30 protein-coding genes (1 of these 30 only partly in view) are annotated in these 57,671 nt (G+C 67.9%); 12 read left to right on the forward strand and 18 right to left on the reverse strand.

Annotated elements, in window-relative coordinates; genetic code table 11:
• Window positions 1-9 precede the first annotated feature (9 nt).
• The 3 genes from ACE37B_RS07300 to ACE37B_RS07310 all read right to left on the reverse strand — a co-directional run bounded on the left by ACE37B_RS07300 (window position 10) and on the right by ACE37B_RS07310 (window position 1,765).
• Window positions 10-357: a hypothetical protein gene (locus tag ACE37B_RS07300; protein ID WP_409922614.1), complete on the reverse strand. Its 348-nt coding sequence runs from the start codon at window positions 355-357 to the stop codon at window positions 10-12.
• 97 nt (window positions 358-454) lie between these two features.
• Window positions 455-1,111, reverse strand: a complete 657-nt coding sequence (locus ACE37B_RS07305; protein WP_409922615.1) for a hypothetical protein — start codon at window positions 1,109-1,111, stop codon at window positions 455-457.
• Window positions 1,112-1,123: 12 nt separating this feature from the next.
• Window positions 1,124-1,765: a LytR C-terminal domain-containing protein gene (locus ACE37B_RS07310; protein WP_409922616.1), complete on the reverse strand. Its 642-nt coding sequence runs from the start codon at window positions 1,763-1,765 to the stop codon at window positions 1,124-1,126.
• Between the two features lie 73 nt (window positions 1,766-1,838).
• Between ACE37B_RS07310 and ACE37B_RS07315 the strand changes: the two genes are divergently transcribed.
• Together ACE37B_RS07315 and ACE37B_RS07320 are read left to right on the forward strand one after the other, a co-directional pair.
• Window positions 1,839-2,858 carry a PD-(D/E)XK nuclease family protein gene (locus ACE37B_RS07315; RefSeq protein WP_409922617.1) on the forward strand — a complete coding sequence of 340 codons (1,020 nt, stop codon included), beginning with the start codon at window positions 1,839-1,841 and terminating at the stop codon, window positions 2,856-2,858.
• 160 nt (window positions 2,859-3,018) lie between these two features.
• On the forward strand, window positions 3,019-3,990 hold the full coding sequence (locus ACE37B_RS07320) for a GDP-L-fucose synthase family protein (protein WP_409922618.1): 972 nt from the start codon (window positions 3,019-3,021) through the stop codon (window positions 3,988-3,990).
• A 66-nt stretch (window positions 3,991-4,056) separates the two neighbouring features.
• On the opposite strand, the gene ACE37B_RS07325 is transcribed toward ACE37B_RS07320, so the two are convergent.
• The 13 genes from ACE37B_RS07325 to ACE37B_RS07385 form a co-directional block, all read right to left on the reverse strand.
• Entirely contained in the window at window positions 4,057-5,826 is a 1,770-nt protein-coding gene (locus ACE37B_RS07325; protein WP_409922619.1) for an SLC13 family permease, read from the reverse strand.
• Between the two features lie 36 nt (window positions 5,827-5,862).
• Window positions 5,863-7,797 carry a sulfate adenylyltransferase subunit CysN gene (cysN, locus tag ACE37B_RS07330; RefSeq protein WP_409922620.1) on the reverse strand — a complete coding sequence of 645 codons (1,935 nt, stop codon included), beginning with the start codon at window positions 7,795-7,797 and terminating at the stop codon, window positions 5,863-5,865.
• A complete protein-coding gene (gene cysD, locus ACE37B_RS07335) occupies window positions 7,797-8,729 on the reverse strand; it encodes a sulfate adenylyltransferase subunit CysD (RefSeq protein WP_409922621.1) in 933 nt (310 codons plus the stop codon). The genes cysN and cysD overlap by 1 nt, the downstream gene beginning before the upstream one ends.
• 239 nt (window positions 8,730-8,968) lie before the next feature.
• The gene (locus ACE37B_RS07340; protein ID WP_409922622.1) at window positions 8,969-9,433 is read right to left on the reverse strand and encodes an RrF2 family transcriptional regulator; all 465 of its coding nucleotides are present in this window, start codon (window positions 9,431-9,433) and stop codon (window positions 8,969-8,971) included.
• A gap of 88 nt (window positions 9,434-9,521) precedes the next feature.
• The gene (locus ACE37B_RS07345; RefSeq protein WP_409922623.1) at window positions 9,522-10,490 is read right to left on the reverse strand and encodes a tyrosine-protein kinase family protein; all 969 of its coding nucleotides are present in this window, start codon (window positions 10,488-10,490) and stop codon (window positions 9,522-9,524) included.
• A gap of 82 nt (window positions 10,491-10,572) precedes the next feature.
• Window positions 10,573-25,932, reverse strand: coding sequence for a LamG-like jellyroll fold domain-containing protein (locus ACE37B_RS07350; protein WP_409922624.1), 15,360 nt, complete (start codon window positions 25,930-25,932; stop codon window positions 10,573-10,575).
• A 45-nt stretch (window positions 25,933-25,977) separates the two neighbouring features.
• Window positions 25,978-26,637, reverse strand: a complete 660-nt coding sequence (locus ACE37B_RS07355; protein ID WP_409922625.1) for a TasA family protein — start codon at window positions 26,635-26,637, stop codon at window positions 25,978-25,980.
• Window positions 26,638-26,712: 75 nt separating this feature from the next.
• Entirely contained in the window at window positions 26,713-30,249 is a 3,537-nt protein-coding gene (locus ACE37B_RS07360; RefSeq protein ID WP_409922626.1) for a signal peptidase I, read from the reverse strand.
• A complete protein-coding gene (locus ACE37B_RS07365; RefSeq protein WP_409922627.1) occupies window positions 30,246-30,896 on the reverse strand; it encodes a hypothetical protein in 651 nt (216 codons plus the stop codon). Before ACE37B_RS07365 ends, ACE37B_RS07360 begins: the two co-directional genes overlap by 4 nt.
• Window positions 30,893-31,504, reverse strand: coding sequence for a hypothetical protein (locus ACE37B_RS07370; protein ID WP_409922628.1), 612 nt, complete (start codon window positions 31,502-31,504; stop codon window positions 30,893-30,895). The genes ACE37B_RS07365 and ACE37B_RS07370 overlap by 4 nt, the downstream gene beginning before the upstream one ends.
• Before the next feature lies 1 nt (window position 31,505).
• Window positions 31,506-34,514 (reverse strand): signal peptidase I, encoded by a 3,009-nt coding sequence (locus tag ACE37B_RS07375; protein ID WP_409922629.1) that lies wholly within the window; start codon window positions 34,512-34,514, stop codon window positions 31,506-31,508.
• 23 nt (window positions 34,515-34,537) lie between these two features.
• Window positions 34,538-35,209 (reverse strand): hypothetical protein, encoded by a 672-nt coding sequence (locus ACE37B_RS07380; RefSeq protein ID WP_409922630.1) that lies wholly within the window; start codon window positions 35,207-35,209, stop codon window positions 34,538-34,540.
• A 354-nt stretch (window positions 35,210-35,563) separates the two neighbouring features.
• Window positions 35,564-36,199 (reverse strand): VOC family protein, encoded by a 636-nt coding sequence (locus ACE37B_RS07385; protein ID WP_409922631.1) that lies wholly within the window; start codon window positions 36,197-36,199, stop codon window positions 35,564-35,566.
• A 329-nt stretch (window positions 36,200-36,528) separates the two neighbouring features.
• Here ACE37B_RS07385 and ACE37B_RS07390 point away from each other — a divergent pair, with 329 nt between their 5' ends.
• Complete coding sequence (locus ACE37B_RS07390) at window positions 36,529-37,680, forward strand: serine hydrolase domain-containing protein (protein ID WP_409922632.1); 1,152 nt, start codon at window positions 36,529-36,531, stop codon at window positions 37,678-37,680.
• A gap of 9 nt (window positions 37,681-37,689) precedes the next feature.
• Here the strand turns inward: ACE37B_RS07390 and ACE37B_RS07395 are convergent, their stop codons facing one another.
• Window positions 37,690-38,709: a PHP domain-containing protein gene (locus ACE37B_RS07395; RefSeq protein WP_409922905.1), complete on the reverse strand. Its 1,020-nt coding sequence runs from the start codon at window positions 38,707-38,709 to the stop codon at window positions 37,690-37,692.
• 239 nt (window positions 38,710-38,948) lie between these two features.
• On the opposite strand from ACE37B_RS07395, the gene ACE37B_RS07400 reads away from it, so the two are divergent.
• From ACE37B_RS07400 to ACE37B_RS07420, 5 genes are all read left to right on the forward strand, one after another.
• A complete protein-coding gene (locus ACE37B_RS07400) occupies window positions 38,949-39,950 on the forward strand; it encodes a DUF559 domain-containing protein (protein ID WP_409922633.1) in 1,002 nt (333 codons plus the stop codon).
• A gap of 152 nt (window positions 39,951-40,102) precedes the next feature.
• Window positions 40,103-41,206: a redox-regulated ATPase YchF gene (gene ychF / locus ACE37B_RS07405; RefSeq protein ID WP_409922634.1), complete on the forward strand. Its 1,104-nt coding sequence runs from the start codon at window positions 40,103-40,105 to the stop codon at window positions 41,204-41,206.
• Between the two features lie 122 nt (window positions 41,207-41,328).
• Window positions 41,329-41,676 carry a DUF192 domain-containing protein gene (locus tag ACE37B_RS07410; RefSeq protein WP_409922635.1) on the forward strand — a complete coding sequence of 116 codons (348 nt, stop codon included), beginning with the start codon at window positions 41,329-41,331 and terminating at the stop codon, window positions 41,674-41,676.
• Window positions 41,673-42,557, forward strand: coding sequence for a 16S rRNA (cytidine(1402)-2'-O)-methyltransferase (gene rsmI, locus ACE37B_RS07415; protein WP_409922636.1), 885 nt, complete (start codon window positions 41,673-41,675; stop codon window positions 42,555-42,557). Before ACE37B_RS07410 ends, rsmI begins: the two co-directional genes overlap by 4 nt.
• Entirely contained in the window at window positions 42,554-43,366 is an 813-nt protein-coding gene (locus tag ACE37B_RS07420) for an HAD family hydrolase (RefSeq protein ID WP_409922637.1), read from the forward strand. The genes rsmI and ACE37B_RS07420 overlap by 4 nt, the downstream gene beginning before the upstream one ends.
• Before the next feature lie 99 nt (window positions 43,367-43,465).
• Here the strand turns inward: ACE37B_RS07420 and ACE37B_RS07425 are convergent, their stop codons facing one another.
• Window positions 43,466-44,281 carry a thioesterase family protein gene (locus ACE37B_RS07425; RefSeq protein WP_409922638.1) on the reverse strand — a complete coding sequence of 272 codons (816 nt, stop codon included), beginning with the start codon at window positions 44,279-44,281 and terminating at the stop codon, window positions 43,466-43,468.
• Between the two features lie 179 nt (window positions 44,282-44,460).
• On the opposite strand from ACE37B_RS07425, the gene metG reads away from it, so the two are divergent.
• The 4 genes from metG to ACE37B_RS07445 form a co-directional block, all read left to right on the forward strand.
• Complete coding sequence (gene metG / locus ACE37B_RS07430) at window positions 44,461-45,978, forward strand: methionine--tRNA ligase (protein ID WP_409922639.1); 1,518 nt, start codon at window positions 44,461-44,463, stop codon at window positions 45,976-45,978.
• Window positions 45,979-45,996: 18 nt separating this feature from the next.
• Complete coding sequence (locus tag ACE37B_RS07435; RefSeq protein ID WP_409922640.1) at window positions 45,997-46,248, forward strand: hypothetical protein; 252 nt, start codon at window positions 45,997-45,999, stop codon at window positions 46,246-46,248.
• Window positions 46,235-47,005, forward strand: a complete 771-nt coding sequence (locus ACE37B_RS07440) for a TatD family hydrolase (protein WP_409922641.1) — start codon at window positions 46,235-46,237, stop codon at window positions 47,003-47,005. The genes ACE37B_RS07435 and ACE37B_RS07440 overlap by 14 nt, the downstream gene beginning before the upstream one ends.
• Before the next feature lie 105 nt (window positions 47,006-47,110).
• Window positions 47,111-57,671, forward strand: the 5' portion of a protein-coding gene (locus ACE37B_RS07445) for an SdrD B-like domain-containing protein (RefSeq protein ID WP_409922642.1). It continues 4,742 nt past the right edge of the window; the window shows 10,561 of its 15,303 coding nt (coding positions 1-10,561); it begins with the start codon at window positions 47,111-47,113; its stop codon lies beyond the right edge, outside the window.

The raw sequence follows: 57,671 nt of genomic DNA on the forward strand, positions 1-57,671 counted from the left end.
GGGAATGAATCAGGCAGCCCCGCGGACCGAGATCTCCGAGCCGCGCTCCGTCGACGCCGAGGCAACGACTGTCCAGAGTTCGGTTCGGACTCGGTCGGCGTCGGGCGAGGCCAGCTCATTGACCACCACCACCCCTTCGATCATGTCGGCGAGCACAGCCTCTCTGGGGCGGCCCTTCACACGGACCGACACCACCGCTCCCCCGCCGTCGACGGCGTCCCGGCGCCGGATCGTACGGTCGACACCGACGAGCCGCGGTGGGCAGCGATAGCTCGGCCCGACGAGGCCCCGCCGCACCGCGGCTCGCGTCAGACGACGGGCAGCGTTGGCGAAATCGACGGTCGAGGCGAACTCCATGTCGACATCATGCGCGCGCCCCTGTCACAGAGTTGATCGGGGTGGGCCGGTGTCAGCGCTCGGACGCCGCCCCGCCCGGCGTCGTCAGCCGACGACATCATCCGTCAGAGGCGTCGGTCTCCACGTCGGCATCTCCAGCCGGCTCGGGGGGCTCGGGCAATGGACTGCCGCCCAGGTACACGATCACCTTGGCATCCAGCACGCCCGACACCGGCGGCGCATCATCGAACAGCTGGATCTCGACGTCGCCGGGAGCGAACCCCAGGTCTGCGGCAACGACCTCGGCCTCGCCGATGAAGCTCTCGTCGAGTGCATACAGCACCGTGTCCTGCACGAGCACCGCTCCACCCAGGCCCCGCACGAACCCGTAGCCACGGTCACGCAACGACTGCACCACCGGATCGAGCCGCTCCCCGGCGGTCGATCCGTTGACGACGACGACCGCGACGAAGAAGCGCTCGATCGGTACCTCCGTCGACGCTGGCACGGTCGACGCTGGCACGGTCGACGCTGGCACGGACGTCGTGCTGGTCGTCGCCAGCAGCGTGGTGGTCGTCGACGTCGTGGTGGTGGTGGTGGTCGTCGTCGACGTCGTCGCCGGCACGGTCGCAGTCGTGGTCGTCGTCGTGCTGGTCGGTGTCGTGCTGGTCGACGTCGACGCGGCGTCGTCGGACGTCTCCAGGATCACGAGCGTGGCGACCAGACCGAGGGCGATGATCCCGAGGATCAGGTTGAGCACCGTGGTGCGACTCATGACGGCGACTGCTCAGAGTTCCGGGAGCGGAGCGAGGAGGAGATCGACCACGTCTCGACCCAGATACACGACGAGTAGTTCGTCGTTCACGCTACCGACGTCAGGCATCTCGTCGAGAGGCAACACTTGCGTCAGTCCGATTCCCATGTCGCCCGCGAGCCGTTCACCGAACGGCACCAATTCCGCTGCGACGTAGACCGCCGAGAGGTCGACGAACTCCGACGCATCACCCCGGCGGATCTGGTCGTACCCGAGTTCGGAGAGCCGGTCGCCAGTCACTCCGGCAACGCCGGCGATGTTCGCCCCGTTCGCGACGAAGATCGGGAACACCGAGCGATCGGCCAACGGCACCGTCGTGGTCGGGGTGGGGTTCGTGGTCGTGGGGTTCGTGGTCGTGGGGTTCGTGACCGGTTCGGTCGGGGTGCTCGTCGTCGCTGCCTCGTCTGCGGGTTCCGGCTCAGCGACGGGCTCCGTGTCAGGCACGTCCGTTGCGGGCGCGGAGCCGTCGTTCTCGAGATCATCGTTCCCGGTGTCGACGGTCGCCGACTCGATGACCGGCTGTGCCGACGACGGCTCGGAGCCACTGGCAATGGCCACACCCGCGCCGACGCTCGCCGCAGCGAGGACCAGATACACGACCAAGGGCGACTGCATGACGCCGCGAGGTTACCGAGTCGGCACACGCCTTCGGATGACCCCGAGAGGTGATCTCGCTACAGTCGTCGCCATGGCCGACCGACCAGCAGGCCCACCCGGTCGCGGGTCATTCCTCAGCGCCGACGACCGCGCGATCGACGCCGACCGAGACCCCACGCCGACAGGCTTCGACGCGCTCAATCCCGTACAGCGGCGCACGCTCGACGTCCTGCGCCGCACGGGCGAGCCGATGGTGTTCGACGCCGATCTGATCGCAACGTTGCGCAGCGAGATGCACGAGGCCGTCGACCAATTGGCCTCGCGCCTCGACGACCGCACCGCACGCGACGGGTTGTGGATCAGCAAGCACAAGATCGCGTCTGCGCTCGACTGCGAAGCCCACCATCTCGTCCCCGACGACTTCGCGTGGACCCCGGCGAACGCGAAGGGCACCATCGCCCACCGAGCGATCCAGCTGATGCTGACCTGGCGCGGCGATCCGACGCCCACCGACCTCGTCGACGAAGCAATGGCCCGGCTCGCACACGAGGAACGCGGCATCGGGCAATGGATCGACTCGCTGTCTCCAGGCGACGACGCCGACGTCCGCGGTCAGACGATCGAGCGGGTGACGCAGTTCGCGGAAGGATTCCCGCCGCTGTCGAAGAAGTGGCATCCGATGACCGAATCCCCGGTCCGTTGGCCCAACAGCGGACCGATCGTCTTGTCGGGCAAGGTCGACCTCGTGTTCGGACGTCCGGTGGGCAGCGAGAGCCGCAAGGTCATCATCGACCTCAAGACCGGTCGCCAGCGGGCGCAACACCGCCAAGACCTCGGGTTCTATGCGCTCCTCGAGACGCTCGCTCGAGAAGTCCCGCCGCGCAAGGTGGCGACCTTCTACCTCGACTCCAGCGAAGCCCACGCGGAGGACGTCAGCGAGCGCTTGCTGCGTTCGGCCGTCCGACGCACGCTCGACGGCATCAACGCGATCATCGAACTCGAAACCGAAGGCCGTCCGCCGGTCAAGCGACCGGGATCCAGCTGCCGATGGTGCCCCCTCGCTCCCACCTGCGACGAAGGCCAAGCCTTCCTGCACGCGGGCGACGGCTGACGATACGCCCCCCAACGCCCGCCGACCAACGCCTGGGGTCAGACCCCAGGTGTTGACCGGCAGGTGTTCAACGCCTGGGGTCTGACCCCAGGTGTTGGTCGGGGTTGGGCGTGGGGGGGGTTGGGCGAGGGTGTCGGGCGGGCGAGATAGCGTGATCGTCATGTCGTCGAGCACACCGATTCCCCGCGAGGCGCGAGTGTTCGTGGCGGGCCATCGCGGGCTCGTCGGCTCGGCGATCATGCGCCGATTGGCGGCCGACGGGTTCGCCAACGTCCTCACGGCGACGCGCGACGAACTCGACCTGCGGAACCAGTTGGAGGTCTCGCACTGGTTCGAGGCAAATCGTCCCGACTACGTGTTCCTCGTCGCCGGCACCGTCGGCGGGATCATGGCCAACAGCACCCGGCCAGCGGAGTTCATCTACGACAACATGATGATCCACGGCACCGTCGTGCACGCCGCCCACGAAACCGACGTGACGAAGCTGCTCTACCTCGGCTCGTCGTGCATCTACCCCCGCCACGCCCGCCAGCCGATCACCGAAGAACAGCTCCTCGACGGGCCGCTCGAGCCGACCAACGAGGCGTACGCCATCGCGAAGATCGCCGGCATCAAGGTGTGCCAGGCATACCGGCGCCAGTACGGCCGCGACTTCATCTCGGCGATGCCGACCAACCTGTACGGCCCCAACGACAACTTCGACCTCACCTCGAGCCACGTCCTCCCGGCACTGATGCGCAAGTTTCACGACGCAAAGGTCGAGGGCCGCGCCGAGGTGACCGTGTGGGGAACCGGATCACCGATGCGCGAGTTCCTCCACGTCGACGATCTCGCCGACGCCTGCCTCTACCTGATGGATCACTACAGCGACGACACGCACATCAACGTCGGCACCGGTATCGACCTGCCGATTCGTGATCTCGCCGAGAAGATCCGCGACGTCGTCCATCCGGAAGCCGAGCTCGTCTTCGACGCGACCAAGCCCGACGGGATGCCACGCAAGGTGCTCGACGTGTCGAAGCTGCGCAACCTCGGTTGGAGCCCGTCGATCGAACTCGACGCAGGGATCAAAGCGACCTACGACTGGTTCCTCGAACAGCACGATTCCGCCGACGGCCTCCGCGGCGTCTGAACTTCGTCGCACAGCGATCGAACGATCCGCGCAGCCGACACGATCCGCACGAACGGAGCGATCCGCTCAGCCGAAGGCGGACGGGATGATCAGCGCGGCGGTCACCAGCGTCGACACGGTGAGCGGCGCACCGACTCGAGCGAAGTCGCCGAATCGATAGCCGCCGAGGCCGAACACCATCAGGTTCGTCTGATAGCCGACGGGCGACAGGAACGAACACGACGCCCCGATCAACACAGCGACCGCCAACATCTGCGGCGGCGCACCCACGTCGACCCCCACCGACAACGCAACCGGCATCATCAACGCGGCCGCCGCGGTGTTGGTCAGCAGTTCGGTGAGCACGAGCGTCGCGAGCATCACCGCCACCACGATGCCGACGTCACCGAGGCCGAGCGACGAGACCCGTTCGACCACCGATGCAATATCGGCCGCCAAGCCACTCGCCGCGATCGCGCCGCCGAGGCTGATCGCCACCGCCATGGTCAGCACGACGTCGAGGTTGATCGCTCGCCACGCCTCGCGCATCGTGAGCGCGCCGCCCGCCACGACCACGACCGCCGCCGCCGCCGCCGCTTCGAACAAGGGCACGAGACCGGTCGCGGCAGCGAGCACGAGGCCGACGAACGCAGCCACGACAAGCCAGGATCGTTGCCGACGCGGGAGCGAGGGACCATCGTGCGCGGCGACGAGCGAGAAGTCGGCGTCGCTACGCCACTGCTGGCCGAACCGTTCGTCACCGAGCACGAGTAACACGTCGCCGCCGCGCAACGCAATCCGACCCAACTGACCACCGAGGGGGGCGTCAGAGCGATGGATGGCGATCACCGCGCCCCCGTATCGACTCCGGAAATCAGCCGACCGCAACGACGCGCCGACCAACCGCGAGCCCGGCGCGACCACCGCCTCGTACACGAGCGTGCCGGGGCCTTCCGCGTCGAGGAGGTGCTTGCGCTCGACGCTGACGAGGCCGTCGACGTCGTGCAGATCGATCACGTCGCCCGCGTCGCCGACGAAGCAGCAGACGTCACCCGCTTCGAGCATCGTGTCGGGCGACGCCGGGAGTGAGATCACCCGGCCGCTGGCGGTCGAGCGCTCGATCATCGCCAGGAAGACCCCGTCGAGTGATCGAAGGCCCGACTCGGCGATGCTCGAACCAGCAAGCGGCCCATCTGGATCGACCCGAGCCGCCATCTGAAATTCGCGCGCCCGGCGCGTCAGATCACGCGAGCCCGTCGAACGCTCCGGCAGCAGTCGAGCCCCGAGCGTCGACAAGACCAAGACGCCGATGACCGCGACGGGGAGGCCGACGACGGTGATCTCCAACACCTCGAGCGGTTCGGCTCCCGACTGCTCGAGCAGGTCGGACACGACCAGGTTCGTCGAGGTACCGATCAGCGTCACGACGCCACCGAGAATGCTGGCAAACGACAGCGGCAACAGATAGCGCGACGCACTGGCGCCATTGCGCTGCGACCACCGGACCACACGCGGCGCAAACATCGCGACGAGCGGCGTGTTCGGCACCACCGACGACAGCCCAGCCGTCGTCGCCGTGAGCGCGAACAACGACCCTCCTCGGTCGAGCAGCCGATCGACGATCGACGCGAACGTCCCCGTCGCGGTCGCCGCCCCGGCGATCACGTACAGCGCGGCGATGGTCGCGGGGGCCGGACTCGACAGCCCGCTCAATGCCGTGTCGGACTCGATCACGCCCCCGAAGAGCAGCGCCCCGACCGCACCGGCGAGCACGAGCACCGGCTGGAAGCGGTCGAGCACGAGCACGACCGCGGCGACAGCGAGGACCGCCAGCGCAACGATCGAATCCGTCGTCATCTCATCGCTACGTGTCTCGTGTCGGGAGCGTCCGACTCAGTTGATGAGCCCTCGCTCGCGAAGCGCTGCGACGATGAGATCGGCGGCGTCTTCGGCCGACACGGCCTGGGTGTCGATGTACACCTCGGGCGTAGACGGCGGTTCGTACGGCGAGTCGATCCCGGTGAAGTTGACGAGCTGACCCGAGCGAGCTTTCGCATACAACCCCTTCGGGTCGCGCGCTTCGGCGACTTCGACCGATGCGTCGACGTGCACCTCCACGAACTCGTCGTCGGCGACGCGTTCGCGCGCCAACTGGCGTTCAGCCCGGAACGGCGAGATGAACGAGGCGAGCACGACGAGTCCAGCATCGACCATCAGCGCGCTGACCTCGGCGATCCGTCGAATGTTCTCGACGCGATCGACGTCGGTGAAGCCGAGATCGCGGTTGAGTCCGTGACGAACGTTGTCGCCGTCCAGGAGATACGTGCGCACACCGAGCGTGTGCAGCTTCGACTCCACGATGTTGGCGATCGTCGATTTCCCCGAGCCCGACAGACCGGTCAACCACACGACGCCGGGACGGTGACTGTTCATCTCGGCCCGAGCCGCCTTGTCGACCTTGACGTCTTGCCAGTGGATGTTCTGCGACCGGCGGAGCGCGAAGTGCAACAGGCCCGCGCCGACGGTGTTCTGGGTCAGCTTGTCGATGATGATGAACCCACCGGTGTCACGGTTGCGCGAGTACGCATCGAAGGGCACGGGGCGGTCGAGGCTGATGTTGCAGACCCCGATCTCGTTGAGTTCGAGCGTCGACGCCGCCAGATGATCGAGCGTGTTCACGTCCACCCGATACTTCGGGTTGCCGACCGTGACACCGACGGTTCGGGCGCCGATCTTCATGAGGTACGGACGTCCGGGAAGCATCGCGTCCTCGTGCATCCAGACGATGTGCGCTTCGAACTGGTCGGCGACTTCGGTCGGGTCGTCGGCGGCGCAGATGACGTCGCCGCGCGACGCGTCGATCTCGTCGGTGAGCGTCAACGTGATCGACTGCCCGGCGATCGCTTCGTCGAGGTCGCCGTCCATCGTCACGATGCGATCGACGGTCGACGTCGTCCCCGACGGCAGCACGCGGACCCGATCACCGGGACGGACCGTGCCGCCGACGATCTGGCCGGAGAACCCGCGGAAGTCGAGGTTCGGGCGATTCACCCACTGCACCGGCAGCCGGAACGGTTGCTCGGCGCGCTCGTCGTCGACGCGCACCGTTTCGAGGTATCCCATCAGCGTGGGGCCGTGATACCAGTGCGTGTTCGGGCTGGGCTCGGTGATGTTGTCGCCCTTGAGCGCAGACAGCGGGATGAACGTGACCGCTCCCCCGTCGATGTCGAGACCGATCCGCTCGGCGAACTCGAGGTACTCCTCGCGGATCGAGTCGTAGACGTCCTCGGCGTAGTCGACCAGATCCATCTTGTTGATCGCGATGACCACCCGCTTCAGGCCGAGCAGCGAGACCAGGAAGCTGTGCCGTCGCGTCTGGGTCAACACGCCCTTGCGCGCGTCGACGAGGATGATCGCCGCGTCGGCGGTGGATGCGCCGGTGACCATGTTGCGCGTGTACTGCTCGTGGCCGGGGGTGTCCGCGACGATGAACTTGCGCTTGTCGGTGGTGAAGAAACGGTAGGCGACGTCGATCGTGATGCCCTGTTCGCGCTCGGCCGACAGACCGTCGAGCAGCAGCGCGAAGTCGAGGTCACCGCCCTGCGTGCCGACCTTGGCCGAGTCCACTTCGAGCGCGGCGAGGTGATCTTCGAACACGAGATGCGACTCGTAGAGCAGCCGCCCGATGAGCGTCGACTTGCCGTCGTCGACCGAGCCGCAGGTGATGAATCGCAGCAGCGACTTGTTCTGGTTTGCGTCGAGGTACGCCTGGACGTCCTCGGGCACCGCAGTGGTGCTCGCCGTACTGGTTCCGGTGGGCGCAGTCATCAGAAATGGCCTTCCTGCTTCTTCTTCTCCAAGGACGAGACGCCGTCGTGATCAGCGACTCGGTTCTGACGTTCGGACGTGGTCGCGAGGAACAGTTCGCGGATGATCTCGGGCAGCGAGGCGGCACTCGACTCGATCGCGCCAGTGATCGGATAGCAACCGAGGGTGCGGAACCGCACGAGGCGCATCTCGGGCTCCTCGTTCGGTTCGAACCGGAACCGGTCGTCGTCGATCACGATCAGCGAGCCGTCGCGTTCGACGACCGGACGCTCCTTCGCGAAGTACAGCGACACCAGCGGGATGTTCTCCAGGTGGATGTACTGCCACAGATCGAGTTCGGTCCAGTTCGACAGTGGGAACACGCGGATGCTCTCGCCCGGGCTGCGGCGGCCGTTGTAGAGGTTCCACAGCTCCGGGCGCTGGCGCTTCGGATCCCACTGATGCTGCGGCGAGCGGATCGAGAAGACTCGCTCTTTCGCGCGCGACTTCTCCTCGTCGCGGCGCGCGCCACCGAAGCAGAGGTCGTATTTCTTCTCGTCGAGCAGTTGCTTGAGGCCTTCGGTTTTCCAGAGGTCGGTGTGCAGCGCCGAGCCGTGGTCGAACGGGTTGATGTCACGCTCGATGCAGTCGGGATTGTGGTGCACGACGAGGTCCATGCCGAGCTGCTCGGCGGTGGCGTCACGGAACGTGTACATCTCCTGGAACTTCCACATCGTGTCGACGTGGACCAGCGGAAACGGCGGCGTCGACGGGTAGAAGGCCTTGACGGCCAGGTGCAACATGACCGAGCTGTCCTTGCCGACCGAGTACAGCATCGCCGGGTTGCTCGCCTCGGCGACCGCCTCGCGCATGATCTGGATCGCCTCGGCCTCGAGCCGCTGCAGGTGCGTGAGGCGACCGGCGCTCGGCGCTGCCGCGCTCTCCGACGGCATCACGGCTGCCCTACTCGTCGTATTCTCTACCATAGCGGTGGAGAATACGCACATTCCGACGAGATCGCAACACGACGCCCCGCCTCGACACGTGGGGTCAGACCCCAGCCGTTCAACACGTGGGGTCAGACCCCAGCCGTTCAACACGTGGGGTCAGACCCCAGCCGTTCAACACGTGGGGTCAGACCCCAGCCGTTCAACACGTGGGGTCTGACCCCAGGTGTTGGTCGGGGTGTTGGTCAGCCGTGGCGGGATCGGGTGTCACGTTCGTATTCGGCAGCGAGCTCGACCACATACGACGGCAGTTCACCCGACACCAGGTCGGCGACGCTCACCGTTTCGAGCACCCGGCGCAAGCTCCCGCGGATCGCCATCCAGACCTGCGGTAGCGCCTCGGCAGGTGCCGCGTACGACAGGTCGCGCAAACTCTTGTCGTGCACATCGGCCAACGGTCCGTCGATGGCTCGGAACACGTCGGCCAGCGTGATGTCGCTCGCCGGCCGCGACAGCGTGAACCCGCCATCGGGCCCACGCTTCGAGCGGATCAGTTCGGCCCGCTTCAAGTCGCGCAAGATGTCGAGCAGGTACTTGAGCGAGATGTCGTGCGTCGTGGCGATCACCTCCGCCTTCACCGACGAACCATCACTGGAAGCCAACGACGCCATCGCCCGCACCGCGTTGTCGACTCGCTCCGAGATCCGCATCAGCGACCCCCGACCGTGTCGATTCGCCTCGTGTCGATTCGCCTCGTGTCGATTCGGCTCGTGTCGATCCGCGTGACGGCGGGCGCTGTCACATCGTCACCAGGATCGATCCGAACACGTCGACGCCGGCGTCGTCGAGCGTCTGGAAACACCGCTCGACGGCGTCGGCCCGCGACTCGCTCGTCACCACCGTGAGCGTGCGGGTGGCCTGGGCTGCCAGGTCGAGCGACACTCGGTCGAGCCCGACCGGTGGCGCTGCGATCAGGACGTACTGGTAGTGCTCGGCCATCTGGACCAGCAGCCTTGTCATCAGCCGGCTGCGCCGGGGATCCTCTGGGACTTCGCCCGACAGATCGGATGGATCAGCCGCCGGCTCCCCCACGCCCGCCGAGTAGATCGCGAGCCGGTGCGTTGCGCCGAGCTCGACGAGGCGTACCACGTCTTTGGGTTGTGCCCCGCCGAGGATGTCGCACAACCCGGGAGCGACCCGCTGCTCGAAGTACCGGTGCAGCGTCGGCTCGGCGAGGTCGACGTCGAGCAGTGCGACACGGTGTCCGGCGAGTGTCAACCCAATGCCGACGTGCGCGACCGCGGCCGCACTCGCAGGTCCGCGTTCGATGGCGGCGACGTGGATCAGGCCCGGCTCGATGTCGCGGTCGATGATCTGTGCGACCTGTCGGAACGCTTGCACCGAGCGAGACGAGCGGCTGGTGTGGGCGGCGCCGGTTCCGGGCAGGTCGACATCACCCGAGCGGGTGACGGCGAGCACGCGGCGTGCCGACACGACGTCGAGCACCGCAGCGGTCGATCGAGACCCCGACGAATCCGATGCCCCCTCGACGTCGTTGGCGAGATCGAGTGCCAGCACGCCGAGCAGACCGATCGTGCCGCCGAGCACCAGCACGAGCAGCATCGACCACGCGCTCAGCGAGACATCACGGGCACCGGCGACCACGGAGGTGGTCGCCGCCACCACCACGACCGCCAGCGCGATCGGCGACCAGCGGGGAAGCGACCGCAGCAGATCCGTTGCCGGGGACGGGTCGATGATCGCCATGACAGGCGTGAGCGTACTTCGACGCCACCGAGCCCGACCAGCACCGCGTCCGACCGAGAGGCTGACGCGACGGGGTCGATCGCTACGAACGCAGGATCGGACCGAGTGTCGTGACGGGCTCGTCGCTCACGTAGCGACGGGCTCGCACATCGTCGACGACGACCTCGCCGCTCGACAACGCGCCGACTCGGACACCGAACGAGCCGCGATCCGCCGGCGCGCTGTGCGCGGTCGGGGCGAGCGCTTCGACTCCGTCGACGACGACCCGACTCCGACCCAGTTCGTCGGTGAGGATCTCCACCCTCGTCCACACACCGGGCGCGATCGAGGTGCCGGTCGTCGCATCGACCGTGCGATCGCCGCCGCGATTCGTCGCGAGGTCGACGTCGCCGACCGTGATCCCCGCCTCGTACTGATCGGTCGGCGCGGTGCCGGTGATCGTTCCCGACGCTGCCTCGGTGGTGGCCGGGTCGCTCACGAACCACCACGCCTCGAACGCGATGCCGGGTTCGTCGACGCCCCGCGCGGTCGCCCACGCATCGGCCCCGGCGACCGTCGCTGGGGCCGCCAGCGCGTGCGAACCCGATCGGACGGTTCCGGTCGTGGTGGTCCACGAACCCGGCACCGACGTCTGCGGCGCGCCGAGCGTCACGAACCGGTCGGCTTCGGTCACGTTGGCGAACTCGGTCAGGATCCATTCGGGTGATCGCGCGACGCGGGAGATGCGCACGTTGTCGATGCGTCCGTCGAGCCCGTTGGCCGCCGACTCGGTGTTGCCGACCACCAAGCTCGCCGATACGTCGGTCGCCAGTGGGCCGACGGCCGGGGTGTTGTCCACCGGGGCACCGTCGACGTACAGCGTCACCACGCTGCCGTCCCAACTCGCAGCGACCTGGTGCCAGGCACCGAGGCCGACGGTTCCGCCCGTCACCTCGACCTGCGTGCCGCCGACGTGGAGGCGAGCGGTCGGCGTCGTCCCGGACACGAACACGTCGAGGATCGCGGTGCCACCGGCCTGTCGAGACACGAGCCGTGGCGTGCCCGCTGACGTGTCCAGCCGGATCCAACCCGACACGCTCAACTCACCGCTGGTGACGTCGAACGTCGGCGCGGTGAGCCGCTCGGTGGAGCCGTCCAGTTCGACGGCGTTCGCCGTGATGCCCGCGGCGGGCACCGCTGCGTCGGCGCCGCCGAGCGCGTCGAGCGTGCCGAGTCGTCCGCTGTGTTCGGTGAACGCGGCGCCTGCGGGCAGGGCGGCGACGGCCAAGGAGAACTCCGACGTCGCGCCATACAGACCTGCGCCGAGCGATTGGGTCGTCGTGGCGGTGATGACGTTGCCCGCGCCAGCCGGGAACGACGCGACGAAGGAGCGGTCCCCGCCACCCGGATGGCTGACCATCGCGGCGTGGACGAACACCTCGCCCGCGCCGTAGCCGGATGGTCCGGACGCGTCGTTCGCGAAGAACTCGATCCGGTAGTCGCCCGGCGGCACGTCGAGGTCGTAGCCGACGGTGACGACGCCATCGACCTCGTCGACCGTGCGGAGGACGGGGAAGTTGAGCAGATCGTTCGGTCCGCTGTCGACGTCGCCGGGGTCGTTGGCGGTCACTCCGTCGTTGAGCAAGTCGATGCCCCAGCCGAACGAGTTGTCGATGTGGTTGCCGAGCAGCGTCGCGGACGAGTCGTTGGCATTCGCATCGACCAAGACCGATTTCCAGGCTCTGGCGATGCGGTTCCCCTCGCCGACACCGGTGCCGCCGACGAGCGTTGCGTTGGCACCGTCGTAGCTGACGACGCCGAATCCGACCAACGCCGGGCTGGGCGCGCCGCCCGTGAGGTAGCCCATCTCGTTGCCCTGCACGATCGTTCCGCTCACGTCCACGCCAGCGATCGAGAGGTGCGAGTAGGTCTGGTCCACGAACAGGTTTCGATCGGCAGCCGACGGGCCACCGATGCGGGTGTCGGCGCTCACCCCGAACACGGCGATGCCCACGTTGTTCGGCACCGTCACCAGACCTTCGGTGTCGCTGCCGAAATGGTTGCCGACGATGACGCTGTTCGACGATGACGAGACCAAGATGGACTCGGCGCCATCGCCGACGAATCCGTTGATCGCGAGGCCACGGATCTCCGAGCCGGACGAACCCGCGGTGAGCCAGATGCCGTCACTGCCGGTGAGCAGCGAGGCGCCGGACAGCTGGACCGCGAGCCGTGAGTTCATCGGATCCGGGAAGGTCGCCGTGTTGACGACGGTGCCAGGCTGCGTCGTCGCGTCGATGGTCACCCGTGCCGTCACCGGCGGCAGCGGGACCGCGGGAGCGATCGTCCACACGCCGCCCGCATGACCGGCGTCGGAGGTCGGGATGTCGAAGTGGATGGTCGCCCGACCGATGGCGTTGGCCTCCTCGATCGCTGCTCGCAAGGTGCACTCCGGATCGCCACCGACGAGCGGTCCACCGGTGTCGCACACGCCATCTCCGGGATTCGCGTCGCCCGTGTCACCGGTCGAGTTGACCGTGATCGCGTCGAACGTCACCCAGTGCGCCGGTTCGCGCGTGATCAACCACGGATTGAGGAGACCGTCGGCGTTCGAGGCGAAGGTCTCCAGTGGCGTCCCGTCGAACGCGTAGCGGCTGATCGTCTCGTCGAACTCGCTGCCGACCAGGAACGTGCCATCCGGTTCGACGGCGAGACCGAACGCCGTCGAGGGGGTCGCCACCGTCTCGATGAACGCGCCGGTGGCGCCGTCGTAGCGGTCGAGACGGCCTGTGTTGCGGCCGATGAGGTAGAGGTCTCCATCCGGGGCGAACCCTGCGGCGGTCGGCTGCGCGGCGACCCCCGTGGCGAACGCGCCGAGCGGCGTGCCATCGACCGGATCGAAGCGAACGACCGAGGTGCCGACCCAGTTGACGACGTACAGGTTGCCATCGGGTCCATAGGTCATCCCGATCGGGCCGTCGAGGCCGCCGGTTCCCGCAGGAGCGAACGAACCGAGATGCGCGCCGCTGACACCGTCGTACCGTTCGATGGAGTCGCTGAAGTAGCTCGCGACCAGAAGCGAGCCGTCGGGGGCGATCACCATGTCCGCCGCACCTTCGAGACCGCCTGACCCCGATGCCACGAACGTGTCGACGTGCGCACCGCTCGACGGGTCGAACCGAACGACCGAGTCCGACACGAAGTCCGACACGTAGAGCAGGCCGTCCGGCGCCACCAACACCCCAGCGACTTGGTCGAGCGGTGGGGTCATGGGGAACGTGAAGACGTTGTTCCCGGTGATGCCGTCGAGCTGGATGGCCTGACCGAGTGCGAAGTCAGCGACGAACACGTCACCCGCCCGCCAGATGCCGTCCTCGTCGGTCACCGCCACGCGGATCGGCATCGGCTGGAAGCTCGCGTACGTGTGGCTGGCCGTCGACGGGTTGCCGGCGATCGTGTCGAACGTGCCATCGCCCCAGCTGATGTGCCACGCCGTGACGGTGTCGTCGCCGGGGTCGCTCACCGAGAGGTCGAGCGTGAACGTCGCGCCGGGCGAGATGGTCGAGGGGCCGGTGGCCGCGATGGTGGGGGGCGTGTCGGCAACGGTCACGGTCGTCGCCGCGATATCGGACGCGCCGTTGCCGTCATCGACGCTCACAGCGATCGGGTACACACCGTCGTCGTCGACGCCGTACGACGCGAGCGCCGACCACGGCACTGCGGGAGACGCACCGAACACGTCGTCGAACAGCCCGTCGTTGTCCAGATCCCACCCGTACGTGAGCGTGTCGAGGTCGGCGTCGGTCGAGCCACTCGCGTCGATCGGCAGAGCGTCGCCCTCCGCGATCGCATACGGACCGCCGGTGTCGGCGACCGGCGCAACGTTCGGGCCTGCGAGATCGATCACGAACACCGCGCCTCGATTCTCGGCGCCGACGACGATGCCGATGGTGCCGTCGCCGTCGAGATCGCCGACGGACGACACGCTACGCCCGAAACTGTCCCCGCCGAGGAGCGGACCGGTGAATCCGCCGCTCGTCGACGAGATCTTGCTGTTCGCGACGACCGTCCCATCGGTGTCGAGCGACAAGATGTGCACGGCGCCGCGTCCCGAGCCACCGTCGCCGTCTCCGGGCGCACCGACGAGGAGTTCCTTGGTGCCGTCGCCGTCGAGGTCCCCGACGCTGGCGATCCCGCTGCCGAACTGGTCGGCGTCATCGAGTGTGGCCGAGAATCCACCGGTGAGATCGGCGATCTTGTGGCTCGCTCGCACGGTGCCGTCCGCGTTGAGGAACAGCACGTACACCGCACCGCGGTTCGACCCGCCCGTGTCGTCGCCGTTCGCTCCGACGGCGAGATCGACCACGCCGTCGTTGTCGAGGTCACCGGCCGCGCCGACGGCCGATCCGAACGAATCGAAGTCGGCCAGCAACGCACCGAGACCGCCCTGTGAACTCGAGATCTTCTGTTCGGCCCGCACGGAGCCGTCCGCGTTGAGGAACAGCACGTAGGCGGCGCCTCGCCCGCTGCCTCCGTCGTCGTCGCCGTAGGCGCCAACCACGAGATCCTCGATGCCGTCACCGTCCACGTCGCCGGGAGCTGCGAGCGCGGCACCGAAGAAGTCCGATGGATCGAGCGTCGCACTCAGGCCACCGGACGTGGCCGAGATCTTCTGTTCGTCGCGCACCGTGCCATCGGCGTTCAGGAACAGCACGTACACCGCACCGGCGTTGAGCGCACCGTCGTCGTCGATGACGGTGCCGACGGCGAGTTCGTTTCGGCCGTCGCCGTCGAGGTCACCGAGTCCGGTGATCGACCACCCGAACACGTCGACATCGTCGAGCGGACCGACCAGTCCCCCCTCCGTGGACGAGATCTTCTGCTCGACCCTGACGGTGCCGTCGGCATTCAGGAACAGGACGTAGATCGCGCCTCGGTCCTGCCCGCCGTCGTCGTCGTAGGGGGCGGTCACTGCGATGTCGACGATCCCGTCTCCGTCCACGTCGCCCACCGAGGTGGCTCCCTTGCCGAACAGGTCGGTGGCCTCGATCGGACCGGTGAACCCGCCGACCAGCGACCCGATCTGTTGTTCGGTGGCGACCCTCACACCGGTCGGCGCTGTGGGCAGATCGAGGTAGTCGGGTTGGCCGTCGTGGTCGCTGTCGAGTGCGTCGCGGGGGTCGCCGTCACCGTTGGGGTCGGCGTTCTCGGCGAGCGTCGCGAACCCGTCGCCGTCGTCGTCGGCGTCGAGGTAGTTCGGGATGCCGTCGCCGTCGGTGTCGCCGTAGGGCACCTCGAACACGTCACACAGTCCGTCGCCGTCGGAGTCGACGCAGCGAGCCTGCGAGAACTCCGACGTCGAGCCGAAGGTTCCGGCGCCGAGGTCCTCGGTCGCCGTGGCGGTCACCATGTCGCCACCCGGCCAGGCGAAGCTCGCCGTCAAACCCGCCGGACCGAACCCGGCGTGACTCACCGTCTCGGCGTGCACGAACTCCTCACCCTCGCCGAACCCGGTCGGGTCGGCACCGGAGGGATTGGCGAAGAACTCGACGCGGTAGTTGCCGGCCGGCACGTCGAGCGTGTACACGACATCCGCCGTGCCCGTCGTGACGGTCACCGACGAGATCTCCGGGAAGTTGAGCAGATCGTTGGCGCCGGTGTCGACGTCACCGGCATCGTTCGGTGTCATGTCCGCATCGCCGAGATCGATGCCGAGACCGCCAGGCTCTCCCTTGCCGTAGATCGAGTTGCCGAGGATGACGTTACCGCTGCCCGCCGAGGTGAACACCCGCACGCCGTCGAACTGCGCGGAGTTGGTGTTGGCCACGACGTTCCCGTCGCCAGGAGTGATGCCGCCGATCAGGTTGTTCGACGCTCCGCCATCGAGGGCGACCGCATGCGACGCGTTCGGCGCCGGACTCGTCCCATCGACGCCGACGCCGATCAGGTTGTTCTGGACGGTCGTGCCACTGGTCGCTCCCACGATCGAGAGGCCGTGCAGGTCGTTGAAGCCGATGACGTTGGCTGCCACCAGCGTGTCGTCCGCGCCACCCAACACGACGATGCCGTTGCCGGTGTTGCCGACGTCGGACGATCCGTCGGCCCCGACACCGAGGTGGTTGCCGACCACCTGCGTGCCGTCGACCGCCTCACCGCTGACATTGATGCCGTTGGCGGTACCGCCGATGACGTTGCGGTCCGCTGGAGTCGGGCCGCCGATGAGGTTGCCGGTGCCGCCGCTGACGTAGATGCCGGCGCCGTTCGGAATCGGGTCGGAGACGTTGCCGGTGGCGTCGGTACCGATCCAGTTGCCGGCGATCGTGTTGCCGCTGGTGGTGATCTGGATGCCGTCACCGCCCGGGTAGCCGCCGATCACGAAGCCCCGGATCTCGGAACCGCCGCTGCCCGCTCCGAGGAAGAATCCGTCGCCACCCGTGACCGCCGACCCGTCGAGGACGACGATCGGGTCGCCAGCCCAGCCGGGTTGTGTCGTCGCGTCGATGGTCACCGGAGCGGAGATGACCGGGGTGCCCGACGCCGTGTCGGGGGCCGCGATCGTCCAGGTGGGGCCGGCACCGGGGATCGCGAAGTGGATCGTGTCGATGGTCGGGTGCGCGTTGGCTTCTGCGATCGCGGCGCGCAGGGTGCACTCGCCCGGCGTCGAGGTCTCGCAGACGCCATCGCCCACCGCCACGTCCCCGGCCGTGCCGGTCGAGTTCACCACGACGATCGGCGACGCGGTCGCGACGACGGTGACGGCCGCAGAGAACTCCGAGGTCGAGCCGAACGCTCCGCCGCCGAACTCCTCGGTGGCGGTCAGGGTGACGCGGTCGCCCCAACCTCCGCCGTAGGTGACGACGAAGCTCTCCGTGCCGCCACCCGTGTGGACGACGGTCGCGGAACCGACGACTACCTCACCCTCGCCGTAGCCCGAGGGGTCGGTGCCCGACGGGTTGGTGAAGGCTTCGATGCGATACGTGCCTGCGGGAACGTCGAGGTCGACGTCGACGGTGACCGTGCCGCCCGATTCGCTCGCCGACGTGATCACGGGGAAGTTGAGCAGGTCGTTGACCCCGCCGTCGACGTCGTTCGCGTCGTTCGGCGTGACCCCGTCGCCGAGGAGGTCGATGCCGAGCGCCGCGTTGCTGTGGATCGAGTTGCCCAAGACCGCGATGTCGTCGGTCAGGCTGTCGAAGATCGAGATGCCCTCGTCGCCGTTGTGGGCGATCGTGTTGCCGTCTCCCACCCCGGTGCCGCCGATGCGGACACCGACGCTGGCCCCGAAGTTGACGGTGATGCCGTCGCCGACGTTGCCGAGCGGTGTCGTGCCGTCGGAGCCCACCCCGATCAGGTTGCCGGTGAAGGTCGAGCCGTCGGAGCCGAGCACCTGCACACCGTCGCCGCTGTTGCCCGAGATGACGTTGTCGATCACGACGGTGTCGACGGCGGTGTTGAGGTCGAGGCCCTCGTCGCCGTTGCCGCGTGCGAGGAGGCCGGTGACGTCGGTGCCGAGCAGGTTGCCCTGCACGACGTTGTCGTCCGACCACAGCAAGATGCCCTCGCTGACGTTGCCGGAGATGACGTTGCCGTCGTTCGGCCCCGGGCCGCCGATGAGGTTCGCGTTCGCACCCTCGTTGGCGACGATGCCGTCGTCGGCGACACCGGCGATCGTCGTACCGTCGGCGGCGAGCCCGATCCAGTTCCCGGCGATCGTGTTGCCGCCGTTGGTCCCGATGTCGATCCCGTCGCCGTTGAACGAGACGATGACGAAGCCTCGGATCTCGGTCGAGCCCGCCGCGATGTTGAACCCGTCGGCGAACGTGGCGGCTGAGCCGTCGATGACGACGACTGGGTCGCCCGACCAACCTGGCTGGGTCGTTGCGTCGACGACGACGGGCGCGGTCACGACTGGGAGCTGGCTGTTCGGCGCAATGGTCCAGATCGGACCGGGGCCGGGAATGTCGAAATGGATCGTGTCGAGCGCAGGGTTGACGTTGGTCTCGGCGATGGCGGCGCGCAGGGTGCACTCGCCCGGCGTCGCGGTTTCACACACACCGTTACCCGGGTTGACGTCCGGAGCGTCACCCGTCGAGTTGACGACGACCGGTGCACGCGAGAGATCGAGGATGTACACCGCACCGCGGTCGGGGCCGCCATCGTCGTCGAGGTCGGCGCCGACGACGATGTCGTTGGTGCCGTCGCCGTCGAGGTCGCCGATACCGGTGACCGAAGCACCGAAGTAGTCGTTGTCGTCGAGGGTGGCGGTGAGGCCGCCTTCGAGGTCGGAGATCTTCTGCTCTGCCTTGACCGTGCCGTCGGGGTTGAGGTGCAAGATGTGGATGGCGCCGCGATTGGTGCCGCCGTCGTCGTCGAAGTGGGCGGCGACGGCGATGTCGTCGGTGCCGTCGCCGTCGAGGTCGCCGACACCGGTGACCGAAGCACCGAAGTAGTCGGAGTCGTCGAGGGTGGCGGTGAGGCCGCCTTCGAGGTCGGAGATCTTCTGCTCTGCCTTGACCGTGCCGTCGGGGTTGAGGTGCAAGATGTGGATGGCGCCGCGATTGGTGCCGCCGTCGTCGTCGAAGTTGGCGCCGACGACGATGTCGTTGGTGCCGTCACCATCGAGGTCGCCGACACCGGTGACCGAAGCACCGAAGTAGTCGTAGTCGTCGAGCGTGGCGGTGAGGCCGCCTTCGAGGTCGGAGATCTTCTGCTCTGCCTTGACCGTGCCGTCGGGGTTGAGGTGCAAGATGTGGATGGCGCCGCGATTGGTGCCGCCGTCGTCGTCGAAGTTGGCGCCGACGACGATGTCGTTGGTGCCGTCACCATCGAGGTCGCCGACACCGGTGACCGAAGCACCGAAGTAGTCGTAGTCGTCGAGCGTGGCGGTGAGGCCGCCCGCGAGGTCGGAGATCTTCTGCTCTGCCTTGACCGTGCCGTCGGGGTTGAGGTGCAAGATGTGGATGGCGCCGCGATTGGTGCCGCCGTCGTCGTCGAAGTTGGCGCCGACGACGATGTCGTCGGTGCCGTCACCATCGAGGTCGCCGACACCGGTGACCGAAGCACCGAAGTAGTCGGAGTCGTCGAGCGTGGCGGCGAGGCCGCCCGCGAGGTCGGAGATCTTCTGCTCTGCCTTGACCGTGCCGTCGGGGTTGAGGTGCAAGATGTGGATGGCGCCGCGATTGGTGCCGCCGTCGTCGTCGAAGTTGGCGCCGACGACGATGTCGTTGGTGCCGTCACCATCGAGGTCGCCGACACCGGTGACCGAAGCACCGAAGAAGTCGGAGTCGTCGAGGGTGGCGGCGAGTCCGCCCGCGAGGTCGCTGATCTTCTGTTCGTCGGCGATGGGTGTCGTACTCGGCCCGGCCTCGACATCGAGCCAATCCGGCTGTCCGTCCCAGTCAGAGTCGAGCGCGTCGCGAGGATCGCCGTCACCGTTGGGGTCGGCGTTCTCCGATGCGGTCGGCGTACCGTCACCATCGTCATCCGCGTCGAGGTAATTGGGGGTGCCGTCACCATCGGTGTCCGGCTCAGGGTTCGTCCCAGGGTCACCATCGGCGTCGGTGTTGGCGTCCTCTTCGCAATTCCACAGGCCGTCGTTGTCGGTGTCGACCTCGCACGGAGAGTCGGCGAGGTTGTTGATGTTGATCGTGACGGTCTCGGTGTAGGAGAGGCCGGTGTTGTCGGTGACGCGGATGGAGATGGTGTGGGCGGTGGCGGATTCGTAGTCGAGGTCGGCGCCGGTCCTGACCCGGAGTGCGGTGCCGATGATCTCGAAGTCGGGGTCGCCGCCGGGGATGTCGTAGGTGAGGATGTCACCGGTGTCGGGATCGGTTCCGGTGATGGTGGCCACGATGGTGCCGGGGGTGGCGTTCTCGTCGACCCGGGGGCCAGACAGCGTGAAGATGCGCTGTTCGAGAACCCCAGCTGAGGTGTTGTTCCAGGATGCAGTGATGGTGCCATCACCGGCGATGTCGAGGGTGGGGTTGGTGCGGTACGTGTTGTTGTTGTTGTGGGATCCCGAATCGAGGCTGATCATGAAGAAGGGGACGGCCCCGCCGGAGACGATTTGGGGGAGGTGCGGGACGAAGGCGCCGTCGGCGTCGTGGTAGAAGCCCACCACGACGCCGCCATGGTTTCCGTTGCCGATGTAGCCATTGGCTCGGACGGCGACGAGGAATCCGCCATTGGGGTGGGCGGCGACAACGGCCTCGGGGGCGGTGCCGAACAGGTCGCCGGAGTCGGCGTAGTCGAGGATGGTGACGGTGTCCACGAGAGTGGTGTCGGCTTCGCGGATCGTGGCGGTGACGACGTTTCCGGCGATGCCGAGGTCGACGGTGCGGCCTCCGGCGAGGGTGACCGAGGTGTCGGTCGAGCCGGTTTGGGCGCCGATCGTGGTGACCGGGTTGTCGTTCACGGTGTGGCTGGACGGGTTCAACGCCAGATCCATCGGCGGACTCTGGTCGAGAGACAGGTCGAGGATGTAGACGGCGCCGCGGGAGTTGCCCCCGTCGTCGTCGTACGCGGCACCGACGACGATGCCGATGGACCCGTCGCCGTCGAGGTCACCGATCCCGGCCACCGAGTACCCGAATCGGTCGCTGTCGTCGAGTGGGGCGGCGAGATCGCCGGTCGTGTCGCTGATCTTCTGTTCGGCACGCACGGTGCCATCGGCGTTCAAGAACAATACGTACACCGCGCCGCGGTCGGTGCCGCCGTCATCATCGACAGAGGCACCGACGACGAGGTCGGGGACACCGTCGCCGTCGACGTCACCGATCCCGGCCACCGACAACCCGAACAGGTCCGAGTTGTCGAGCGTCGCGGCGAGACCACCGACGGTGTCGCTGATCTTCTGCTCGGCACGCACCGTGCCATCGGTGTTCAGGAACAGCGCGTGGACGGCGCCGCGGTCGTTGCCGCCGTCATCGTCGCCGTACGCGCCGGCCACGAGGTCGGACGTGCCGTCGCCGTCAAGGTCACCGACCGTCGCGACGGCCGAGCCGAAGTAGTCGCTGTTGTCGAGCGTCACGGCGAGACCACCGACGGTGTCGCTGATCTTCTGCTCGGCACGCACCGTGCCGTCGGCGTTCATGAACAACACGTACACGGCGCCGCGGTCGGTGCCGCCGTCATCGTCGCCGTACGCGCCGACCGCGAGGTCGGCAATGCCGTCACCGTCGACGTCACCCAGACCGGCGACCGCGAACCCGAACCCGTCGATGTTGTCGAGCGTGGCGGCGAGGCCACCAGCGGTGTCACTGATCTTGCGTTCCGAGCGAACGGTGCCGTTGGGATTCATCAACAGCACGTACACAGCCCCGCGGTCGGTGCCGCCGTCATCGTCGCCGTATGCGCCCACGGCGAGGTCGGGGGTGCCGTCGCCGTCGAGGTCACCGATCCCGGCCAACGAACTCCCGAACAGGTCCCAATTGTCGAGTGTGGCGGCGAGACCTCCGGCGGTGTCGCTGATCTTCTGCTCGGCGCGGACGGTGCCGTCGGCGTTCATGAACAGAATGTGGACTGCACCTCGATTGGCATCCGGAGGGACCCCGCCGTCGTCGTCGCCATAGGCGCCGACGGCAAGATCGACGACGCCGTCGCCGTCGAGGTCACCGACCGACACCGTCGAGTTGCCGAACCAGTCGAGGTTGTCCAGGGTCGCGGTGAGGCCGCCAACCAGGTCGGAGATCTTCTGCTCGTCGGCAACGGTGCCTGCCGTAGACATCGTCGGAGCGTCGAGGTAGTCGGGTTGGCCATCACGATCGACGTCGCGCGCGTCGCGGGGGTCGCCGTCGCCGTTCGGGTCCGGGTTCTCCGACGCCGTCGAGATGCCGTCGCCATCGTCGTCGGCGTCGAGGTAGTTCGGGGTGCCGTCGCCGTCGGTGTCGGGGCCCGGATCGGTGGTCGGGTCAGTGTCTCCGTCGCCGTTCCCGTCCTCCTCGTCATCGCACAGGCCATCGCCGTCGCCGTCACCGTCGCCGCACGCCACCGCGAAGGCGCTCGAGAAGTCCGAGGTGGAGCCGAACTCGCCTGCTCCCTCGTCGATGGTCAGTGTCGACGACACGAACCCGCCCCGGGCACCGACGACCGTCGCCGAATACGAGGCACTTCCTCCGGGGTGCACCACGGTCGCCGATCCCGCGAACCGCTCGCCTTCCCCGAATCCGGTCGGATCCGCCTCGGCATTGGTGAAGAACTCGACCCGGTAGGTGTTCGCCGGCGCCGACAACGCGTAGTCGACGTCGATCGTCGCTCCGTCCGAGGACGCAGCGTCGATGTTGGGAGCGGACAGCGAATCGTTGGCGGAGTTCAGCAGGGCAACACCGCGATAAAAGCTGTCTGCGATCGAGTTGCCGAGGATCGACCAACCCGACACGAGATCGACGATCACACCGTCGAGGTCGGCGTCGCGGATCTCGTTGTGCCGCAGGGTGCCGCCATCGGGATTCTGGTCGCCGTACATCAGCACCGAGTTGCCCAGCACCGAGTTGTCGGAGACGACGATGCCGACATCGCTGGGACTGGTCGCGATTTCGACACCCATGTCGCCGATCGTTCCGACGACGAGGTTGCCGGTGATCGTCACGCCGTCGACCGCCGAGCCGGGCGAGTAGAAGCCCGTCAGTTCGATGCCGCCACCTTCGTCCGTGCCAGCCTGACCGGTGGAGCGGATCTCGTTGCCCGAGATCGTCACGTTGGCGGGGTCGCCGTACACGTTGATCCCACGGTAGTTCTGGAAACCGATGAGGTTGCCGGCGATGGTCGAGTTCGACCCACCGGCGACGACGACACCGCCGGCACCGAAGCTGCGGTCGACGGCGCCGGGGTCCGTGAACGACGATGCTCGGGTCCCGATCACGTTGTCGGTCACGACCGTGTCTGCGCCCGACTGGATCCACACGTCGGAGTTGCCACCGAACATCGCCAAGCCGCTGATCACGACTCCGTCACTCTCGACCCGCAAGCCCTGTGCATCGAAGTCGAGTTCCACTTCCGGTGCCGGCACGCCGTCGATGGTCGGTTCGTCACCGGTGCCGGTGATGCCGTCCGGGCCGGTGCCGACCGATCGCGTGGCCCCGAGGACACCGGGGTTCGTGTCACCTCGGTTGACGGTCTGTGTGGCGCCGACGATCTCCACGGGCGAGGTGATCGCCAACACACTCGACGGCATGGCGATCGTCCACACGCCGGTCGCACCGTCGAAGCCGGCTTCGGTCAGCGGGATGTCGAACTCGATGCGATCCGCGTTGGTGTCGGCGTTCGCCTCGGTCAGCGCCGCGCGAAGCGTGCAGGCCGGCAACAACTCCGAGTTCAGCGTCCCGGTGTCACAGATCCCGTCGCCGGGCGCGACGTCGTCGAGATCGAGGGTGGAGTTCACCAACATCGGCAATGCCGGATCGAGCCCGGCGGCCCAGATGCTCGAACGCTCCAGCAACGCCAACCCGTCCGTGTTGAGCGTCGAGAACGTGACGCTCTGGAACGGGAGGAACACGCGGCGATTGGTCGCGGTGTTTCCCGAGGCGAGCTCGGAGCCGGTCTCGAACACGATGGGCGCCACCTGCGTCGGGGTGCCGGTTCGCTCACCGAGGACCTGCGCGCCCGCGGGAAGCGGAACGCTCCCGGCGTTCCAGAACGTCAACGACTGAGAGCTCGACAACACGGTGAGCGGTCCGGGCGCAAACGGATCGGTGACGTACTGCGTTGTGTCGACGACATCCAACTCGGACGCGAACACGCTGCCCGTCGAACTCGATCCTTCGTACATCAACGCGTTCCAGTGGCTACTGCTCGCAGCGACGATGCCGATGTCGAGTGTCCGCGCCTTCGTCGCGGTGCCCGGCACGGCGGTGTGACTGAGGTACATCAACGTGTTCGCCGCCGCTGCATCGTCGAACACGGCCTGAGCGGCATCGTCGTCGATCGCGCTCACCACATACCCGAGTTGTTCGTAGAAGGCTTTGTAGGCGGCGTCCTGTCCCAGGCCGAACCCGCCGTCGCCGGTCACCATCACCAGGTTGCCGACGTGCGCGGTCAAGTCGAGGACGTAGACCGCACCGTGGTCGTTGCCGACGGCGCCGTCGTCGTCGCGGAAGACACCGACGGCGAGGTCGACGGTGCCGTCACCGTCGAGGTCACCCAGGCCGGCGACACCGTGACCGAAGTTGTCGAAGTCGTCGAGCGGGCCGGTGAAGCCGCCCTGGGTGGACGAGATCGTATTTTCGGCGCGAACCGTTCCGTCGGCGTTCAGATAGAGCACGTAGACCCGTCCACGGTCGGAGCCGCCGTCGTCGGTGAGCCACGCACCCACTGCGATGTCGACGATTCCGTCGCCGTCGACGTCGCCGAGACCTGCGACCTCGATGCCGAACTGATCCGAGTCCTGGAGCGGACCGACGAACCCTCCCTCGAGCGTGGAGATCTTCTGTTCGGCCCTCACGGTCCCGTCCGTGTTGAGGAACAGGATGTAGACCGCGCCACGGTCGAGGCCGCCATCGTCGTCGCGAGGTACACCCACTGCGAGGTCGACGATGCCGTCGCCGTCGACGTCGCCGATGCCGGCCAGGCCGTTGCCGAAGGTGTCGGAGGCATCCAGTGGGCCCGTGAGACCTCCCGCCACCGCCGAGATCTTCTGTTCGGCTCTCACCGTGCCGTCGGTGTTGAGAAACAGAATGTACGCAGCGCCGCGATCGACACCGCCGCCGTCGTTGTCCGCCCACGCTCCGACGGCCAGGTCGACGACGCTGTCGCCATCGAGGTCACCGAGCTGGCTCACCGAGCTACCGAAGTTGTCGAAGTCGAGCAGGGTCGCCGCGAAACCGCCCGAGGTGTCGCTGATCTTCTGTTCTGCGCGCACGGTGCCGTTGGCGTTCAAGAACAGCACGTACACCGCGCCACGATCGGTGCCGCCGTCGTCGTCGCCCCAGGCCGAGACCGCCATGTCGACGAGGCCGTCGCCGTCGAGGTCACCCAGACCGGAGACGCTGAAACCGAACTGGTCCCCGTTGTCGATCGGTCCGACGAGACCGCCCTGCGTGCGACTGATCTTCTGCTCCGCACGCACGGTGCCGTCGTTGTTCAAGAACAACACGTAGACCGCTCCGCTGTCGACCCCTCCGTCGTCGTCACCACGAGCACCGACCGCAAGGTCGGTCACACCATCACCATCGACGTCGCCCAGGCTCGCCACGCTGATACCGAAGTGGTCGCCACCGGCGAGTGGAGCGGCCAGCCCGCCAGCGCTGGCGCTGATCTTCTGTTCGGCCTCCACCGCAGCCCAGATCGTCGAGTCCGAACGATCGGGAACTCCGGGCGACGACGGTTGCAACAGCGCCGCTCCGATGAGCGCTGCGATGGCGACGCCGATCAGGGCCAGCGCCGTCGACCGACCGTGATCGAGCGCGCGACGCCACCCCAGCCGGGCCCGGCTGGGGTGGGTCGTCGCGTGCTCGGCCACGGATGTCACCAGAGAAGCCTCGAACTCAGATCGCGATCCGCGTGATCTCGGCGATCACGGGTTGTTCGCGGTCTGCTCGGCCAGGAACGAGAGCGTCGCAGTGGTCGTGAGGCCAGCGCCGGCGGTCGAGGACAACGGCAGGGTCACGTTGGCGCAAAGCACCTCGTTCGCTCCGGCAGCGAGCACCCGGTCGCCCGCATCTGCGCCGGTCGCCGGGGAACCGACGAGGTTCGAGCCGGCGACCGTACCGAGCGGGCCGCTGTACAGCGTGGTTCCCGTCGCGGCCCAGTTCGCATCGTCACACGTGGCGACGCCCGACTTGATGGTCAGGACCAGTTCGCCGGCCAGGACGTCCTCGGTCGTCGTCGACCGCACCGCGTAGCGCAGTTCGAGCGAGCCGCTGTTCGACACGGTGATCGGCGCGGTGTCCTGGTCGCCCGGCGCCATCGCCGGCACGGCCAGCGCAGCAGACGCCGGTGAGGCGTTGATGTCGACGCTGCCCGTCGTGAACGTGTTGTTCGTGACGTCGGCGGAGTCGGTGAAGAGGGCCAAGGTGAGCACGGCAGCGAGTGCAGCGCCGAGGAGCAGGACGGCCAAGGTCATCACGACACGCGAGGCGGTCACGCGCCGCCCGGCGTCGGGGGTGATCGCCGAGTTCGGGTCGGGCGGAGCGAAGCCGCCGATCCGGTCGGGTGGGGCAATGGTGGTGTTCATGTCGGTGTGCTTTCTCTGGTGATGGTTCGTGATGGTTGGTGATGGTTGGTGATGGTTGGTGCGGGCGGACTGGGTTCACTCGAGGAGCACCAGGTCGGCGTCCGGGCCCCAGACGCCGAGCGGGTCCTGTTGGTCGTCGGCCGTGGGGTTCGAGAGGTAGAGGTAGAGCAGCGAGTCGTCGACGTCGTCGAGCATCGGTACGCGCACCCACAGCGTGAGGGCACCGGTGCCGGCGTCCCACGACTCGAGGTGATGGTCGAGTCGGGTGATGCCGTCGGCGTCGGTCACGACGAGGTCGTCGGCCGACGGCTGCAGCGCCGCGGTCAGATCGGGATCGACGAGTTGGACGAGTAGCGGATAATCGGTGAGCGGCCCGGCGACGAGGTCCGACTCGACGGCCAGCGGGCGTCGCAGCGTCCAGTCGCCCTGGTCGAACCAGGTGCCGGCCTCTGGCGGCCCGAGTGTCACCGTCGCCGACGGATCGAGCAGGTTGCCGGCGGCGAAGCCGACGCGTGCCGGCGACCACGCCTGATCGTCGAGACGCACCTGGCCCAAGGCGCCGGCCACCGCTCGGCTACCGTCGGGAGCGGCACCGATGGCCGCGGCGAGCGGGCCGTCGACGACGAGTTCGCCAGCGGCGGCAGCATCGCCGACGTCGACGCCATCCAGATACAGGCGCGCCGTCGTTCCGTCCCAGGTCATCGCGGCGTGATGCCATGCTCCGACCGTGACCACCCCACCGCTGATCTCGACGAGCTGCGCCCCCAAACGGAGGCGGGCGCGGACGTCGAGCGTGGCCGACGGATCGACCGACAGCTCGAACGAACCGCCCGCGAGCGGATCGCCGTGCGTGACGAGAACCTGATCACGAGCGTCGTCGACTCGGAACCATGCGGTCGCGGTGAGTGCGTTTCGATCCGCGACGAACGGAGCCGATTCGAGTCGGTCGAGTGCCCCGTCGAGCACGATAGCGGGCCCGGTCGGATCAGCCCCGAGCGCAGCGTCGGCGAGCGCGACGCCGTCGAGGCGACGCGGGCCACTGTCGTCGAGCGCCGGGGCGGGCCCGGTCGGGTCGGCGGCGAGGTTCCACACGGCGAATTCGGCGTTCCACACCGCCGTCGCGGCCCCTTGGTCCGGCGAGTTCGGCGCTCCGGCGTAGAGCCAGATCGGCGTCGGCGCTGCGGTAGCGACCACCGGCACCTTCACCCATGCAGTCACCGCGCCGGTGACCGCGTCGTACGACTCGATCTCGTGCGCGAGTCGGGTGACGCCGTCGTCGGCGACGAAACGAAGGTCGGACCCGTCAGGCTGTGCGGCCGCGGCGAGCGCTGCGCTCGTGAACCGGACCAAGACCGGTTCGTCGGACAGGTCGACGGCGGTTCGACCGGCCGGGATCGTCAACGCGAATCGCTGCGTCCACGGGTCGGCCCGGTACCAGCCTGTGCCACTGGTGCGGTCGTCGAAGATGCCGAGGTCACCGCCGTCGAACGTCTCGGTCACGAGCCACACGTTCGCCTCGTCGTCGAGCACCGCTGCGGGCGTGTCGTCGCCGAAGTACATCCAGTAGTTCACGGTCTGCCCGGCGGCGATCGGCTCGCGGGTACGGAACCAGAGTTGCGTGTCGGTCGCGTTCCAGGCGCTCGTCTGGTCGAGCACCCGATCGAGTTCCGTCCAGCTCACGCCGTCGTGGCGCCAGATCCTGATGTCGTCGCCGTTCGCCAGCGACTGATCCGACTCGACCATCTCGGCGTGGTCGAACACCAACGACGTCGTGTACCCGTCGGGCGTCGCGACGCTGCCGCCGGCGACGTCGATGCGGCGCCGGAACGGGGACTCGAGGTCGGCCCACACGGGGCCGCCCCACGTCACGGCCTGCCACGCGAACGACGCCGACGCCGCCGTCGCGTCCCGGCGCAGCTCCACCGTCTGGCTGTCGAGGAGGCGGGCGCGCACACTGCCCTCGCCGACGACGTCGTCGATCGCCATCGAGGTCGACCCACCGCTCGAGCCGCCGGCGAACGTCACGGTCGACACCGCAGTCGTTCGACCCACGCTCACCGGCGGCATCGTCGCGGTCGCCGTGCCCTGCCCGATGGCGAAGTCGAGCACCCCGCGCTGCACCGTCGAGCCGTCGCGCAACTCGACCACCTGGACGTCGACGTCGGCGCTGCCCGTCGTGAGGTCACGCTCCACCTCGATCGTCTGCTCGTCGAGCAACCGCACGCGAACGAGGCGGTCGCCGATCGTGGCGCCCGAGTTGGCCGTTCGGATGCCGGCGACGAGGAGCGTCGACGACGGATTCACCGAGGCCGGAATCGCAACGGTGGTCGTCGAGACGCCATCGATCAGCGTCGCCGTGAGCGTCTGCACGACGGCCTCGCCGGGCGTGTCGAACGTGACGACCTGCCAGTCGAACCGGGTCGAGGCAGGGATCGGTGCGGCGGCGTCGATGCGCAGCGTGCCGGCGTCGAGCACATGCGCCGAAGTCAGTACGTCGGATCCGTAGTCGACGCTGCCGGCACCCGGCAACGAGCTCACGACCGCGAAGCTCGACGTCGGGTCGATCGGGGCGAGCGTGACGTCCAGCGCTGCCGCTCCGGCACCGTTGATCGTGCCGCGTTGCACGCTCACACCACACGCGTATTCGACGACCGACCATTCGATCTGGACCGTGCCCGACGGTGCGCTGTCCGAAGCTCGCACGACTTCGAGGGTCGACGAATCTGCGAGACGCAGCGACGCAACCGACTCGTCGGGCTCGCCGTCGGCGCTCGACGAGGAGAACAGCACGAACGACCGACTGGGGTCGACCGGAGCGATGGCGATCGACGACACACCGGTCGTCGAACTCGTCGCCGTGCCCTGCTGGACTCCCTGGAGCCGCGATCCGAAACACTCACGCGTCGTGAACTCGATGTCGTCCGCCGACGCTGTCGCGCTGTACACCGCCAGCGTGGCGACACCGATCACGGTGACCGCGGTGATCGCCGTGATCGTCGCGGCGACGCCGTCGCGACGACCGACACCCTGTCGCGGCGGTGGCGGCGGCACCGGCGATGGCGATGGCGCGGCTCCCGATGTTGCGGGGATCGCACCGGTCGTTGCGGTCCGGCTCGGCGACGACCTCCAGATCGAGCGCAACGCGACCCGCAGGAAGCCGAGCACGACGATCGCGATCAGCGCGCCCCCGACGAGTGGCGAACGCAGCGACAGGAGCACGCGACCCAGCCCGGGGATCACGTAGCGGACGGTCACCTGACGGTCGTCCAGGGTGTACGTCGTCGGGTCGACGTCGGGGTTCGCGTCGCCACGAGTCGTCGCGACGATCTCACCGTCGTCACCGGCAGCGAGTCCGACGACGCGGTGTGTCACGGTCGGTCGGCCCTCGCCACGCATCACGACCACGTCGCCGACGACGACATCGCTGCTCGGGCCGGCGATCGCCAGTGACCCGGCGGGCATCGATCCACCCATGCTGCCGGTGAGCACGATGACGGGTCGGAAGCCGAGCGAGACCCCGACGATCAACGCCACGGTGAGCACGACGGCGAGCGCAGCCGTGCCCGTCACGATCCCGCGCCAGAGTGCGCTGCGGAGGCGCCGAGCGGTCATGGCGTCTCCTCCGAGGTCCAGGCCGCCATCTCCTCGGCCGTGAGTTGCTCGGCGTTGGCCGTGAGCCGAAGGTCGGTCGTCGTCGCCTGCACCGAGTTCGGAGCATCGATGTCGACCCGTGCCGCCAGGCAGAGCGTCTCGCTCGCTTCGACGTCGAGAACGCGATCACCGGGATCGGCGCCGACGCTGCTCGATCCGACCAGGTCGAGAACGCCGTCGCCGAGCCGGTCACCCGTGACCGCGATCGCGTCGGCAGGCGGCGTCGTTCGCCACGTCGCAACCGTCGGACACGTCGCTCCGCTCGGCGCCTGGAACAACCACGTGACCCACTCGCCGAGCGAGCCGTCGTCGGAGCGCACTGACACCGAGTACCGGAACGGCACCGTCCCTGCGTTGACGAGTTCGATCGAACCGGCGACGACGTCACCCGGGGCGAGGGCATCGGCGCGCAGTGGCACCGTCCGCTCCCCGATCTCGATGTCGAGCGTGGCCGCGCCGATCCGGTTCTGGCCAACGGACACGCTGTCGCCGAACGATGCCTGACCGCGTTCGCCGCGCAGCATGAGCGCGACCACGGGCGTCAGGAGCAAGAACGCGACGACGATCACGACCACGGTCGCGACCCGAGGGGGAAGCCGCTTGATCATCTCGGCGCCGCTTCCCAGACGAAGTCGACCGATCCGCTGCGACCGGCTGCGGCGGCGTCGTCGAGCAGGTCGAGTCGGAATCGGAATGTGGCGAGGTCGCCGTCCTCGCGGAACACACCGACATCGGTCGGCTCGGCCGCGGCGAGGTCGCCGAGCGTCCCGTCGTAGGTCACTCGCTGCGGGACGAAGCCGTCACACGAATCGAATCCACCACCGAGACCCCGCTCGACTCGTACCGACACGTAGTCGGCGATGTCACCGGTGACGTCGACGGCCAACGACAACTCGACCGGGAGGACCGTGCCGGCGTATTCGACCGCGATGCATCGTTCGACCGGACGCCCGGGGGCCATGTTCCGGAGATCGAGCAGCGACCGCCCCTGGTCGTCGTCGAGCAAGGTGATCGTTCCCGACTCGAACGCGTTGGTCGTCGCCGTCCCTTGCGGATCGAGCGCCGAGGTCGATTCAGCGACCACCGTCGTGGCGATCGCGAGCGCCGCCAGCGCAGAGCCGAGCGCCCGCACGGTCGCCCGATCCAGACGCCGACGAGACGCCGTCTCCACGGGATCCTCCGCGACGGTCGCGAAGTGGTCGAGTGGTCTCGCCATGTCAGCGCACCACCCTTCCGGCGTCGGATCGCTGCGCGCCCCTCGTCGGTGGTGGTGGCAGTGTCGGCACGGTCGGCGGTTGGAAGACCGGCGCACCCTCGGTGGGATCGGAGCCGAGCTGCACGGAGGTGGGCGACGCAGCCAACTGGATGATTCGCCCGCCGGGCTGAGGCACACCGAGGTAGAAACCCTGCGCCAATGTGGTACCTGCAACACGAACCATCCGCAACTGCTCGTCGCTCTCGATACCTCCGGCGATCACGTCCTGCCCCAATCGGCGGCAGAGGTCGACGACAGAGGCGAGTACGACCCGGTCGGTCTCGGACCGCATTGCGTTCAGCACCGCTTCGCGGGCCAGCTTCACCGCGGACAGCGGCATCGTGCTCACCGAGGAGATCGACAGCGTGTCGTGGCCCACGTCGTCGAGTACGAGTTGCACGCCCATCTGTTGCAGCTCCGACACGTTGCGACGCACCGCGTCGAGCGGCGACGCCAGCGCCTCCTCGTCGACCTCGACGCAGAGCAGATCAGGTGTGAGCCCACCTGCGTTCAAGGCCCCACGGACGAGCGTCGGATACGAGGCGTCGCTGATCTCATCGATCGCCGCATTCACCGCGACGAAACAGCGGTGCGTCGATGCCGACGCTGACCAGCGGGCCGCCATCTGACATGCGGCGTCCAGCACGCTGACGGTCAGATCACGCATGCAGCCGGCGACACGAGCCGACTCGATGATCTCGCGAGCGGCGACAGCGCCGACCGCCGGATGCTGCCAGGTCACATGAGCTTCGGCGCCCACCAGGGTCGGAACGCCGACGATGTCGTAGATCGGTTGGTAGACGAGTTGGATGTCGCCGGCCAGGATCGCAGCCTGGACGTCACCGACCAGTCGATCACGCCGCTTCGCCACGCTGTCGAACTCGGGCCGGTACAGCTCGTACAGCTGTCCGGGAACACCACGGTGCTTCGCTTCGTACATCGCGACGTCTGCACGTCGGATCATCTCCGCCGCACCGACCGCCTGTCCGCCGAACGAGATGCCGATCGCCGTGTCGACCGAGACCTGCCCCTGCGCGAGATCGAGCGGTCGGCGCATCTCGTTGATGATCGACTTCGCCGTGGACACGACGAGATCGCGATCGGTCGCCTCCGGGATGAGCAGGGTGAACTCGTCACCGCCGAGTCGAGCCACCGTCGCACCGGCGGGGGCGAGGTCGCGAAGTCGTTCGGCGACACGCTGCAACACCACGTCGCCGGCGTCGTGGCCGAGCCGGTCGTTGATCGGCTTGAACCCGTTGAGGTCGAGGAACATCACAGCGTGTTCGCCGACCGGCGCCGCCGAGCCTGGCGCCATCAGTTCCTCGAGGCGACGAAGGAACAACACTCGGTTCGCCAAGCCAGTCAGGGCGTCGTGGGTCGCCTGGTGTTCGAGCTCGGAGTGCACGGTGGTGAGCTCGGCGAGCAACTCGTCGTTGCGCAGCGCCACCGACGCCTGGCCGGCGAGCAGACCGAAGGCTTCGACCAGGCCGGGGCCAAGGCTTCGACCCGAATCGAGCGCCGCTCGCAACATGACGGGTCGACCATCTCGAACGCTGACGAACTGCGAGACCACCGCGGACAACCCGGCCGCGTGCAGCGCCTCGACCTCGTCGTCGTCGGGATCGGTCAGGTCGACGAAGGTCCCGGTCGTCTGCCCCGGGGCGACACAGCTCGCCGGTGATCCTGGCGCTGGCAACTCGTCGCCTCGGGCGACGCGCCAGCGCACGCCCTCGTCGACGACCATGTCGCAGCGATCGAAACCGAGCGATCGGACGCCCTCGAGAATCATGTCGACGTTCGCACCGTTCAGCCGAGAGATCTCGCGGCTGAGTTCGGCCACACGAACCAGCAGTTGCCCGCGGTTCTCGGCGACGCCGGTCGCGTCCTGCCACGTCGACACTTCGCCGATCAATTGCTCCGCGAGGAACGCCGCGGGGATCACGACGAGGAACAGCACGCTCAACTGGTCGATCACGCGATCGAGATCTCCGAGCAGCAACGCCGAGGGATCGTTCCCTCCCTCCCAGATCTTCGCGACGGCGATCACGGTCGTGAGCAGCATCCAATGCACGAGCGCACCGACGAGGCGGAACCGAACGGCCGCTTCGATGATCGGCAGCGACAACAACACCCACGTCGAACCGCCGCCACCCGTCGCCATGGCGAGGACGACCACGAGCACCGTGTCGATCCCCAACTCGGCGAGCGCGACGACGCGCGCACGCGAGTGTTCCCAACGCTGGGCGATGGCGCCGAGGAGATTGGTGGTCGAGAGCACGCCGATCGCGAAGACCGCGACCGTTCCCTGCCCCACCTCGAGACCGGAGCCGAGGTCTCGCCCGACGAAGTACTGCGTCGCGATCAACACGGCCACGACCGAACGCACACGTTGGATGCCTCGGCGTCCGACCTCGTGGCGCAGGCTCGACGGCGCCACCTGTTCGCGTGCGGCGAGTCGACGAAGGGCACGCTGCGCCGCCAGCACGAGCTGCCCGATGCCGGCCGACAACAACCCCAGCCACACGACGAACCAGGGCCACGCGCCGTTCATCGCCCACACGATCGGCCGCCCGATGAACGGCACGACGAGTCGGCCCACGCCGACGACGTCCTCGCTCGCGACCGGCTGCACGTCGGGGGACGCGTTGGCGTCGCCCTTGGTGGTGAGCACATCTCCCTCGACGGCGAACACGCGGTGAGCGACGAGCGTGTCATCGCGTTCGAAGACGACGATCGAGCGCTGTCCGAACCCGTCGAGGTCGTCGTCGGCGATCAGCAACACGTCGCCGACGCTCAGCGCCGGCTCCATCGATCCGCTCGTGATCGTCACCGGCGTCCAACCTCCGACCCACCAGCCGAACGCCACCCAGCTACTCAGCAGCACCGTCACGGTGAGCACCGCCCAGACGACCGCGCGAAGCGTGCCGGCGACGGCACGGCCGAGCCCATCGACGGTCGTGTCGACGCTCACGCTTCGCAGTCGGGGACCGACGCTCACGGGCGCGCCTCCACGACGATCCAGAACTGCGAGTCGAGACCCTGTGCTCGATTGTCGTTGCGGAGTTCGATCCGTACACGAACCGTCACTGCGTCGCCGTCGGCCGCTCCCACGAGCAACGGAACGCCAGCTCCGAAGTCGCCGTGCTCGGTCGACAACGCGCTCAGTGTGCCCGCGAACGCCGTGGTGGCGCCGACGAAGTCGCCGCACTCGGGATCGTCGCCATCGCCCAACTCCACCTCGGTGTCGAGGTAGCGATCCAGCCCGGTACCACCCTCGCTTCGGCCCATCGCCCGAACCTGCACGTCGTCGATCGCTCCGGAGTATCCGACGCGGAGGCATCGTTCCACCGAGTCGCCGGGGAGCAGGTTGGCGACGTCGATCGCCAGCCGCGCGCCACCGGCCGAAGTGTCGCCGCCATCACCGTCCGCCACACCGTCGTCGGACGAGCCGACCAGGGACACGTCGATGGTCGCAGCGGAGAGCAGCGAGTTCTCGTTGGTGGTCGTTCCGGCGAACCGGCTCGACGCGGTGCGCATCCCACCGACCACGACGAGGAGCACGATGGCCAGCACCGCGGTGGCCGCCACGGCGCCCGCGAGCTCGCGCACGGACGCGCTCGCGCCACGTCGGGTCGACGTCGAGGAGTTCGGGGGCGTGGTGGACACGGGAGGCTCGTTCTCCCGAGACCGTCCTGTTCCGCTCGCCCGGCGCCCGTGGTTCCGCGCGGACTCGATGTGGCGAATGGCACGGCGATCCTGCGCGAGGGCATGCTGCGTGCGTTCGCGTCCGATGAGGGGAGGTTGATGTTCCACAGTGATCTCGTTGGCCCGACACTGCATCGAGCCTCACTGCATCGGCAGAAATTGCGGATCTCTTGAGACCTCGCTGTCAGGCCGAGTGTCATCAGACCCGAGATCAGGCCGAGTGAGATCAGGCCCGAGATCAGGCCCGAGATCACGCGGCGGGCCGCGTCGTCGCTGCCGGCGGATCGGCCGGAGCGAAGCCCGCCCACGGCGTCGCTACGGCGTCATCAGAGCCACGGGAAGGCCCAGCCCGACCTCACTGCGCACGGTGGCGATACGACGGCCGGGTTGCACTGCGTCTTTGGGTTCGCTGATCAGATCGCGGCCGATCCGATCGCACGCACCATCGAGGTCGTCGACGTTGATCACGAGTCCCCAGAACGACGCGGGGCCGGCCGGAACGTCCGGGCGCTCGACCAGTTCGACGATGAGGCCACCGCGCCCGATGCGGTGGAAGCCCTGGCGCATCGTGTCGACCTCACGGATTCGTTTCAACTCGCATGATGTCGCCGCGCCGATGGCCGCACTCGTTCGCTCGAGATCGGCGGTCATCACGACGACGTGGTCGAGGCCGCTCGCACCGAGTGGATGGTCGGCGTAGACCGGACCCGGCGATGCGACCGTCGTGGTGCGGAGTCCGTCGATCGTCGCCTGGTCGAGGTCGTCGGACACCCCGCTCAGCGCCCAGCCGACGATCCCGTTCGAGTGCTCACCTGCGTCGACGATCCGCAAGCCTGTCCCGATCAGCGGGATCAATCCGTCGTCGGCAACGACCAGTCCGATCGACCGCCACGCCGCTGCGTCACCGGCGATCTCCAACCATTCCACACGAGCATCCACACGAGCATCCACACGAGCATCCTGGCAGACGCACCCGCCGACAACCCCGCCGACGACCGAGCACGAGCCAAGACGCGGCAAGGCGCCCGAGGCGCCATCGAAGTCGATGGGCGTCGAGCGCCTGGACGGTTGTTCGTGAGGATCGGGGACGGCGACGTCGGCGGTGGCCGACGTCAGCGACCCATGTTGGGACGCTTGCCGTGGTTCGCCTTGGAGCGGCGGAGGCGAGCTTTGCGCTTCTTGGTCTTCTTCGACATAGGGAGCCAAGCCTACGACCGCAACGCTGCGACCCCAACCGGCCGGTAGCCGACGCCGTCACGGTTGCACACTACGTTTCGGTGATGACCGAGATCCATGGAACCGTCGCGCCGGGCTTCGAAGCGGTGCGAGACGCCTTCGCCGCCAACTGGGAACTGCAAGGGGAAGTCGGGGCCTCGGTGTCGGCCACGGTCGGAGGCGAGACCGTCGTCGACCTGTGGGGCGGCACCGCCACCTTCGACGACGGAGAACGCGACTGGGAGTCCGACACGATCATCAACGTGTGGTCGACGACCAAGACGATGTCGTTTCTCTGCTGTCTGCTCCTCGCCGACCGTGGCGAACTCGACCTCGCAGCACCCGTCGCCACCTACTGGCCCGAATTCGCAGCCAACGGAAAAGAACAGATCGCCACGCGCCACATCATGGGCCACACCGCCGGCCTCTCCGGGTGGGACGAGCCGCTGACGATGGACGACCTGCTCGATCACGACAAACTCGTCGCGCTGCACGCGGCCCAGGCCCCCTGGTGGGAGCCCGGCTCGGCGTCGGGGTATCACGCCATCAGCCAGGGGTACCTCCTCGGCGAGATCGTCAAGCGCGTGTCGGGGCGCTCACTCGGCACCTTCTTCGCCGACGAGATCGCCGGGCCGCTCGACGCCGACTTCCACATCGGCACCGGCCCCGAGCTCGACCATCGGGTGGCCCACGTGATCCCGCCTGCTTTCGGCCTCGGGCAGGATCCCGACGCTGCCGAGATCGATCGCGACTCGATCGCCTGGCGCACCTTGAGCAACCCGGCGACGGACGCCGCATTCTCGTCGACGATCCCGTGGCGTCGCGCCGAGGTGCCCGCCGCGGGTGGCCACGGCAACGCTCGATCGGTGGCGGCGATCCACACACTCACCGCCAACGGCGGATCGGTCGGCGGCCAGCAGATCATCTCGCCTGACGGCCTCGAGCGCATCTTCGACGTGCAAGCCGAAGGCATGGACCTCGTCGTGCTCGGCACCGATCTGCGGCTCGGGATGGGCTTCGGGCTGCCGGGCCCGATGCTGCCGCTGCCCAACCCGCGCACCTGCTACTGGGGAGGTTGGGGCGGCTCGCTGGCGATCGTCGACATGGACCTCGGACTCAGTTTCAGCTATGTGATGAACCGGATGGAGAGTTCCCTCACCGGGGACCTCCGCGGCGCCGGCGTGCTGCTCGCGATGTACGGAGCGCTCGCCGGCTGACCGGTCGGATCATCGGGGTCGACGGGTCCAGGCGAGGAGATCGTCGACCGGGAGCGCATTGAGGATCCGCTCGACCGGCACCTCGCACTCGGCGGCACGATCACAACCCAAGGGCTGCCACTCGAGGTGCCCGGTCGCGTGCGCGTCGGTGTCGATCGTGAACCAGCACCCGAGCTCGACCGCACGGCGCAACAGCTCGCGTGGCGGGTCGAGCCGCTCGGGTCGACAGTTGATCTCGACCGCCGTGTGCGAGTCGGCGCAGGCAGCGAACACCGCGTCGGCGTCGAAGTCACTCGGCGGACGTTTGCCGATCATCCGACCCGTGCAGTGACCGAGGATGTCGACGTGTGGCGAGGTCACCGCTGCGAGCATCCGCTCGGTCATCTGACCGCGCTCCATCCGCAGCTTCGAATGCACGCTCGCCACCACGACATCGAGACGCGACAGCATCTCGTCGCAGAGATCGAGCGAGCCGTCCTCGAGGATGTCGACCTCCATCCCCGACAGGATCCGAAAGTCGTCGCCCGCATCGGCGAACTGCTGGTTGATCGCTTCGATCTGATCGAGCTGCTGGGCGAGGCGCTCCTCGTTCAAGCCGTGCGCGATCGTGAGTCGAGCGGAGTGATCGGTCTGCACCATGTACTCGTGACCGACCGACATGGCAGTCGCTGCCATCGCCTCGATCGGTGCGCCGCCGTCGCTCCACGTGGAGTGCACGTGACAGTCACCGCGCAGCGCATCGCGATAGATCTGTCCGCCGGCGGTGATCGGAACCCCTGACTCGGCCTCGATCTTCGCGAGGTAGGCCGGATATCGACCCGCGACCGCATCGGCGATCACCGCGGCCGTCGACGATCCGATGCCGTCGAGGTCGGTCAAGGTCGAACGCGTCGCGCGCCGTTCGATTTCGTCGAGCGAGGTCGAACGCACCACGTCGAGCGCTCGAACGAACGCCTTGGTCTTGAAGCCGCTCTCACGCGCCCGATCGAGGCAGTGGATCACCCGCAGCAGCGCGGCCTCAGGAGTCATCGGCTCACCGGGGGCGGTGCCGTCGAAGCTCCTCACCGCACCGATGGTACCGCGAGGCCGTTGCCCCCGCCGGCCGAACTGACAGCGCCCACCCCGATCTCGACCCCATTTCGCGCCGCCGAACTCCGATCTCGACCCGATTTTTCGCCAGGTGCTGGCGCGAAACCGGGTCGAGATCGATCGGCGAGCATCACCGGCGATCGGACCGTGCCGATCGGTTCCACACCGAAGCGAAGAAGATGCTTCCGCTCCGACGCTCCCGGGCCCCACTGCCGGGTGTGCGACTCACCGACATCGACCCCACCCGTCACGGCCTCGTCGTCAGACACGAAGCGGGCATCCCCTCGTCCACCTGGTACCGATCGCTCAAACGGGGCCATCTGGAACTCGTTCATCCCGGCGTCGCTCGCTTGCCGGGAGCGCCCGTGACCTATCGCCAGTCGATCGCCGCCGCGGTCTGGGCATCAGGGGGCAACGCCCTCGCGTCGCACCGATCCGCCGCACATCTCCTCGGGCTGATTCGTCTCGAACCCGTCACCGACGGCCGGCCTCTCGCCAACCCTGACGACCGGCGCGACGCCCGCCGCATACCGAGGGTGGATCTGGAGGTGGACGTGATGTTGCCCGGGCGGAGCCGCAAGCTCGAATTGTCGGGCGTGACCTTCCACCGACCGACCGACGATCTCCACCTCACGCCGCAGCGGATCGACGGCATTCGATGCACGAACACGCTGCGCACCCTGGTCGATCTCGGAGCCGTCGCACCCGAACTCGTCACGGCGGCGCTCGGCGTTGCGTTGGCAGATCGACGCGCCGATCTCAATGCCGTTGCCTCGACGATCGAAGCTCACTCCGAACGAGGCCGACATGGCGTCGTCGCGCTGCGGCAAGCGTTCGAACACTGGGCCATCGATGGTCGACCAGCCGACAGCGTGCTGGAGTCCGCGTTTCGACGCCTGATCCGCCGATTCGACTTGCCCGAGGTGGAGTTCCATGCCTGGATCGAAGGCTGGGAGGTCGACTTCGTGTTCGTCGGCACGAACGTCATCGTAGAGTGCGATGGCTGGACGACCCACGGTCTCGATCGCGACCAATTCGAACGCGACCGCCGACGCGACGACGACCTTCGCGCTGCCGGGTGGCACGTACTTCGGTTCACCTATCGAGCGATCATCGCCGAACCCGCCGACACCGCTCGCCGTATCCGCCGCGCCCTGCACCGAGCACCCCATGCCGCGTGATCGCCGCCTGATCCCCGCCGGATCATTGCCTGATCGATCTCGGCCCGGTTCCGCGCCAACTGCTGGCACGGAACCGGGCCGAGATCGAAAACCGGCGGCACAGAATCGGGTCGGGATCGAATGAGGCTGGCGCGGTTAGCCTCGCCACTCGCATGGAACGCTTCGGACTGGTCGGCCTCCCCAACGCGGGCAAGAGCTCGTTGTACAACGCACTCACGGGCGGCGGTGCGTTGGCCGCTCCCTACCCGTTCGCCACCAAAGACCCGAACATCGGTGTCGCGATGGTCCCCGACGAGCGCCTCGACCGCCTCGCCGAGATGTCGCAGTCCAAGAAGACGATCCACGCACAAGTCGAAGTGGTCGACATCGGTGGCCTCGTCGAGGGCGCCAGTCACGGCGAAGGTCTCGGCAACAAGTTCCTCGCCAACATCCGCGAGGTCGACGCGATCGTCTTCGTCTTGCGAGCGTTCGAGAACGACGACATCGTCGGCCCCTCCGACCCGCTCGAGCATCTCCGTGTGGTCGAACTCGAACTGGCGCTCGCCGATCTCGAAACGGTCGAGAAGCGGCTCAAGGCGACGCAGCGCCAGTCGAAGCTCGACAAGTCGCTCGTCGACGACACCGCTGCACTCCAGATCGCCTTCGACGCGCTCGCCGAAGGCGTGCCGCTGTATCGAGCCGGCCTCAGCACGGACGTGCGCGAGACGCTCGCCCCGTACTTCCTGCTGACCAACCGGCGCGTGCTGGTCGTCGTCAACGTCGGCGAGGACGACATCGACTCGATTCCGGAACACGAAGCCCGGGTGGCGGCCGAGTTCAACTCCGCCGGCGAGCAGCTCTCGGGCGGGATGGTCGAGATCATCGGCATGTGCGTCCAGATGGAAGCCGAGGCCGCCGCGATCTCCGACCCGGTCGAGCGGGCCGAGATCCTCGAAGGATTCGGACTCGGCGAAGGCGCGTTGTTCCGCATGGTTCGCAGCGCTTACCACCTCCTCGGTCTGCGGACGTACTTCACGACCGGAGAGAAGGAATCCCGCGCCTGGACCTTCTACGAGGGATCGACGGCGCCGGTGTGCGCGGGCCGCATCCACTCCGATTTCCAGCGCGGGTTCATCCGCGCCGAGGTCATCAACTGGGAGGAACTGTTGGGCCTCGGTTCGTGGAACGCCGCAAAGGACGCCGGCAAGATGCGCGTCGAGGGCAAGGACTACGTGGCCCAGGACGGCGACGTGATGGAGTTCCGGTTCAACGTCTGAACCGTCCGCGACATCCAACCGCGACACCCACACGAGACACCCGTCCGCGACACCGGCTGGTTGCACCAATCGACGCTGCTGGCACCATCGAAGCGGCATGGGACCTCTACGATGAGGCACGTATGGCGTGGTTGGTGAGCGATGCCCGAGTCCTCGCCTCGGCCGAACACGCGCAAACCCGGTCCGAACGCCGCCACGGGCTCCTCGGCCGTGACGGCATCGAAGGTGCGCTGGTGATCGACCGTTGTAGGTGGGTGCACACGATCGGGATGCGGTTCCCGATCGACGTCGCCTACCTCGACGACGACGGCCTGGTGATGAAGACGGTGCAGATGCCGCGGCACCGTCTCGGCCTTCCCGTTCCCAGCGCCGAGCGTGTCATCGAGGCCGAGGCCGGTGCGTTCGAGCGATGGGGCCTACGAGTCGGCGACACGGTCGAAGTACGCGACGAGTCGTCGGCCGCCTCATGAGCACGCTCTGGTTGGTCGCCACCCCGATCGGCAACCTGGGCGATCTCGCTCCCCGGGCGATCGACGTATTGGGTCGAGTCGAGCTCGTGTGTTGCGAAGACACCCGCCGCACGGGACTTCTCCTCCAGCACGCCGGAGTGCGAGCGAAGCGGCTCGCCGTCTGCAATGAACACACCGAGTTCGCCCGGCTCGACGAGGTGCTCGACGTGCTCGGTGCCGGCGGTGACGTCGCCGTGGTGAGCGATGCCGGAATGCCCGGCGTGTCCGATCCCGGTGAACGACTCGTCGTGGGAGCGATCGACGCCGGACACGACGTGAGCGCTGTTCCAGGGCCGAGTGCCGCGCCGATGGCGCTGACCGTGAGCGGTTTCGCGACAGGACGATTCGTGTTCGAGGGCTTCCTACCGCGCAAGGGTCGCGAACGCGTCGAGCGTCTTGGCGAGATCGCATCCGAAGCTCGCACGACCGTGCTCTACGAGTCGCCCAGACGCGTGGTGAAGACACTCGCGGATCTCGCCGCCGCGTGTGGCGACGACCGGCGAGTGTCGGTCTCGCGTGAGCTCACGAAGCTCTATGAGCAAACGGTGCGGTCGACGCTGGGAGCGATCGACCTCGGAGAGCCACGCGGCGAGTACGTCATCGTGCTCGAAGGTCGTCGATCGGTCGAGGTGCCGGCCCTCGACGACGATGTTCGATCGAGCCTCCGCGCCGCCATCGCCTCGGGCAGCACCAAACGCGATGCGATCGCCGAAGTCGTCGCTGCGTCCGGTCGACCCAAGCGCGACGTCTATGCGATCGCCGTGTCGCTCGACGAGCCACGACACGATGCAGCACGAACAGACCAGCACGAACAGATCAACCCGGGAGGCACCACGGCGTGAGTGAGTACATGTCGTTCGCAACGAGTCGCACCACCAGCGCTGCATTCTTCGATCTCGATCGCACGCTGATCTCCGGTTCGTCGGCGTTCACCCTCGCGATCCAGGCGCGCAAGGCCGGCCTGATCTCGACGTGGTCGTTCACGAAAGACGCAGCCGGGGCGATCGCCTTCAAGCTCGTCGGGGCCAGCGACGACACGACAGACCAAGTCCGCGCCCGAATCCTGAGCGCGGTCGAGGGGATGCGTCGAAACGATCTCGTGGCGCTCAACGCCGAGATACTCCCCCGTCTGATCGAGCGAGTGCGACCGGAAGCCAAGCGGCTCCTCGACCGCCACCACGCCGCGGGCCGCGACACCTACATCGTGTCTGCGGCACCCCAGGAGATCGTCGAGCCGCTCGCCCAGGCGCTCGGCATGACCGGCGGGATCGGCACGCGCAGCGAACTCCTCGACGGGGTGTACACAGGTGATCTGAACGGGCCGTTCTGCTACGGCCCTGGCAAGGTCGAGGCGATGGCGGCACTCGCCGAGTGGCATCACTACGACCTGTCGCAGTGCTATGCGTACAGCGATTCGGTGAGCGACCTCCCGATGCTCGAAGCCGTCGGGCATCCGGTCGCCGTCAACCCCGACGCCGGGCTGGAGCGACGAGCACGGCGTGACGGCTGGCCGATCGTGATCTTCAGCGAGCGAACCAAGTCGGTGATTCGACGATCGTTGTCAGGCGCCGCCACCGTCGCTGTGGGTGGCGTCGGCTTCGCCGCCGGCACCCGTTACGGCAGCACGCGCCGTCGCCGCCGTCGGTTCTGATCCGCCGCGCAGCGATCTCCCGCGTTGAATGTCACTGTCATCACGTGAATGCTTCGCCGCTCGACCGCGAGACCGATGCGGACGAGGTGATAGCCACTGTCATTCTGGCGGGCGGGGCATGAGCGACAGCTGGCGCGACTGGCAGACGAGCGCACCACTCGAGTCCCAGATCTCGCCGTCTTCGTCGAGCAATCCGTCATGGATGAAGCGCGACCGGAATGAACAGCGAAGCGGACCGGGCGACGGCACGCCTCGGATGTGCACGGTCAGCTCGATCGTCGGCACCCAGGCAACCGGGACGTCGGTGTTGAACACCGGAGGAGGAAAGGCATCGGCGGCGAGCAGCAACGAGTACGCATCGATCGGTTCGCCGTCGGCGTGCGCGAACCAGCCGCGGATCAGCGGTGTGCCAGTGGGATGGCCGAGCGCGTAGGTGCCGTCGTCGGGGTGGATCCGGCTGTCGAGATTCGCCATGAGCGCCGGAACCTCCGCGGTCTGCGGGCGAAGCGGACACTCGTCGAACGGGGGGAGTTCGACCGGGTCGACCTGTTGCAGCATCGGCCCACCCGGCTGCTGATCACCGAACGTCCCGAGCAGTTGCAGCGTCGGAACGCCGGCCATGGACAGCGTCGCGGACACTGTGGCCAGTCGACGCCCGGAGCGGATGATGTCGACGTCGACCGTGCACGGCCCGGGTGGTGCCGGTCGGAGATAGTGAGCGGTGATGGTGAGCGGCGGTCGCCCGACGGCATCGGCCATCGCTCGCCCGGCGATCGCAAGGAGGTACCCGCCGTTCGCGTTCCCACCGATGTCCCAACCGTCGTGCACCTCGGCGCCATAGCGCACGGTCTCGACGTTCCGCACGTCACGCTCGAGCAGGGTCACGGCAGTGGCAGTGGCGAAACGACCGGTCATGTCCGCAACGTACGAACTCCAACCGCCTCTCTCCCAACCCAGGCGACAGAGTGGGTCAGACCCACTCTGTCGCCTGTCGTGATCAACCGAGCTGGCATCCGCGACGACAGAGTGGGTCTGACCCACTCTGTCGCTTTCTCCGGGGCCGAGAGTTGGGCTGCGCAGCTAGCGTGCAGCACGTGACCCGGACGTATGTGACGACCCCGATCTACTACGTGAACGCCGAACCTCACCTCGGACACGCGTACACGACCATCGTGGGTGACGCGATCACGCGTTGGAGCCGGCTGCTCGGCAACGACACGAAGTACGTCACCGGCACCGACGAGCACGGCCTCAAGATCCAACAGGCTGCCGATGCGGCCGGCCTGACCCCCCAGCAGTTCACCGACGAGATCGCTCCGAAGTTCGCCGCGGCGTGGGAGCGGTTGAACATCGCCAACGACGACTTCATCCGCACGACCGAACCGCGTCACAAAGCAGCCGTCGCCGAGCTCCTCCAGCGCTGCTACGACGCCGGTGACATCGAACTCGACACCTTCGCCGGCAAGTACTGCGTGGCCTGCGAGGAGTACTACTCCGATGACGAACTCGTCATCCTCGACGGCGTCGAGGATTGCTGTCCGGTCCATGCTCGCCCGGTGCAGTACTTCGAGGAAGAGAACTACTTCTTCCGGCTCAGCCGCTTCCAAGACCGCCTCCTCGACTGGTACGCGAAGCATCCGACGGCGCTGCGTCCCGAGCATCGCGGCAACGAAGCGCTCGGTCTGATCCGCGGCGGACTGCGCGACTTCTCCGTCAGCCGCACCTCGCTCGAATGGGGAATTCCGCTGCCGTGGGATCCCAAGCACGTCACCTACGTGTGGTTCGACGCACTGACGAACTATCTCGCAGCGGTCGGCTTCGGATCCGACGATCAGGACTACCGAGACTGGTGGCCCGCAACGCATCTCATCGGCAAGGACATCGTGCGTCAGCACTGTGTGTACTGGCCGGCGATGCTGATGTCGGCAGGTGTCGAACCTCCCAAGCGGTGGGCGATCGGCGGCTGGTTGCTCGTCGGCGGCGAGAAGATGAGCAAGACGTCGGGCAATGTCGTGAACCCCCTCGACCTGATCGACGACATCGGTCTCGACGGGTTCCGCTACTACGTGCTGGCCGAGACCCCGTACGGCAGCGACGGTGACTTCACCTACGAGGGCCTCGTCGGCCGATACAACTCCGACCTCGCGAACAACCTCGGCAACCTCGCCGCCCGGGTCGCCACCGTCGTGGCAAAGAAGTGCGGTGGCGTCGGCACCGCCCCCTCGCCCGACAGCCCGCTCGCCGCGGCGGCAACGACGGCGTACACCGACGCGGCGGCATCGTGGGACGACCTGCAGCCGAGCCGTGCGCTCGACGCAACCTGGGGGCTGATCCGAGCGACCAACGCCCACCTCGAGCAGAACGAACCGTGGAAGGCCGAACCGGGGCCGGCGGTCGACGCAGTGATGGGCGACGCACTCGAAGCGCTGCGCATCGTGGCCATCCTCTGTTCGCCGGCGATCCCCGACACGGCGCAAGCGGTCTGGGAGCGGATCGGCATGTCCGGCCAGGTCGCCGATCAGCGTCTTCCCGACGCGGCCACGTGGGGAGGGTACGAAGCCGGCCCGACGGTCACCAAAGGCGACCCCCTTTTCCCTCGCATCACCCTGTGAGCACCACCGACGACGGCAGTGGCCAAACCGATCAGAACGGCCGGCGCCGCGAGCGCCAGCGAGCAAGCCTGGCGTTCGGCCGACGCGACGCTGCGACCACCAACGACGGCGGAGGCCGAACAAATCGAGACGGCCGAGCACATCAGAACGGCCGCACCAACTGCCGCGACGGCCGGCGCCGCGAGCGCCAGCGAGCAAGCCTGGCGTTCGGCCGACGTGACGCTGCGACCACCAACCATGGCGGAGGCCGAACAAAATGAGATGGTCTGATTCGCACTGTCATGTGCACGATGAACGCATTCCCGACGGTGCTGACGGAGCGGTCGCTGCGGCTGGCGAAGCAGGGGTCACGACCTTGATCACCGTCGGCTGCGACCGCGACACGTCGCTTGCGGCGATTGCGATCGCAGCGCGACACGACGGCGTGTTCGCCACGGTCGGCTTACATCCGCACGACGCGGTCAACGGCGTCGACTCGATCGCCGATCTCCTCTCCCCGGAGGCGATCGTCGAACACGGCATCGTGGCCGTCGGCGAAGCCGGGCTCGACTACTACTACGAGCACTCGCCTCGCGAGGTCCAGCAGCAGGCGTTCGCCGAACAGATCCAGATCGCCAACGACCGTGGACTTCCACTCGTGATCCACACGCGTGATGCGTGGGACGACACGTTCGAGGTCCTCGACGCCGAGGGGATGCCGGATCGGACGATCTTCCACTGCTTCACTGGCGGCCCTGACGAGGCCCGGCGTGCGCTCGATCGCGGCGCGTACCTCTCGTTCTCGGGCATCGTCACGTTTCCGTCCGCCTCCGACGTCCAAGCGGCGGCGATGCTCTGCCCGCTCGAGCGGCTGCTGATCGAAACCGACAGCCCGTACCTGGCCCCCGTGCCCCACCGCGGCAAGAAGAACCGCCCGGCGTGGGTTCCCGAAGTCGGTCGGTTCATCGCCGACCGGCGCGATCATCCGGTCGAGATGATCGCCGACGTCACCACGTCGAACACACGCACCGCTTTCGGTCTGGCCTGAGCGCCGCGCACGATCGGGTCGCTGTGGCGACGCGTCTGTCGGCCACTGATCGGGTGGCACGAGCCATGTCTCAAGTTCTCGTCAACACTTGCCGAAAACTTGATCGTGCCTTCTCCTGTTCAGCAGCGCTACCGATCCGCCGGACGTGTCGTCGTCGCAGCCGTCATCGCGCTCGCCACGCTCCCCATCGTGCTGCTGTCGTCGTCCCTCCCAGCAGCGGCCGGTCCTGCGCCGGTGTTCAACATGTTCATTCCGTTCACCGAGCAGTCGATCTCCGACGGCTTGTTCTCGATCTACCCTCCCGGCACACCGAGCAACGTCGTGACCAGCCAGATCACGCTGACCGTGGCGGCCGACAACGCGATCGTCTACTGGGATCACTGGGAAGACGACTACGAGACCGACATCGCCAATCCGATCGCCGGCACCAGCACCGAGGTCTGGGGAGACGGCGACATCTCGAACGGCGCCGCGCCAGGCGTGACGAGCAACGGGGCGGACGTCCTGAACGGCGGCGACGTCGTCACGTTGCAGAACAACGTGCCATTGCCGCGCGACCCGGCGACGATCCTCTACGACGGACGCGACAAGGTGTCAGCGACTCGAGGCATCGTCATCACTCGCGCCGGGTGGGACAGCGCGCTCGGCACCGTGCACGCCGGTGCGGTCGCAGCGTCCGACCTCTCTCGTTACGGCACCGAGTTCGACATCCCGATCGGTGAGAACGTCTTCTCGAACCAGGCGTTCGAGTACACGGCGATGTCGGTGCAGGCAAGCGACGATTCGACCGTGATCGACATCGACACCGACGGCGACGGTGCCGTGGACGTGACGAGCACGATCGACGCGGGCGAGACGGTCTACATCGACGGCGGCATCAACGCCGGGGCGAAGGTGCGCACGTCGAAGCCAGCACAGGTCCATCTGCTCACCGGCGATGTGAACTCGGCCGTCTCGGGCCGTTGGTACGAAGTGTTCCCGCAGGAGGTTCTCGCCGACGAGTACGTCGCTGCCGCTCAGACGACCGACGCTGCCAACCCGGTCACGATCTTCGTCCACAACCCGAACGACTCGACGATCGACGTGGCGGTCGACGCGCAGGGCACCTCCAACGACACCACGTTGTCGATCGTCGCTCGCGGCACGGTGCCGTTCAATCTCCCGGCGGGGTCGGGAGCCCAGTTCGCGTCGCTCGGCGGCGAGACGTTCAGCGCGATCTCGGCGACGGTCGCGCTGGCAGGCCAGACCACCGCGTTCGACTGGGGATACACCCTCGTTCCTGCGTCGCTTCTCACCTCCGGTGTCGTGGTCGGTTGGGGCGCCGGCAACCCGAGCGGAACCGAGAGCGCGAGTCCCGTCTGGATCGCGCCGCTCGACGGCACCGATCTCCACGTCGACTTCGACGGCGACGGCAACGTCGATCAGATCCTCACCGGTGTTCAGCAGTACGAGAGCGTGACGATCGGCGATCCGAACGACTTCGACATGACCGGTGCTCGCATCTTCTCACCGACGGGTGTGTTGCTCTCGGCGGCGTGGGGCCAGGACCCTGCGGTGGCCGATCCGGTCAATGCGTATGACCTCGGCACCGCCGTGCTCCCCAGCACGTCGCTCGTGGTGACCAAATCGGCGCAGCTCGTGATCGACCAGAACGCAGATGGACGCGTCAACCCTGGCGACACGCTCGAGTACACGATCCGTGCGGTCGATGCCGGCGCGCTCGCGATCACCAACGTGATCGTCAGCGATGATCTGCCGAGCACACTGGTCTACGTCCCCGGCACGACGACGGTCGACGGCGTACCGATCGCCGATGACACGACGGGCTCGACGCTCTTTCCGATCGACGAAGGCGGCGTGAACGTCGGCGACCTGTTGCCAGGTGAGGGTGTCGACGTGTCGTTCCGCACGCAGCTGGCGGATCCGTTCCCGATTTTCACGACGCAGGTTCGCAACACCGCGGTCGTCTCGTCCGACACCGACACGTCGCAGGCGACGGCGATCGTCCAGGTCGTGATCCCGGATCTCTACATCGCCAAGTCGTCCGAGGCAACCGGACCGCTGATGCCCGGACAGCAGTTCACCTACGACATCGATGTCGCCAATATCGACATCGCGACACAAACCGGCGTCGCCATCACCGATTCCCTGCCGGCTGAGGTCAGCTGGGTGTCGACGTCGGTGACGCGCCCGATCGACGATCCCGCCCCCGGCGGCACGATCAACGCGACAGACGCGTTCACGACGGTCGCGTACACCAACGACAGCGCCGACTGGAACGGCCCGTGGGTGGAGACCGACGCGGCTGGAGGCGGCGCCTCGGCCGGCAACGTCCGGATCGTCTCGAACCTCGGCAGCAACCGGCTGCTCCTCGAAGGCGCGAATTCAGCGGCCACCCGAGTCGTCGACGCGACCACCCGGACGAAGGTGCAGCTCGAGGTCCTGTTCCGTCGCGAAGGCTTCGAAGCCACCGACTTCGTGTCGTTCCAGATCTCGAACACGGCGGGGACGTCATGGATCGAACTCGACCGCTACGAAGGAACCGCCAACGACGGCGCGTTCCTGGCCGCGACGTACGACCTCACACGCTTCAGTGGCCAACCGATCCATCTGCGTTGGATCACCTCACCGGGCTTCCAGGTCACGAACGATCGCTTCTACCTCGACGACATCGACGTGGAGTTGACTCGCCGCATCGACGACACGGTGCCTGGCGCTGCACCACCGAACATCTTCTCCGGCGGCGAACTACTCAGCGGCGAAAGCCTCACCGCCTCGGTGACGGTGCAACTCGATCCGGCCATCGACCCCACCATCGACTCCATCGTCAACTCGGCGAGCACGGTGAGCACGCAGAGCCCGTCGCCCGTGTGGTCGAACGCGATCGACGAGATCGCTCGTGGGTCGATCGGCAACCTCGTCTGGCACGACCTCGACGGCGACGGCACACGAGACGCAAGCGAACCCGGCCTCGGTGGCGTCGCCGTGTCCCTCGCCGGCAACAGCGGTGTGCTCTCGACGGTCACGGCCTCCGACGGCACGTACCGCTTCGACGATCTCGATCCCGGCACCTACACCGTGTCGGTGTCCGCCGGTGTGCCGGCTGGCATGACGGCGACGCACGACCTCGACGGCGGACTCGACGACACCGCGAGCCGCGTCGTGACGTTCGGCGAGACCGCGACCGATGTCGACTTCGGCTACGCGATCCCCGTCACCCTCGGCGATCGCGTGTTCGCCGACCTCGACGGCAACGGCGTCGAGAACGGGGCCGATTTCGGTCTCGACGGCATCTCCGTGACCATCACCGGCCCATCGCATCCGACGGGCACGACGGTCGTCACCTCCGACGGAACGTGGTCGGTGGGCGGTCTGCTGCCCGGCACCTACTCGGTGAGCGTCGACACCAGCCCGTTGAGCATCGCTGCGTACAGCACCACCGGCGGCGACACCGACACGCGCGTCCTGACCTCGGGCGCTGACGATCTCGACGCCGACTTCGGCTACGTGATTCCAGCGTCGCTCGGCGACCTCGTGTGGCACGACCTCGACGGCGATGGCACCCGCGATGCCGGCGAACCCGGCCTCGCCGGCGTCGAACTCACGATCACCGGACCCGGCCTGCCGGCGGGTGGCATCACCCGCATCACCGACGCAAACGGATTCTGGATCGCCGCCAACCTCGACGCCGGCACGTTCACCGTGACGGTCACTCCCGGCTCCGGTGATCTGCCGCTCGGCTTCGATTCGAGCACCGGTGGCTACAGCCAGACCGTCACGGTCGCGACCGACGGCATCGTCGACACGGTCGACTTCGGGTTCTACACGCAGGCGACGATCGGCGACCTCGTGTTCGAGGACCTCGACGGCGACGGCGTGCGCGACGCCGGTGAACCCGGGATCGACGGCCGGACCGTCACACTCACCGGCACCGGTCTCCCGGTCGGCGGCATCACGACGACGACATCCGGCGGCGGTGGCTACTCGTTCACGGTCGAACCCGGGACCTACGACGTCGAGGTCGACCTCGCAGGGCTTCCCGCCGGCACCGCCGTGACCCTCGACGGCACCACGGCGCCGTTCACGGTCGCCTCGACCGACGTGATCGACACCGCCGACGTGGGCGTCGTGTTCCCGGCGACCTTCGGCGACCGCGTGTGGCACGACCTCGACGGCGACGGCACACAAGATGCCGGTGAACCCGGCCTCGACGGCATCACCCTCACCCTCACCGGCGGCACCCTCCCGGCCGGTGGCATCACCACCACCACCGACGGCACCGGCAGTTACCTGTTCTCCGACCTCGATCCCGGCACGTACACGGTCACCCTCGACACCGCCACCCTGCCCGCCGGCTACACCCTCTCGACCGGTGCCAACACGGCGACGCGCACGCTCACCTCGGCGACCACCGCGACCGATGCCGACTTCGGAGCGTCGACCACCGCCGGCATCGGCGACCGCGTGTGGCACGACCTCGACGGCGACGGCACACAAGACGCCGGTGAACCCGGCATCGACGGCATCACCCTCACCCTCACCGGCGGCACCCTCCCGGCCGGTGGCATCACCACCACCACCGACGGCACCGGCAGCTACCTGTTCTCCGACCTCGACCCCGGCACGTACACGGTCACCCTCGACACCACGACCCTGCCCGCCGGCTACAGCAGCACGATCGGCTCCGACACGCGCAACGTCACCCTGCTGTCGGACACCGACGTGCTCACCGCCGACCTCGGCTACGCGACGACGGCGACGATCGGCGACCGCGTGTGGCACGACCTCGACGGCGACGGCACACAAGACGCCGGGGAGCCCGGCGCGGTCGGGGTGGACGTGACGATCACCGGTCCGTCCCATCCGACCGGCACGACGATCCAGACCGGCGCCGACGGTGCCTACGAGTTCGACGGACTCGCTCCCGGCACGTACACCGTCGTCGTCACCGGTCTGCCCGCGGGTGCGACCAGCACGACCGGCGGGTTCTCCACCTCGATCACCGTCGAATCAGCCGAGGTGGTCGACACCATCGACATCGGCTACGCCGTCCCGGCCACGATCGGCGACCTCGTGTTCGATGACCTCGATGGCGACGGCACCCACGACACCGGCGAACCCGGCATCGACGGCGTCACCGTCACGATCACCGGCGGCGACCTCGCGGTCGGCGGCGTCTCGGTCGATACCGCGGCCGACGGCAGTTACACCTTCAGCGGCCTCGCTCCCGGCACCTACACCGTCACGATCACGATGACCGATCTCCCCGCGGGCGCCGTGCCGACGCTCGGCGGCACGTCACAGGTCGTCGTCGTCACGTCAGGCGACGCGATCGACACCGTGGACTTCGGCAGCTTCGTGCCGGTCACGATCGGCGACCTCGTGTTCGACGACCTCGACGGCGACGGCATCCGCGACACCGGCGAACCCGGCCTCGACGGCATCACCGTCACGATCACCGGCGGGGCGCTTCCGGTCGGCGGCCTGTCCGTCGACACCGATGCCGCCGGTGCGTACGCGTTCTCGAATCTCGCACCCGGCACGTATCAGGTGTCGATCGACACCGCCGATCTGGCTTCCGGCTCGACGGTGACGACCTCGTCGTCGATCACCACCACGGTCACGTCGGGCTCCGACGACCTCACGGTCGACTTCGGCGCAGCGGCACCGGCGTCGATCGGCGATGCGGTCTGGCACGACCTCGACGGCGACGGCGTACAGGATTCCGGCGAACCCGGCCTCGACGGCATCGACCTGCTCCTCACCGGAGCGGCGACCGCAAGCACGACCTCCGCCGGTGGCGGCTCGTACTCGTTCGACGGGCTCCTCCCCGGCACCTACACCGTCGCCATCGACGCGGCGAGCGTGCCATCGGGTTTCGTGGCGACCACAGCGACCTCGGCGACCCGCACGATCGAATCCGGTGAACTCGACGACTCCGTCGATGTCGGCTTCGCGTTGCCCGCTTCGATCGGCGATCTCGTCGTCGACGACCTCGACGGCGACGGCATGATCGACAGCGGAGAACCAGGTCTCGGCGGCGTGACCCTCGAACTGAGCGGCCCGGGTGTCGCTGCGGGCACCAGCGTGACGACCGGTCCGAGCGGTGCGTACTCGTTCACCGGGCTCCTCCCCGGCACCTACACCGTCTCCATCATCGCGACCCCTGCTGGCTACACCAACACCCTCGGCGGCGCGTCGCAGACCACGACGATCACGTCGGGAACCGACGACGTCAGCCTCGATTTCGGCTACTACCTCGGCGCGAGTATCGGTGACCGCGTGGTCGACGACCTCGACGGCGATGGTGTGATCGACGCCGGCGAACCGGGGCTGGTGGGCGTCGAGTTGACCCTCACCGGCGGCGACCTGCCACCGGGCGGGATGACGACGACCACCGACGGCAACGGCGACTACGACTTCGCTGGCCTTCCCCCCGGCACGTACACCGTCGAGGTCACCGGCGGCCTGCCCGCAGACGGGTTCGGCACCCTCGGTGTCGGCGGCGTCACCGTCACGGTGGCGTCGGGCGACGACGAGAACGATGCCGACTTCGCGTTCACCCGACCGTCGACGATCGGGGATCTCGTGTGGCACGACCTCGACGGCGACGGCACCCGCGATGCTGCTGAACCCGGCGTCGGCGGCGTCACCATCACCCTCACCGGCGGAGCACTGCCCATCGGTGGCATCAGCACCACCACGGCGACCGACGGCACGTACACCTTCGCCGACCTCGCACCCGGCACCTACTCGGCGGCCGCCGACACCGCGAGCCTCCCCGCCGACGCGGTCGCCACGACGGGTGGATTCACCGTCAACGGCATCACGCTCCAGTCGGGTGACGACATCGACACGATCGACATCGGCTACCGACTTCCGGCAACGATCGGCGACTTCGTCTTCCTCGATGTCGACGGTAACGGAGTGTTCGGTGGCACCGACACCGCGCTCGGCGGTGTCGAACTCACCCTCACCGGTGGCTCCCTCCCGATCGGCGGCATCACGACCACGACGGCCGGCGACGGCACCTACTCGTTCGACGGCCTCGTTCCTGGCACGTACACGGTCGCGGTGACCCTCGGCTCCGGCGACCTCATCGGCACCGAGACCTCGACGACCGGCGGCATCAGCATCGGTGGATTGTCCGTCGTGTCCGGCGACTCGATCGAGACGGCCGACTTCGGATTCGCCGAACCGGCGTCGATCGGCGACCTCGTCTGGCACGACCTCGACGGCGACGGCGTGTTCGATGCCGGCGAGCCCGGCATCGACGGTGTCGACGTCACCGTGACCGGCCCGTCGGGCACCATCGTCTCGACGACGGGCCCGGATGGCGCGTGGGCGGCAACCGCGCTCGCGCCCGGCACCTACTCGATCACCGTCGACACGGCTGGCCTCGATGCCGACGCATTCAGCACGACGCTCGGATTCACCACCACCCGCACGATCGGGAGCGGCGACACCATCACCGATGCCGACTTCGGTGTCGCAATGCCTGGCTCGATCGGCGATCTCGTGTGGCACGACCTCGACGGCGACGGCACCCGCGATGCCGGCGAACCCGGCATCGGCGGCGTCACCCTCACCCTCACCGGCGGCACCCTCCCCGTCGCCGGCATCACCACCACCACCGCAGGCGACGGCACCTACACCTTCACCGGACTCGCACCCGGCACCTACACCGCCACGGTCACCAACGGCCTGCCGGCCGATGCGGTCGCGACGACGGGAGGCTTCACGGTGAGCTCGATCGTGGTGACGTCCGACCTCGACGTCGACACCGTCGACGTCGGGTACCGCCGCCCGGCGACCATCGGCGACACCGTCTACGACGACCTGAACGGCGACGGCACCCGCGATGCCGGCGAGCCCGGCATCGGCGGCGTCACCCTCACCCTCACCGGCGGCACCCTCCCCGTCGCCGGCATCACCACCACCACCGCAGGCGACGGCACCTACACCTTCACCGGACTCGCACCCGGCACCTACACCGCCACGGTCACCAACGGCCTGCCGGCCGATGCGGTCGCGACGACGGGAGGCTTCACGGTGAGCTCGATCGTGGTGACGTCCGACCTCGACGTCGACACCGTCGACGTCGGGTACCGCCGCCCGGCGACCATCGGCGACACCGTCTACGACGACCTGAACGGCGACGGCACCCGCGATGCCGGCGAGCCCGGCATCGGCGGCGTCACCATCACCCTCACCGGCGGCACCCTCCCCGTCGCCGGCATCACCACCACCACCGCAGGCGACGGCACCTACACCTTCACCGGACTCGCACCCGGCACCTACACCGCCACGGTCACCGATCCTCCTGCTGGAGCGGTGAACACCCTCGGCGGCGCGAGCCGAACCGTCACGGTCGAATCCGGCGACGTTCTCGACGACGTCGACTTCGCGTACACCTACCCGGCCTCCATCGGCGACCTCGTCTGGGATGACCTCGACGGCGACGGCACCCGCGACGCCGGCGAACCCGGCATCGACGCCGTCACGATCACGCTCACCGGCGGCACCCTCCCGGCCGGTGGAATCACCACGACGACCGCCGCCGACGGCAGCTACGTGTTCTCCGACCTCGACCCCGGCACCTACACCGTCACCGTCGACACCGCCGATCTGCCCACGAGCGCCGTTGCCACGACCGGTGGATTCGCCGTCAGCGGCATCTCGCTCGAGTCGGGCGATGCCATCGACACGATCGACATCGGCGTCGCCGCTCCGGCGACCATCGGCGACCTCGTGTTCGTCGACGGCAACGGAGACGGCGACCCGAGCGGAGACACCGGCATCGGTGGCGTGACGCTCACGATCACCGGTCCGTCGCATCCCAGCGGCACGACCGTCACGACCGCCGGCGACGGCACCTGGTCGCTCGGCGGGTTGCTCCCCGGCTCCTACGACGTCGCCGTGACCGGCGCGCTGCCTCCCGGCACCTCGTCGTCGACCGGCGGCGACCTCCAGACCGTCGTCGTGGCATCGGGCGACGTGATCGACACGGTCGACTTCGGGTACACGTTGCCAGCCACGATCGGCGACCAACTGTTCGTCGACAACGACGCCGACGGTGTCTTCGGCCCCGGCGACTTCGGCCTCGCCGACGTCGACGTGATCCTGACCGGCCCCGGCCAGCCGGTGACGGGTACGACCGTGACGACCACGGCGGCCGGCGGCTACAGCTTCACGGGCCTCGCACCCGGCGAGTACACGGTGACCGTCGACGTCGCCGACGCCGACTTCCTCGCCGTCTTCCCCGGCGCGACCACGTCGACCACCGGCTCCGATGCGACCACGCTGACGGTCGTGTCGTCCGACGCGATCGATACGGTCGACTTCGGGTGGTTCGCCCTCGGCTCGATCGGCGACGTGGTCTTCGACGACCTCGATGCCGACGGCACCCGCGACGCGGGCGAACCCGGCATCGGTGGCGTCACCGTCAACCTCACGGGTGGCGACCTCGGCCCGACCGGCCTCAGCACGACGACGGCCGGCGACGGCTCGTATCTGTTCGCCGACCTCACGCCGGGCACCTACACGGTCAGCGTCGCTGCGACCGGCGTGCTCGCCGGAACGACTGCGACGACGTGGCCGAACGGATCGGGCGCCGAGCGCACCGTGACGATCGCGTCCGGCATCGACGACCTCAGCACCGATCTCGGCTTCTACATCCCCGCATCGATCGGCGACCTGATCTGGGACGACCTCGACGGAGACGGCGTGTTCGACACCGGCGAACCCGGACTCTCCGGCGTCACCGTCACGATCACCGGCGGCGACCTCCCCGTCGGCGGCACCACCGACACCACCGACGGCGCCGGCAACTACACCTTCACCGGACTCGCTCCCGGCACCTACACCATCACCGTCGACACCACCCCCACCGGCGGCCTCCCCACCGACGCCACCCCCACCAACGGCACCGGCACCACCACCATCACCATCGAATCCGGCGACACCATCGACACCGTCGACTTCGGCTACGTCGTTCCCGCATCGATCGGCGACCTGATCTGGGACGACCTCGACGGAGACGGCGTGTTCGACACCGGCGAACCCGGACTCTCCGGCGTCACCGTCACGATCACCGGCGGCGACCTCCCCGTCGGCGGCACCACCGACACCACCGACGGCGCCGGCAACTACCTGTTCGACGGGCTCGCTCCCGGCACCTACACCATCACCGTCGACACCACCCCCACCGGCGGCCTCCCCACCGACGCCACCCCCACCAACGGCACCGGCACCACCACCATCACCATCGAATCCGGCGACACCATCGACACCGTCGACTTCGGCTACGTCGTTCCCGCATCGATCGGCGACTTCGTCTTCCTGGATCATGACGGCAACGCGACGTTCAATCCGGCCGGTGGTGACACCGCGCTCTCCGGCGTCGACGTCACCCTCACCGGCGGCGACCTTCCCGTCGGCGGCATCACCGACATCACCGACGGCGCCGGCCTCTACCTGTTCGACGGGCTCGCTCCCGGCGACTACACCGTGACGATCACCGGCGGGCTGCCCGCGGGCGCGGTCGCCACCGTGGGCGCGATCTCGACGAGCGTCACGATCACCTCCGGCTCGACCGACCTCACCATCGATCTCGGCGTCACCGTCCCGGTCTCGATCGGCGACCTGGTGTGGCACGACCTCGACG

Source organism: Ilumatobacter sp., assembly GCF_046290335.1.
Taxonomy (GTDB): Bacteria; Actinomycetota; Acidimicrobiia; order Acidimicrobiales; family Ilumatobacteraceae; genus Ilumatobacter_A.

What these genes read in the sequence shown, in the direction of transcription:
- ACE37B_RS07390 (WP_409922632.1), top strand. Translation starts at nt 36,529, where the DNA reads ATGACCGAGATCCATGGAACCGTCGCGCCGGGCTTCGAAGCGGTGCGA.
- cysN (WP_409922620.1), bottom strand. Translation starts at nt 7,797, where the DNA reads ATGACTGCGCCCACCGGAACCAGTACGGCGAGCACCACTGCGGTGCCC.
- cysD (WP_409922621.1), bottom strand. Translation starts at nt 8,729, where the DNA reads ATGCCGTCGGAGAGCGCGGCAGCGCCGAGCGCCGGTCGCCTCACGCAC.
- ACE37B_RS07410 (WP_409922635.1), top strand. Translation starts at nt 41,329, where the DNA reads ATGGCGTGGTTGGTGAGCGATGCCCGAGTCCTCGCCTCGGCCGAACAC.
- ychF (WP_409922634.1), top strand. Translation starts at nt 40,103, where the DNA reads ATGGAACGCTTCGGACTGGTCGGCCTCCCCAACGCGGGCAAGAGCTCG.
- ACE37B_RS07365 (WP_409922627.1), bottom strand. Translation starts at nt 30,896, where the DNA reads ATGATCAAGCGGCTTCCCCCTCGGGTCGCGACCGTGGTCGTGATCGTC.
- ACE37B_RS07395 (WP_409922905.1), bottom strand. Translation starts at nt 38,709, where the DNA reads ATGACTCCTGAGGCCGCGCTGCTGCGGGTGATCCACTGCCTCGATCGG.
- rsmI (WP_409922636.1), top strand. Translation starts at nt 41,673, where the DNA reads ATGAGCACGCTCTGGTTGGTCGCCACCCCGATCGGCAACCTGGGCGAT.
- ACE37B_RS07370 (WP_409922628.1), bottom strand. Translation starts at nt 31,504, where the DNA reads ATGGCGAGACCACTCGACCACTTCGCGACCGTCGCGGAGGATCCCGTG.
- ACE37B_RS07310 (WP_409922616.1), bottom strand. Translation starts at nt 1,765, where the DNA reads ATGCAGTCGCCCTTGGTCGTGTATCTGGTCCTCGCTGCGGCGAGCGTC.
- ACE37B_RS07360 (WP_409922626.1), bottom strand. Translation starts at nt 30,249, where the DNA reads ATGACCGCTCGGCGCCTCCGCAGCGCACTCTGGCGCGGGATCGTGACG.
- ACE37B_RS07355 (WP_409922625.1), bottom strand. Translation starts at nt 26,637, where the DNA reads ATGAACACCACCATTGCCCCACCCGACCGGATCGGCGGCTTCGCTCCG.
- ACE37B_RS07305 (WP_409922615.1), bottom strand. Translation starts at nt 1,111, where the DNA reads ATGAGTCGCACCACGGTGCTCAACCTGATCCTCGGGATCATCGCCCTC.
- ACE37B_RS07315 (WP_409922617.1), top strand. Translation starts at nt 1,839, where the DNA reads ATGGCCGACCGACCAGCAGGCCCACCCGGTCGCGGGTCATTCCTCAGC.
- ACE37B_RS07325 (WP_409922619.1), bottom strand. Translation starts at nt 5,826, where the DNA reads ATGACGACGGATTCGATCGTTGCGCTGGCGGTCCTCGCTGTCGCCGCG.
- ACE37B_RS07440 (WP_409922641.1), top strand. Translation starts at nt 46,235, where the DNA reads ATGAGATGGTCTGATTCGCACTGTCATGTGCACGATGAACGCATTCCC.
- ACE37B_RS07300 (WP_409922614.1), bottom strand. Translation starts at nt 357, where the DNA reads ATGGAGTTCGCCTCGACCGTCGATTTCGCCAACGCTGCCCGTCGTCTG.
- ACE37B_RS07340 (WP_409922622.1), bottom strand. Translation starts at nt 9,433, where the DNA reads ATGCGGATCTCGGAGCGAGTCGACAACGCGGTGCGGGCGATGGCGTCG.
- ACE37B_RS07320 (WP_409922618.1), top strand. Translation starts at nt 3,019, where the DNA reads ATGTCGTCGAGCACACCGATTCCCCGCGAGGCGCGAGTGTTCGTGGCG.
- ACE37B_RS07425 (WP_409922638.1), bottom strand. Translation starts at nt 44,281, where the DNA reads ATGACCGGTCGTTTCGCCACTGCCACTGCCGTGACCCTGCTCGAGCGT.
- ACE37B_RS07400 (WP_409922633.1), top strand. Translation starts at nt 38,949, where the DNA reads ATGCTTCCGCTCCGACGCTCCCGGGCCCCACTGCCGGGTGTGCGACTC.
- ACE37B_RS07345 (WP_409922623.1), bottom strand. Translation starts at nt 10,490, where the DNA reads ATGGCGATCATCGACCCGTCCCCGGCAACGGATCTGCTGCGGTCGCTT.